The organism is Sulfitobacter aquimarinus (assembly GCF_040149565.1).
Classification (GTDB): domain Bacteria; phylum Pseudomonadota; class Alphaproteobacteria; order Rhodobacterales; family Rhodobacteraceae; genus Sulfitobacter; species Sulfitobacter aquimarinus.
This window is the reverse complement of the sequence record NZ_JBEFLO010000004.1, coordinates 171,740-229,410: the sequence shown is the minus strand read 5'-3', so window position 1 is coordinate 229,410 and position 57,671 is coordinate 171,740. Positions and strand designations below refer to the sequence as shown.

Here is a 57,671-nt window from a genome sequence, read left to right as displayed (position 1 = left end):
GGGCGCGGTTCCCTACCTCTATATCCAGCGTGTATTGGTCGCCGCCCGTAATGCCCCCTGCGGTATTGACCAATATAACTTCTGCGTCATCGCGGTGGGTCTGCGGAAACACCAGCTTGAGCGACCCCGACTGGCGCAAATCGCGCAGCCGCGTTTTGCCCTGCGCATCGCCGAATACCGAAACATGCGCCGCGCCGATTGCACGGGGCTGTAGGCTGGGCGTTGCCGGAACGGTTATGGGAACAGATAGGGTGATGCGAAGCCTCCCGCTTCTTCAATGTCTTGGGGGAATTTTCATCATACTGCGCGCCAGGGCGGCAGGGGTGCGGGCAAAATATGCGCATATCATATCGAATTTGATTAATTTTATGGCGATGAGTCTGGGTGCTGCTTAATTTGCGGGCATACTTGGGGTATCAGACGCATAAATTGCCCAAGGAATTGGCCATCGCACCGCGACGCAGCAACGATCTGGTCCATCCCCTGACCTCGAATCGAGTGTCGCTGAAAACGGGGTGTGTGACGACTGGATGAATTGGACCTCAGGCCAGCCGCCACACGGTTTGCAACACATATGTTGCAGAGGTTAGCTAATGCGCATCCCTTGTCAGGACAAGATGTGCGGGCGATCTCTGCAGGGAGAAATCACATGAAAAGAACATCCGCCCTTGTCGCAGCACTCACGCTGTCCACGGCTTTGCCTGCCTTTGCCGCCGACTGCCCCATCAAAGTGGGGGTGCTGCACTCGCTCTCGGGGACGATGGCCATTTCCGAGACCACGTTGAAAGACACCATGCTGACGCTGGTGGACCAGCAAAACGCCAAAGGCGGCGTGCTGGGGTGCCAGCTTGAGGCGGTTGTTGTGGATCCCGCATCCGACTGGCCGCTGTTTGCCGAAAAAGCGCGTGAACTGCTGACTGTGCAGGACGTTGACGTGATCTTTGGCTCTTGGACGTCCGTGTCGCGCAAATCCGCGCTGCCTGTACTGGAGGAACTCAACGGTTTGATGTTCTACCCCGTGCAGTACGAGGGCGAAGAATCCTCGAAAAACGTGTTCTACACAGGGGCCGCGCCCAACCAGCAGGCAATCCCTGCCACGGATTACTTCCTTGAAGAACTGGGCGTCGAGAAATTCGCCTTGCTGGGCACCGATTATGTCTATCCGCGCACGACGAACAACATTCTCGAAGCCTACCTTCAGGACAAAGGCATCGCGGCCGGCGATATCTTTGTGAACTATACGCCCTTTGGCCATTCCGACTGGTCCAAAATTGTCGCAGACGTTGTTGCACTGGGCGCTGACGGCAAAAAGGTTGGCGTGATCTCGACCATCAATGGCGATGCCAACATCGGCTTTTACAAAGAGCTGGCTGCGGCGGGTATCTCTGCCGATGACATCCCCGTTGTTGCCTTCTCGGTTGGCGAAGAAGAGCTGTCGGGGCTGGATACAAGCAACCTCGTCGGGCACCTTGCCGCGTGGAACTACTTCCAGTCTGCCGAGACACCCGCCAACACCGACTGGATCGCCGCATGGAAAGAGCGCATGGGCGAAGAGCGCGTGACCAATGACCCGATGGAGGCCCACTATATCGGCTTTAACATGTGGGTGAACGCGGTGACAGCCGCAGGCACCGCAGATGTGGATGCTGTGCGCACCGCGATGTACGGTCAGGAATTCCCGAACCTGACGGGCGGTACGGCTGTGATGTTGCCGAACCACCATTTGGCAAAACCTGTTCTGATCGGTGAAATCACGGCAGACGGCCAGTTCGACATCATCAGCCAGACGGCCGAAGTGCCCGGCGATGCATGGACCGATTTCCTGCCTGAATCCGCCAAACTGGTATCGGATTGGAAAGAGCTGGGCTGCGGTATGTACAACACCGAGACCAAGACCTGCGTACAAACGCTGTCCAACTACTAAGCACTTGCGAGGACACGTGTATGCGTGTCCTCCACCCCCCAGAATATCCGGAATTTGAATTATGAAGACCCTGTTGCTGGCCCTGTGCTTTGCTGTCTCCCTTGGCCACCTGGCCTCGGCCCAAGCAACCCCTGTTCAAGACGTTTTGCAAAGCCAGCGCGCGTTGATCGAGAAAAGCTCGCGGCGCACAATTGGCCCCGCCATTGACGCGCTGGTGGCCAGCAAATTGCCCCAGATGCAGAATGTGCTGGAGCTTTGGCAGGGCAAACAAATGTGGCAGCGCAAGGCAGACGGGCTGTTCTTTTCCGCGACAAAAGATGCTGACGGTGCCTATGCGCTGCGTGATTTCGACAGCGATGCCGTGGTCGGCACCGCCGCCTCCAGCGACCTGAAACAGCTCAAACCCAACAGCGGCGTGCGGGCGATGATCGCCACCGCTTTGGTGCAGTTCCAACTGTCTGACCCAGACCCCGCCAAACGCGCCGATGCGCTTAACTCGATCGCCCGCGACCCCGAGGCGGGGCTGCTGGCGCCGTTGCGTTCCTCGATCGAAGGGGAGGCGGACGCCGCCCTGCGCGCCCGCAAGATCCGGCTGGAGCGGCTGATGAGCATGGCGTTCGACGGTGACGAGGCCGTCCGCGTTGCCGCAATCACCGATATGTCGGGCGATCTGGGCGTTGATTTTCGCGCCACCCTCAACCCGATCCTTGCTACCACGCGGGTGGTATCCAAAACCGCGCCGGAGGCGAATATCGCCCGCGAACTCACCCCCGGTGAGGACGATCTGAGCATGGCCCAAGCCTATGACGCATTGGTCGCATCGGGTGATGCACCCGCGCTGATTACAGACGATGCCCGTGATGCCGCACTTGAGGCCAATGTCTCAGGCGGGCGCGTGGCGGGGGTGCCTTTGGCGCAACTTTCGACCGAAGCGACGCGGGATGCGGCCTATGACGGGTTGGTGACACGCGATCTTGCGGCCCCACGGATCACGCAGGCGGATATTGAGGCAAGCCTTGCGACCTTCCGTTTCTTTGACGTCTACCGCGAGCCTTCTGCCGCAGTCACGCAAGCCGCCGAAGCCGCGCTTGCTGCGTCAGAAACCCGCGTGGCGTTCAGTCAGGCGGCCGATCTGGGCCTTGATGCGCTGTCGCTTGCGTCGATCTATTTTCTGGCCGCGATCGGCCTTGCCATCACCTTTGGCGTGATGGGCGTGATCAACATGGCCCATGGCGAATTTATCATGATGGGTGCCTATACGGGCTATGTGGTGCAGCTGTTTGTGCCCAATCACACGGCCTCGATCCTCATTGCGGTGCCGCTGGCCTTTATCGTCACCTTTGCGGCGGGTGTAGCACTTGAGCGGTTGGTCGTGCGCTGGCTCTACCACCGCCCGCTGGAGACGCTGTTGGCAACCTTTGGTGTCTCGATCGCGCTGCAACAAATGGCCAAGAACATCTTTGGCACGCAGGCCCGCCCGCTGACCTCGCCTGCGTGGCTGGACGGGGCATGGGTGCTGAATGATGTGGTCTCGATCAGCTATATCCGCATCGCGATCTTCATCCTCGCGCTTTTGTTTCTGATGCTGTTCTTGTTCATCATGAAGCGCACGCGTTTGGGGCTGGAGACTCGCGCCGTGACCCAGAACCCCAAGATGGCCGCCAGCATGGGGATTGATCCCGACCGCGTGAACATGCTGACCTTCGGGCTTGGCTCGGGGATTGCGGGGATCGCGGGGGTTGCGATTGGCCTGTTTGCCAAAGTGACCTCGGAGATGGGCAGCGATTACATCGTGCAAAGTTTCATGACCGTGGTTGTCGGCGGTGTCGGCAACATCTGGGGCACGTTGGCAGGGGCTGCGATGATTGGTGGCTTCCAGAAAAGCGTCGAATTCCTGAACCCCTCAAACACGCTGGCGGCGCAGACCTATATGATTATCTTTATCATCATTTTCATTCAGTTCCGGCCAAGGGGCATCATCGCCCTCAAAGGCCGTGCAGCGGGGGATTGAGATTATGGAACGCTCTTTCATTGCACGCAATCCGTCGGTCCTGATCTTTTTGTCGATCCTTGCGTTGTTCACTCTGACGGTCACGGTCTTGTCCGAAGGCTTTGGCGTGGGCCTGATCTCGACCAGTTTTGTAAAGGTCTTGGGCAAGACTTTGTGCCTGTGTCTGATCGCCATCGCGATGGATCTGATCTGGGGCTATGCAGGGATTTTGTCGCTGGGGCATTTCGCCTTCTTCGGGCTTGGCGGTTACATGATCGGTATGTGGCTGATGTATGAACGCACGCGCCAGATCGTTGAAAGCTCTCTGTCGGAAGGGGTGCTGCCGCCCACGCCCGAAGAGATCAGCACAGGCATCGGCAACCAGATTTTCGGCGTTGTGGGCAGCAGTGATTTCCCGCTGATCTGGGCCTTTGCGGACAGTCTGACCATGCAACTGGCCTTTGTGGTGCTGGTGCCGGGGCTGCTGGCGTTGGTGTTTGGCTGGCTCGCGTTTCGCAGCCGTGTGACGGGCGTCTACCTGTCGATCCTGACCCAAGCGATGACACTGGGCCTGTCGCTCTATCTGTTCCAGAACGCCAGCGGCTTGCGTGGCAATAACGGGCTGTCGGGGTTGCAGAACCTGCCCGGTGTCACGGCACCGCAGTCAGTTGTCTCGCTCTGGTTCTTCTGGGCCTCGGCGCTGGCGCTTGGGCTGGGCTATCTTTTGGTGGCGTGGGTGGTCTCGGGCAAATTCGGATCGGTCATTCGCGGCATCCGCGACAATGAGGCCCGCGTGCGGTTTCTGGGCTACGCGGTCGAAACCTACAAGCTGGCCGTCTTCACCCTTACGGCCTGTATCGCGGGCATCGCAGGCGCGCTCTATTACCCGCAGGCGGGCATCATCAATCCTGCCGAAGTCGCGCCCATCGCGTCTATCTACCTTGCGGTTTGGGTGGCGATCGGCGGGCGTGGGCGGCTTTATGGTGCGGTGATCGGGACGGCTTTTGTCAGCCTAGTCTCAAGCTGGTTCACAGGCGGGCAGGCGCCGGACCTGTCGCTGGGGTTCTACACCGTCAAATGGGTCGATTGGTGGCTGGTGCTGCTGGGGCTCAGCTTTGTGCTGATCACACTTTACGCACCAAACGGCATCGGCGGCCTGATCGACCTTCTCAAACGCAAAACAAAGGAGCCGCAGTCATGAGCACCCTTTTGGAAGTCTCGGGCGTCACGGTGAGCTTTGACGGGTTTCGGGCGATCAACAACCTGTCGTTCCAGATTGCGGATGCCGAGCTGCGCGCCGTGATCGGGCCGAACGGTGCGGGCAAAACCACCTTTATGGACATTGTCACGGGCAAGACCCGCCCCGACGCGGGCTATATCCTGTGGGGCGACAAGAGCGTATCGCTGATCGGGATGTCCGAGGCGCGGATTGCGCAATCGGGCATCGGGCGCAAGTTCCAGAAACCCACCGTCTTCGAAGAGCAGACCGTGCAGGAAAACCTGATGATGGCCCTGCGCAAAGACCGCGCACCGCTGTCTGTCTTGTTCTTCAAACCCTCCCGCGCCGACTTTGCCCGCGTGTCCGAGCTGGCCGAGCAGATCGGCCTTGCCGATGCGCTGCTGCGTGTGTCGGGAGAGTTGAGCCACGGGCAAAAGCAATGGCTCGAGATCGGGATGTTACTGGCGCAAGAGCCCAAGTTGTTGTTGGTAGATGAACCTGCCGCAGGCATGACCCCGGCAGAGCGGGAAAAGACGACCGCGATCCTTGTGGAGGCGGCCAAAACCCGCGCCGTGGTCGTGGTGGAGCATGACATGGAGTTCGTGCGCCGCCTGCAGTGCAAGGTGACCGTTCTGCACGAAGGCGCGGTCCTTGCCGAAGGCAGTCTGGACCATGTGACCAAAAACCAAGACGTGATCGACGTCTATCTGGGGCGTTAGAATATGTTGGATGTACAAAACCTTACCCTGCACTATGGCAATTCGCAGATCCTCTACGACATCTCGATGCAGGCCAAACCGGGCGAGGTGACATGCGTGATGGGTACGAATGGCGTTGGCAAGACCAGCCTGCTGAGGGCGATCTCCGGCACGCACCCGCGCTCGGGCGGAGAGCTGGCCTGTGACGGCAAGACCGTGGGACGCGTCGGGGCGCACCGTATGGCGCAACTGGGGGTCGGCTATGTGCCGCAGGGGCGCGATATTTTCCCGCTGCTGACCGTGCGCGAAAACCTGCAAACGGGGTTCGCCTGCCTGCCAAGGTCCGAGCATTTCATCCCCGACGATATTTTCGAGCTGTTCCCCGTGTTGCAAGAAATGTCGCACCGCCGCGGTGGTGACCTATCTGGCGGCCAACAACAGCAGTTGGCCATCGCACGCGCTCTGATTACCAAGCCGAAATTGCTGTTGCTGGACGAGCCGACAGAGGGCATTCAGCCCAACATCATCCAACACATCGGCAAGGTCATCGGCCTGCTGCGCGATCGGGGGAATATGGCGATTGTGCTAGTCGAGCAATACTTTGATTTTGCATTTGAACTGGCTGACCAGATTGTCGTGTTGCGGCGCGGCAAGGTCATTGAGAACGCCCCCAAAGGCCAATGCGCACGCGACAAAATTCTGGCGAGCGTGTCTGTCTGACGCGGTGCTTGCGAGGTCCTTACCGCGTGAGGCGCAGCTCACCGCCCGAAATCTCGATCTTGCCCCATTTCTCAAGATAGCCCATGCCCAACAGCGATCCGCCCATCTCGCCGCCATTGACAGAGGCGCGCACGTCGGTGTCCGTCACATCGCCCAAACGCACCGTGCCGATGCGAACAGGGGCGGTTTGCACCACACCGTTGGCCGTATTCGCACGGCCGATGAAGTTGAGCGTGTCAGGCTCCAGCCCCGCACGGGCGGCATCGGCGCGGGTCAGCACCATGTCTGTTGCACCCGTATCAACCACAAAGGGAATGCGCGTCCCGTTGAGTTCCAGCGTGAGGTAGTAGTGCCCATCCGCCTGACGCGGCACGATAATCTGGCCATTGCCCAGTTGCAGCATCTGGTCATTTGTCGCCTGCCGCTGCACATCATTCCAAAGCCCGTAGCCCGCGATCACTCCAAGGAACAGAAACCCCCAGATCATCGCCTGCTGCATCATTTTGCCGATGCCATCGCGGTTCTGGGTAAAGAACCAGCCGCCCACGGCGCAGGCCAAAAGGACAAGGTAGATCAGGCTTGCAGTATTGTCGGATGTCATCGCACGCTCCCTTTGCTGAGGCTAATATAAGGGCAGGGCGGGATTAACCAAGGGGCGGCGGCGCTAGCTGAGGGGGGTGACGAACCCGTATTCGGCCAACCCGTCCAGTACGAATTGCACCGACAAAGCGGCCAGCAACATGCCCAGAACACGGGTGATGACATTGATCGCGACTTTGCCCAATGCCCGCTCAAGCCGGCTAGAGAGGCGCAAAAAGATGTACATTATCAACAACAAAAGCGCCGTGATGCCAAGGATCGTGACCAACCCTTCGCCCCCCGGCTTTTCCCCCACCAGCAGGATAACAGAGGCAATGGCACCGGGCCCTGCGACCAGCGGGATCGCGATGGGAAAGACGCTGGGGTCGTCTTGTTCAATAATTTCAGGCGTTTCCGAGCTGTCTTCGCGGCGTTTTGTGCGCCGCTCGAACAGCATGTCCATCGCGGTCAGGAACAACAAGATACCGCCCGCCACGCGGAAGGCGGGCATGGAAATGCCGATAAACCCCAGCACGGCCTTGCCGAAAAACGCAAAGAGCGCCAGCAACAGGCCCGCAACCAGCACAGCACGCAGCGCGATACGGGCGCGTTGTTTTGCGTTCATCCCCGGGGTGAGCGCCAGAAAGATCGGCACAATCGCGATCGGGTCGATCACGACCAGCATGGTCACAAACGCGGTGATCATATAGGCGGTGTCGATCATCATGCGGAGGCTTTCTCGAGCTTGGCGGCCACGTCCATCCAGATGCTTTCGGCGCGTTCAAGGGCCCCCATGACTTCGGCGTATTTCTTGTTCCAGACTTCCAGCTCGCCTACTTTGTCTTTTTCATACAGCGCGGGATCAGCCAGTTTTTTCGCCAGCTTGTCGCGCATCTCGTTGATCTTGGTCACGCGGGCCTCGGCGGTGCGGACCTCACTGCGCAGGGCGATGATGTCTTCGCGGCTGGCGCGTTTGGGTTTGGGCGCCTCGACCTTGGGACGGGCGTTTTTGCTGACGGGTTTTTCCACGGTCAGCAGCATCTTGCGGTAGGCTTCCAGATCTTCCTCGTAAGGTTTCACCGTGCCATTGCTGACCAGCCACAGACGGTCCGCAACCATCGACAGCAGGTGCATGTCGTGGCTGACCAGAATGACAGCGCCCGAATAGCGGGTCAGCGCCTCAACCAGCGCCTCGCGGCTCTCGATATCAAGGTGGTTTGTCGGCTCATCGAGGATCAGCAGATGCGGCGCGTCCAGCGTGGCCAGCAACAGCGACAGCCGCGCCTTTTGCCCACCGGACAAGCGCCCCACAGTAGTGTCCGCCTGATCAGGCCCAAGGCCAAAGCCCGCAAGCTGCGCGCGCAGCTTGGATTGAATCACGCCGGGACGGGCGGAGATCATATGCTGCAAAGGCGTCTCGTCGATGATCAACTCGTCAACCTGATGCTGGGCAAAGAACCCGATGCGCAACTTGTTGGAGTTGATGGCCTTGCCCTCAAAGAGAACCAAACGGTTGCTGAGCAGTTTCGACAGGGTCGATTTGCCCTGACCGTTCTTGCCCAGCAGGGCGATACGGTCGTCTTGGTCAATGCGCAGGTTCAGGCGCGACAGCACCGGCACGCCGTTGTCATAACCGGTCGATCCACCCTCGATGCTGATGATCGGCGGCGACAGCTCGTCTGGTTGCGGGAAGGTAAAGACCTTGCGCGCTGCTTCCTCGGGCGGGGTGATTGTCACCATCTTTTCAATGGCTTTCATCCGCGATTGCGCTTGTTTCGCCTTGGACGCCTTGGCCTTGAAGCGGTCCACAAAGGCCTGCATGTGCGCCTTGTGCGCCTGTTGTTTCTTGGCCGCTGCCGTTTGTTGCGCCCGCTTTTCGGCGCGCATTTTGGCGAACTGGTCATAGTTGCCCTGGTAGTAGGTCAGCTTTTTATCCTCAAGGTGGAGGATGCCGCCCACGGCGCGATTCAACAGGCCGCGGTCGTGGCTGATGATGATGACCGTATGGGGGTATTTCGACAGGTAGTTCTCAAGCCAGAGCGCGCCTTCCAGATCAAGGTAGTTGGTCGGCTCGTCGAGCAGCAGCAGGTCAGGCTCTGCGAACAGAACACCCGCCAGCGCCACGCGCATCCGCCAGCCGCCGGAATAGGCCGAGCAAGGCTGTTGCTGGTCGTAGTCGTCAAACCCGAGGCCCTTGAGGATAGAGGAGGCACGCCCTTCGGCGGTCCACGCGTCAATATCCACCAGCCGCGCCTGAATATCGGCGATGCGGGTCGGGTCGGTGGCTGTCTCGGCCTCGACCAACAGGGCGGCGCGTTCGGTATCGCACTCCAGCACGGTATTGATCAGCGACATCTCCGAGCTGGGCACCTCTTGCGCCACGCCGCCGATCTTGGCGCGCGACGGCAGGATGATGTCGCCCGCGTCCAGCCCCAGCTCCTTGCGGATGATGCGGAACAGCGTGGTTTTGCCAGCTCCGTTTTGCCCGACAAGGCCCACCTTGTGGCCATCAGGAATGACGGCGCTTGCCTCTACAAACAGAGGGCGGCCTTCGACGGAATAGTTGATCTCGGATATACGTAGCATAAGGCGGGGTGTGACCGATGTGGGACGGTTCGTCAATCGCCGCTTTTCATGGCCAAAGGCCCGTGCTAGGGAGCGGCCAAATTAACACTTAAATGGAGACGACCCATGGCTCTTGAGCGCACATTCTCGATCATCAAACCAGACGCAACAAAACGCAACCTCACAGGTGCGATTGTTAAGAAATTCGAAGACGCAGGTCTGCGCGTTGTCGCATCCAAGCGTATCCACCTGAGCAAAGCCCAAGCGGGCGCGTTCTATGCCGTCCACGCCGAGCGTCCCTTCTATGACGAGCTGTGCGAATTCATGGCCTCCGCGCCAATCGTTGCACAGGTTCTGGAAGGTGAAGACGCCATCGCGAAAAACCGCGAAGTTATGGGCGCCACAAACCCGGCAGACGCAGAAGCCGGCACCATCCGCGCCGAATTCGCTGAATCAGTTGGCGAAAACTCGGTTCACGGGTCCGACGCACCAGAAACAGCTGCCGAAGAAATCGCGTATTTCTTCTCGGGTCTTGAGCTGGTCGGCTAAACCTGCCGCTACATTAGACGATCAAAGGGCTGTCCTACGGGGCGGCCCTTTTTTTGTGCGGAGAGGGCGGGGAGGCATTGATGCGCAGGCGACTTCATTGGTTCGGCGCTGCACGTCAGGTGCTTTTGACACGGCACGGATGCTTCGGCAAAACGCAAGCCGCCTTATCCGTCCCGCAGATTTAATCGACCCAGGGGTTAAAAGATCAGCTCAGCAGCATCATCTTCGGGCTCGGGCGGCACGTCTTCATCCTGTGCCGCGGGCAGGGCAAGCGCGTTCATGATCTGGGCGGCGGTGATGTCATCACCTTGCGACGGCGCCAGACTGCGCCAGACGATACCATCGGGCGTGGTTTCCATCTCCAGCGCTTCGCGGCCGATTTCAGTGCCGTCTTCGGACAGGGCCACGCGGTCGGTCTCATAGATGCGGTCGCCGTTCGTGTCCCACACGCGGTCATAGGAGGGGTCGAACCACGAGGCGTTCGCAATGTCGCCGCTGTCAGGGTCGATGACAAAGTGGTAGGCGTCTGGCCCGTCCAAAAGGAAGCTTGAGGGCGCGATGGCCTCATCGGGAGCGGCTTCTTCTGTACCACTGCCGAGGCCGCGCCAGACGGGGCCGTCAGGTGTGGTTTCCATTTCCAAAGACGTGCGGCTGATCTCTTGTCCGTCCGCATCCCAGCCGACCCGCTCGACCTCATAAATGCGGTCGCCGTTGCTGTCCCAGACACGGTCATAAGAGGGGTCGAACCACGACACATTGCTGATCTCGCCGCTGTCGGGGGCGATGACAAAGTGATAGGCGTCCGCGCCCTCCAGCGAGTAGGTGGCAACATCGGTTGCAGGATTATCCTCATCTGCGGGCGGCGCCGTTTCGTCGGGCTCGTCTGCGGCGCGGTCATTTTCGCGCCAGACGACGCCATCGGGGGTGGTTTCCAGCTCGTGATAGCTGTGGCTGACCTCTTGGCCATTTGCGTCCCAGCCGATCCGCTCGACCTCATAGATGCGGTCGGCGTTGCTGTCCCAGACGCGGTCGTAGGAGGGATCGAACCAATATATCGTGTCGATGTCGCCCGTGACGGGATCGACTGTGAAATGGCCGCTGTCCGCACCCGCCAGGGCATAGGTAACACCTGTGGGGGCCTCGGGCTCGTCGGCGGGGTCGGTTTGATCGGCGGGCAGTCTGAAATCACTGCTGGTCAGCGGGTTATCCGACCTGACAGTCACCGTCAGCACACCGTCCGGCACGTTCAGGGTCAGCACCGTATCTGCGCCAAAGGTGCTGGTGGCCGCGGCCACGTCATCGAAGCTGCTGTAGCCTTCGATCGCGGAGAGGTCGATCATGTCCTCTGCGCCGTTTGCGCCAAAATCGGTGATCAACACAGTGCCTGGCACGCCTGTGAGGACGAATAGATCGTTTCCGTCGCCGCCGCTGACGATGTCCGCGCCGTCACCCGCTGCAAGGGTATCGTTGCCACCATCCCCGATAAGCACGTCATTGCCCGCGCCGCCCGCCAGCATGTCGTCGCCGCTGCCGCCATACAGGCTGTCGTTGCCGTCGCCGCCAAAGAGGGTGTCATCGCCAGTGCCTTGATACAGCACATCATTGCCCGCCGTGCCAAAGACCTCGGCGGCGGTATCGTCGCCGTCAGGGGGCGTGTCATCGGGCGCATCGGGGGTGTCCTCTTCGCCCGTGTCCGGTGCCGTGTCGTGGGGCAGGAATTCATCGAATGTGTCGTCGATCACCTCCGCCATGATCCGGGCGAGGGCGGCATCTGGCCCGTCATAAGGAACGCCCCATTCATTGACCGTCTCAAGCGGCAGGATGGCGACATCTATATCGGCTACGGCAGAGGCGTGGATGGCGGCCATGAACCAGTTGCCCGTATCGTTGAGGTGGATGTTGTCGCTGAACAGATCACGGATGCTGGTCAGGCCTGGAACATCGCCTGCCTCGATCCGGTCGTGTAGCGCGCCCATGGCCTGACCTGCGGGGATCATCAGAACCTCGGCGCCGCCAGCTGCGTTCACATCATCGACAATCCCTTGCCACGCGGGCAAATCGCTTTCGATCTGGGCCCGCCATGCGTTGGTATCTGCCCCGATCTCGTGCCATGTCTCGTAAAGATAGACTTGGGCATCGGGGTCCGCGCTCTGGGCAAGGTTCGCATAGCGCGCCACATAGCCTTGGGTGTCGTTCCACAGGATCTGGTCATCAAGGGGGATCGCCTCGGTCACGATCACGGTGTCGTAGTCACCGCTTGGCAAAACCGCACGGGCGTTTACGCCCTGCGCACTGGCACCATTGTCCCAGTTATAGCGCAAAGACGCGCCATTGGTGACCTGCGCATCGGCGTGGATATCAAGGTTCTGGCTTTGCATGAAGCTGTTGAACATTGTCGGCATGACTTGCCCGACCAGACTGTGCCCAACAAAAAGTGTATCACCCATAGCGACCTCAACTCATTAACCAAGACATTTTACGCGTGTTTCATCACCGATATTCCAGCGGGTCACAAGGTGAATTTCCGCCGCAAGCGGCTTGCCGCAAATACGGGGGAGATTTCCGCGCAATATCAGCCGCATGAGGGGCTGAACTGCCCGTCTTTAATGCGATATGCGCTGAGATCATGCGAACGGCCACTCGCGCCCAGAAAGGCACCGCAGTCAAGCGAGCCTAGCCGAGGATTCTGATACCTTTGAGCAGACTGGACGCCAGAAAAGAGATGGCCGCGACGCAGACAATCGACGGGCCGGCGGGGGTATCAAAGACATAGGCGGCACGCAGGCCGACAATGACGGACAGCGTGCCGATGGCGGCGGCGGCCACGGCCATCCCTTCAGGCGTGCGCGACATCGGGCGGGCCGCAGCAGCGGGAATGATCAGCATCGCCGCAATCAGCAAAACCCCGACGACTTTGATCGCGACGGCGACAGTGATCGCCAGCGCCAGCGTCAGCACCAATTGCTCTCGCTTGGGTTTGATGCCGCTGGCATATGCCAGATCTTCGTTCAGTGTCGCGGTGAGCAGCGCGGACCAGCGCCATCCGATCAGCGCAACCACAAGCGCCGCACCGCCCCAGATCACTGCCAGATCAGCGCGGGATACGGCCAGAATGTCACCAAACAGATAGGCCATAAGGTCAATCCGGATGCCCGATATGAACGACACCGCCACAAGTCCGAATGCCAGCGCAGAATGCGCAAGAACGCCCAGCAGCGTGTCCATCGCATACCCGCGGTCAGACAGGAAGCTGACGGTCAGCGCCATCAGCAAGGCCACAACCATCGTGCCAACAAAAATCGACATCGAAAACGCCAGCGACAACGCAACGCCAAGGATGGCGGCGTGGGCTGTTGCGTCGCCAAAATAGGCCATGCGCCGCCAGACCACGAAACACCCCAGCGGGGCCGCCGCAACAGCTACGCCAACACCCGCCAACGCGGCGCGTACCATAAAATCATCCAACATTATCGGGCTGCCTCGGAATGGTCGTGGGGGTGGTGGGCGTGATCGCTGTGATCATGGTCGTGCCCGTGGTCGTGTTCATGTCGGTACAGCGCCAATGCGCCGCCTGTGCCGCTACCGAAAAGCGCACGGTATTCCGGCGCGGAGGCAACAACCGCAGGCGTCCCTTCACAGCACACGTGGCCATTCAGGCAAATCACGCGGTCAGACGCGCTCATCACGACATGCAGCTCATGGCTGATCATCAAAATGGCGCAGCCTGTATCGCGGCGGACCTGTTCGATCTGTTTGTAAAAAGAGGCCGAGCCGCGTTGGTCCAGCCCCTGTGTCGCCTCGTCCAGCAGCAACAGATCGGGCTGCCCGATCAGCGCCCGCGCCAGCATCACGCGCTGGAACTGCCCGCCCGACAGCTGCGACAGCTGCGCGTTCGACAGTTCGCTGACACCAGCCTGCGACAAAGCGTGATGAATGTCGTCCGCCGCCACATTGCCCGGCAGTTTGAGGAACCGCGACACGGTAATGGGCAGAGTTTCATCCACATGCAGCTTTTGCGGCACATAACCGATGCGCACGCCGTCGCCCCGCATAACGCGGCCCTTGGCGGGCGTGACCGCCCCGATAATCGCACGCAGCAAACTCGTCTTGCCCGAGCCGTTGGGCCCGACGATGGTCACGATCTCGCCCGCGTCTACCCGCAGCGACACATGCGACAGCACCGTTTTCGCCCCGTAGCGGACGCTGACGCCCTCAACCTCAAGAAGGCTCACCCCTCGGCCTCGGTTATACAGGTGGGGCAGAGGCCTTCGGCTTCGACCACGGTGCGTTCGATGCGAAAGCCGCTTGCACGGGCAGCGTCACCCAATGCGCCGCGGGCAGGGGAGGAGTATGTCTCGGCCACGGCGTCACATAGACGGCAGATCATGAATGCGGGGGTATGCCCCTCGTCTGGGTGAACACAGGCGATAAAGGCGTTCAGCCGCTCGATCTTGTGGGCCAATCCGTTCGCCACAAGGAAATCCAGCGCGCGGTAGGCAACAGGCGGCTGGGAGCCGAACCCTTCCTCGCGCAGCCTGTCCAATATGGCGTAAGCCCCCAGGGCGCGGTGCTCTTGCAACAACAGCTCTAGCACCCTGCGCCGCACGGGCGTCAGGCGAAGCCCGCCCGCCGCACACCGCGTTTCGGCAGCAACCAGCGCGTCGCGCACGCAGGCGTCATGGTCGTGAAGGCAAAACCCCAAAGGGCTTTTTGCCGCAGCGCCGGCTTTGGTGGCTCTTGTCATAATATAACATTTCATCTATTCAGCGATAAGTGTTATAAAATCACATGGAGACGCCAATGTCCAGAACGCTTCTTTCCCTCTCGCTTGCCGCTACTTTGTTGGGGGGGACTGCGCTTGCAGAGGCTCCGAAGGTCGTTGCGGATATTGCCCCTGTGCATTCACTGGTCGCGCAAGTCATGGCCGGTGTCGGGGTGCCGAAACTGGTGATCCAGCAGGGGGCCAGCCCGCATGAATACAGCCTCCGCCCCTCCGAGGCACAGGCGTTGCAAGACGCGGATCTGGTCTTTTGGATCGGTGCGGAACTGTCGCCATGGATGGCCGACGGGATTGAAACGCTGGCCTCTGACGCCGCTGCGACCGAATTGTTGGAAGCACAAGGCACGACCGCGCTGGAATTGCGCAGCAATGCGCTGTTTGAAAAGCACATTCACGGGGCGCATGAAGACGACGATCATGACGACCACGCAGACCACAAAGATCACGCGGATCATAAAGAAGAAGGTCACGACGACCACGCCCATGAGGACAAGCATGGCGATGAGGGCCACGAAGAACACGGGCATGACGACCATGATAATCATGACGATCATGCACATGGTGCGCTCGATTCACACGCATGGCTGTCGCCGCAAAACGCGATGACATGGCTGAACGTCATCGCGGGGCAGTTGTCGGCCGCTGATCCCGAAAACGCAGGCACCTATTTTGCCAATGCCGCCGCCGGCCGTGCGCAGATCGAAGCGACGATGGCCGAAGTGACCGCGACGCTTGATCCCGTGCGCGACCGCCAGTTTATCGTGTTCCATGACGCGTATCAGTACTTTGAGAACGACTTTGACTTCCCCGCAGCGGGCGCGATTTCCATCGGTGACGCCTCGGATCCAAGCCCCGCGCGGGTGGCCGAGATACAGGCGCGCATTTCAGATGAAGGCATTGATTGCGTTCTGTCAGAGCCGCAGTTCAACGCTGGCCTTGTCGCAACTGTTCTGGATGGTGCGCAGGCAAAGACTGCTGTGCTGGACCCGCTGGGCGCTGATCTGGAGCTTGGGCCGCAGATGTATCGCCAGCTGATCACAAACCTGTCGGCGGCATTGGCTGGATGCTTGGCGCGCTCGTGATTGTTTGATGATACCCCCCAGCAGCGTTCGGGCGCTGCTGGGGGGGGGCTGTAGCTATGCAGCCGCCGTGCGTAATGAGCGGCGATGACGAAGGGCGCGATAACTAAAAAGCGTTACTTTGCTGCGACCTGCGGTTTGTTCTTCTCGGCGGCGGCGACAGCGGCGCCCAAAAGCACCAAAGGTGCGGCGATCAGGAAGGTCGTGGTCAGCGGCAGTCGAAAAATCAACAGATCCGCCAGTAGCGGCCAAAGCAGGGCGACATATTCAAAGGGCGCAATGCGGCTTGCTTCGGCATAGCGGAAAGCCATCGTCATGGCGATATGTGCAAACCCTCCGAACAGGCCTGCGCCGACCAGCAGAACCAATGTCATGCCGTCTGGCATAACCCATCCCCACGGCGCGGTCACAAGCCCGCCGACCATAGACGCCAGCGCAAAATAGAATGCGATCGCCCCCGGGCTTTCGGTACGGTTTAGGCTGCGCACCATAATCAAGGCAAAGGCGCTGAGCGTTGCGCCGACCAAGCCAATAGCGAAACCCAAGAGGCGTGCGTTATCAACGCCTCCCACGCCCAGCTCTGGCCACATCATAACGACGACCCCCGCAAACCCGAAAGCAAGCCCGCCAACCCGCCAGCGGGTCAACCGTTCCGACAAAACGAAAACAGCCGAGACTGACATCAGGATCGGGGAAAGTTGCGCGATCAGGATCGCTTCGGCGAGGTTCAGCCGTGCGATGGCGGCAAAAGATGCAAACAGGGCGAGTGCGCCAAAGCCGGCCCGTAACAGATGATCCCGGGGCCGCGTGGTGGCAAGCCCGTGCGGAAACTCCCGTCTTATCCAAAGAAACAGCACCAGCGGGATGAGGGCAAAGGCGGACCTGAAAAAAACGATCTCACCCAGCGGGACATCCGCGCTGACCGCTTTGGCACAGATCAGCATCCCCGCAAACAGCGCGCCAGAGAGGACGCGCAGCGAGATCGCCAGCGGCGGGTTGTGCGTATTCGTCATTCGGTTCGGTCCTGCCGTGCAACTGTGTCGCGTAATACATCGCCCGCGATGTTGATGACCAGCACGCAGATGACCACCGCAAGCCCCGGCCAGATCATCTGAAGCGGGGTCGAGCGCATGTGGATGCGCGCATCCAGCAGCATCGTACCCCATTCAGGCATCGGCGGTTGTACGCCAAAGCCAAGGAAACCCAATGCCGATATGCCAAGGATCGCACGGGCAAACATGCCCGTCCAGACAACGGTAAGCGACGGCAAAAGCGATGGTAGATAATGCCAGCGGGCGATGTATAACGGCGACAACCCTGCAAGGCGGGCCTGCACAACATAGCCCTGCGTTTGCAGCGATAGCCCGATGGCACGCGCCACGCGGGCATAGCGCATCCATCCGGTGACCGTCAGCGCAAAGATCAAACTGCCCGTGCCGGCCCCCAGCACGCCTGCGATGACCACGGCGGCCACCAGCTCGGGGAAGGCAAGGAAACTGTCGGTCGTGCGCATGACGATCCAGTCGACATAACGGCCACCTTGGGCTGCAATCAGCCCCGCCAGCGTGCCGATGCACAGCCCCATCACCGAGATCACAAACGCAAGGCCCAGCGACCAGCGGGCGCCGTGCAGCAACCGTGACAGGATATCGCGCCCCAAGGCATCCGTGCCGAGCCACCACTCTGCGCCTGGCGGGCTGAGGCGGGCGGGGATGTTGATCGCCGTCGGATCGTGGGGCGCAAGCAACGGCCCCGCCGCCGCCAGCACGACAAGCGCACAGATCAGCATCACGACACTACGCATCACGCGCTCCCATGCGCGGGTCAATGGCGCGGTAAATCAGATCAACCGACAGGTTGACGATGACAAAAACGAGGGCGGTCAACAGAACAACCGCCTGCATTGTCGGGAAATCCCGTGCGAGGATGGCGCGGATCAGAGTGGTGCCAAGGCCGGGGCGGCCAAAGATGATCTCGAACACGACAATCCCCTCCAGCAAGAACGCAAGTTCCAGCCCAAAGACCGTGACCACGGGCACGGCGGCGTGGGGGCCGATATGGTCGCGCCCGATGGCGCGATCTGTCACGCCGCGCCGCCTTATTGCGGGCAGAAACGGCTGGCTACGTGCCTCAAGGATGCCTGACCTGAGAATGCGGGTAAACGAAGCGGCCACCCCAAGGCCAAGTGCCAGCGCGGGCAGAGCCGCGTGCGTTGGCGTCCGTGCGCCCATCGCGGGCAGCCATCCCAGATGTACGGCAAACAGCAAGATCAGCAAAAGCCCCATCCAGAATTGCGGGATCGCAGTCCCCAAAGAAGCCACCGCCACGGCACATCTATCCACCCAACCACCCGGGGCGCGTGTGGCAAGAAGCGCCAGCGGGACAGAGAGTGCGACACCGACAAGCATCCCCATCAACGCCAGCGGGAAAGAGTATGAGATAGCCGTCACAAGGTCTGGCCAGACCTCGCGGCCCGTCACGGACGACTTGCCAAAGTCACCTTGCAACAGCGGAGTGACCCAGCCCTGAAACGCGGGCCAGAACCCGCCGTCCAGCCCGACCTGCGTGCGGATTTCATCCACAACATCCGCAGGCACCTGCGACCCGAAGCGGGCCAAAGCAATGGCCAGCGCAGGATCACCCGGCGCGTGCCACAACAGCGCAAAGGTCGCCAGCGCGGTCCCTGCCAACACAACAACGGCCCGCAGCACCAGATCAGCCACCAGTCTTATCATGCAACCTGCTCCAACGCGCCAAGCGCAAAGGCGGCATTCCGCAAGGTGCGCCCATAGGCGGATTGTGGGGCCAGCACGAAATCGGACGCGGCTGTTGTTTCTTCGGTTCGGCCAGCGCGCAGGACGGTGATGGTATCCGCAAAAGCGGCGGCATAGCCAAGGTCGTGGGTCACAATCAGGGCGGCAAACCCGATGTCGGCCTGAAGATCAGCGATCAGACGGGCCGTGTGTTTTTGCGTGACCGCATCCAACGCCGATAGAGGCTCGTCAAACAAGACCAGCGGCGGGGCCGCGATCAGGGCGCGCAGGATGCCCACCCGTTGTGCTTGCCCGATGGAAACCTCGGTCGGCAACCGGTCAAGCAGCGCCGGCGCGATTTCCAGACCATCGCACAGGCGCTGTAGACGGGTGTCATCCACGGCGAGATGCCGCGCCACCAGCGGCTCCATCACAGAGCGGCGCAAGGGCAGGCGCGGGTTAAACGCGCTGCGCGGCTCTTGCATGACAAGGGCGGGTTTGCACAACGGCACGGGCTGGCCCGCCCATGCGATCAGACCAGAGGATATACGCACCAACCCGAGGATCGCCCCGATCAAAGTAGACTTTCCCGCGCCGCTTTCGCCCACAACAGCCAGCGTTTTGCCTGCGCCAAGAGTGAAAGAGATGTCTTGCAGCGTCACAGAGGGGCCGCGCCGCACCGTGATGTTTTGAACCTCTAACATGGCAGTTCCAACCAGTTGCGGTGCGCGCATAGCGCCTTTGCCGTATCGGTTCGGGGGGCGGCAAGGAAATGCGCGGTTGGCGCGTCTTCAACGATGCGCCCGTCTGCCATTACCATCAGGCGCCTCACACGCCGTGCCGCCAGCCCGAGATCGTGGGTGATCAACAGCAGCGCGGTCTTGCGGGCCGACAGATAAGCCTCCAGCAGGTCCATCGTGCCCGCCGCAACAACGGGATCCAGCGCCGAGGTCGGCTCGTCCATCACCAACAGATCAGGCGTGCCGATCAGGGCCATTGCAATGACGAACCGCTGTTGCATACCGCGGCTCCAGCCCCACGGGCGTTTGCGCAGATCGCCGCCCTCGATCCGCAGCGCGGCGAACAGTTCCTTTTGGCGGGCAGGATCAGGGGACAGGCCCAGCGCCTGTTCGGCCTCGCGCCAGTGAAACGACATTCTGCGCAGCGGGTCCAATGCCTCGTCCGGGGATTGCGGCACATGCGCCACGCTGTGCGCCTGTGCGCGCAACGCGTCGATCAACGCATGGCCCAGCGTTGATTTGCCAGAGCCCGACGCGCCAACAAGCCCGACACGTTCGCCGGGCTTTATTGAAAGGGTTGTCGGATGTAGAATGGTGCGGCCCGAACGTGCAACGCTCAGGCCGGAAGTCGTCAGTGTCATTTGGTCAATGCAGTCTCATGGGTGATCCAATACGTCTCGGTCGGGTGTACCTGATAACCGGTCAGACCTGCACGCCCTACATTGGCTTGCGTGACATGGAATACAGGGATCAGTGGCACATCCGCCGCGATCAATTGCTGCACCTCGGTGTAGATGCGCTGGCGCACTGCGGGATCAAAGGTGGTTTGCCCGTCTTTCAACAGCTGGTCCATCGCGGCGCTGGTATAGCCGCCGGCGTTTGACCCGCCATCACTGGCCACCAAAAACCCGAGGACTGCGCCAGGGTCGCCCTGCGGCAGCATAACCCATGCTTGCAGGAACATATCGCCGTCGCCTGCCTTCAAGGCGTCATTGCTTGCGCCGTATTCGCCAACATTGACGGTCGCCTTGATGCCGATCTGTTGCAAGAACGCTTGCGTGATCTCGGCGGTGGGGGGCAGTGCGGCGCGGGACGCATAGGTCAGGATCTCAATCTCCAGCGGGGCACCGTCCAGCATCCACTGGCCGCCTTGCTTTACCGCGCCTGCCTGCGCCAGCAGTTCCTCGGCGCGGGCAGGGTCATAGGTGGGGGTGATATCCGCAGCCCAGCTTTTGCCAGCGGGATAGATGGTGCCGGCGGGCACACCGCCCACACCGGACAAGACCGCCTCGACAATGCCATCACGGTCAATCGCAAGCGAGACCGCCTGACGGATCAGCGGATTGGCCAAAGGACCCGATGTCGTGTTCACCGAATAGAAGTAGAGCCGCGCCGTGGGGGAGGTAAAGCCAAGCGCACCGGTTTCCTGAATACGCTCGAAATCGGTTTCAGGATAGTTGATCACCAGATCGACTTCGCCCGCCTCGAACGCCAGTGCCGCAGCGGCGGGGTCGGGAGAGGCAACAACGCGGACTTCTTCAAACCCGGGCGCACCAAGGCGGTAGCCGGTATTCGCTTCGGCGCAGTAGAGCTGGTCAATCACCGCTTCGCGGAAGATATACGGGCCTGTGGCATTGATCGGGAAGGCGTCCGAGGCTGCGCCCATGATGGCGACTGCGGGGTCGGACAGGCTCCAGCGGAAGGCGGCATTGGGGCTGTTTGTCTCGAACACAACTGCATTGTCGCCTTGGGCAGTCATCCCCGCCAGATCAAGCAACCGTGCGACGCGGGCATTATAGGCAGGGCCGTCCTCGACGCTGATCGGCGTAATGGCATCAATCACGGCCTTCGGGGTTACGGGGCTCCCATCGTGGAATTTCAGACCCTCGCGCAGGGTCACACGCCATGTGGTCGGCGAGAGTTGCTCGATCCCGCTGGCCAGACGGGGATAGAGGTTCAGATCATAGTCGATCCCCATCAGCGTCTCGGTCACGCCCGTCTGGTTGGACATCCACCCGTTATAGCCGACACGCGGGTCGGGCACTTCGGCCGTGGGGCCAAAGACAACCGAGATGGCAAAGCTGCCTTCCTGTGCGGTGGCCGCGCCAGACAGGCCCAGCGACAAGGCCGCGGCAGCGGCGATGCGTTTTAGATGTGACATGGATGGGGTCCTTTGTGGCTTAGGAGGTATGGGAGTGAGGGGTGGAATGCTGGCCGCGCGCCAATGTTCGCGCTTCGGCCAGCGAGAGCGCGTGCAAAGTATCGTCTATGCTGCGGCCCTGTGCGTGGGCGCGGCTCCAGATGCGGCGGGCAGAGGTCGGCGACCATGGCAGGGATGCCTGCGCCAGCCAGTTGCGCAGCGGTTGAGGGAGTGCGTCATAGGTGTCCATCGGATCGCCCGTGCGGCGCTTTTTGCGCAGGCGCGTGGCCCCGAGGTTGCCTTTCTGGCGTTTGTGCATTGTCGAATCCGGTGATGTGCAATGTAATACCATTACATTCTCTAATCCGGCAATCGAAGACGCGCAAGCAGTGATGTTACCTGATGTGGGGGATCAAAGGATACGTCCGAGGTGTGCCCGCGCTCTAGCGCAGCAATCGCGGATCGGTGCCCAGATCAAGGCCGGGGAAGATCGCAGTCTCCAGCACAGATTTTTCCAGCCCGAATTTCGCGTGCAGCAGCCAGCCCAGCATGGCGCGGACATCGCGGGTGGGCATCAGATCGCGGCGGTCATACAGGGCGGCCTCGTGCAAGCCGGGCCAATCGCCCGCTACGCGGCCCCCGCGCAGCGCGCCGCCTGCCATCACCATCAACCCGCCTGTGCCGTGGTCGGTCCCGCCAGAGCCGTTGATGCGGGCGGTGCGCCCGAATTCGGTCACGGCAACAACGGTGGTCTTGTTCCAGACCGGCCCGCGCACGGTGTCCTTCAGCGTCAGGATCGCATCGGACAAACGGCCAAGTGCGTTCGGCAGGATGTTGTCCTGCTTCTGGTGGGTATCCCACCCGTTGATCGAGAAGGAGGCGATGCGGCTTTCCTCGCGCAGCCGCTTGCCTGCAAACTCTGCGACCTGCTGTTCAAGGCTGACGCCCTTGCGTTGCTTGGTATTGGCGTTGACCATCGACATCATCTGGTTGTCCGACGCCTCGACCGCCACACGGTCGCCGTCACTGTCGGAAATGGCAAGCGCTTGGGTAAAGGCCGCATTAAACGCAGGGTCGTCCCGCATAATCAGGCGGGCCAGTTCAACCGCTTGGGGGCTGAGGACCAGATCGCTTTGCGGGGACCAGCGTTGCACGGGCGAGGGGCCCGCCAGAATGGCAAGCTGGTCCTGACCGATGGCATAGGCGGTCTTTGCATCGCTTTGCGGAATATGCTGCAACACGCGGTTCAGCCAGCCATCGCGCGGGGTGCCTTGGGCGCTGTCGGCAAGCCCCGCCTCCAGCAGGTCCTGCCCGTCGAAATGGCTGCGCTTGTCGCGGTAGGGGGTCGAGACGGCGTGGGCAAAGCCAAGCTGCCCCTTGTCCCACAGCGGCATCAGATCGCGCAGGGCAGGGTGCAGGGCAAAATAGCCGTCCAGATCAATGGCGCTGTCGTCCCCCGTCAGCCCCGCGTCACCGCGCAGCGCGGCATAGGCGGGGTCGCCATAGGGGCGCACCACGTCCAGCCCGTCCATCCCGCCGCGCAGCAAGATCACCACCAAACGGTTGTCCCCCGGCGTGGCCGCAAGGCTGAGAGGCGTGACAAGCGGGCTGGCCGCAAGCGAACACCCCAGCAAGGCAGAGCGGCCCAAAAACGCACGACGGTTCAGGATATCGGTCATGGGCTTAAGTCCTTTGAAACGCGGGGGAGGCCAGCACAAGGCCAACGCCGTCCCAACGGCTTTCGGCGGCTTTGGCGGCAAAGACGGTTGCGGCTGTGGCATGGGGGCCAAGAGCGCTGTGCACAAAATCACGCGGATCGGGCGGCGCATCCATCAGCTGTTGCGGCACGGTAATCGCCCATTGCAGCCGCGCTGCGACCCCTTGCGGCGAAATCCACGCGGCGTCTTCTTCGGGCAGACCATCGGGGCCTGCGGGCTTTTCCCAGAAATGCCCCATCTGGCCCATCGGGCGCACAATTAGACGCCGCGCCAAACGCTCTTCAAGCTGCGGCAGGGCACCTGAGGGCAAGGCCAGCGCACGGCAGGCCGAGGCCAAAAAGTTGAAGGCGGGTTTGACGTTTTGCAGCTGCGGCGCCCATGCGGCGGGGTGTTCAACCAGCGCTGCGGTGACTTGGGCCAAATCGCCATCGGTGTCGCGAAACCGCGTCTCGAGTGCTGCGACCAGCGCGGGATCGGGGGTGTCGCCCGTGAAATGCACCGCCAGCTTGGTCGCGATGTGGCGTGCCGTTGCGGGGTGGCGGGCCAGATCATGCAACACGGCCTTCACATCGCGGATGTGGGGGTTTTTGGTCCCGCCATAGGTACGCTCCAGCACTGTCTCGGTACCGGGTTCGGCGAATTGCTTGCGAAATTGCAGGTCAAAGAATTTGGTATGGGTCAGGCCCGTAAACAGCTCTGCCAGCTCGCGCACATCGGTTTGGGTATAGGCTGCATGGACACCCAGCGTATGCAGCTCCAACACCTCACGAGCGAGGTTTTCATTCATCCCGCGCAGTTTGCCACCGCGCGCGGCCTGCGCCGAGTTCTCGCCAACCGAGTGCGCCTGATCGAGGTAGTGCAACATCAACGGGTGCAGCACCGCCGACATCAACATATCCTCGAACCGGCCAGTGATATGAGGGCGGATCGCCGTCTCGACGTAAGGCGAGGCCGCACGCCGGATCAGCCCCGCCTTGCCTGTGGCGGTGAAATGGTCGGCCCAGAACAGCGTGAGCCTTTCGCGCAGCGGTGTGTCGGTGTGGACCCAGCGGTTTATGTGCTGCCCCAACCAGCCCACCTGCGCGATGCGGGTTTCCTTGTTCAGAACGCGGCGGGCTTTCTTTGCGGCCAGCGCCTCGTCCGAGCCGCGGTTTTTGCGACGGATCTGGTTGAATTCGATACCCTGTGCAATGCGGGTTTGAAAATCTGCAAACGGCTCGATCGGAAAGCGGGCGGCCATGTCGTCAGGCTTTGCCACACCCGCCAGCATCTGCGCGGTGCTTTGCGCAGGGGCGATGGTCGGTGACAGGCCGCAGCCAAACCGGATTTCAGCCAGATGAGGATCAAATCGCATGGGGTGTATCCCTTTTTCACGCTGCTTTTAACATAGGGGGCGTGCCAACAGAATACCAACCGCCAGACTACGCAGGCGGCGGGTTTCTGCGCGTCCGCCTTAGGCCTTGCTGGCGGCGCGGTACGACAGGGGCAGGGAGCCAAGGTAGAGGATGTTCACCGTGATTAGCGTGGCCCAAGGGTAGACCATGAGGCAGACCACCAGAACCATCGCGGCGATGATTGCATAGGGCAGATAGGCGCGGCTGATGCTTGCGTGTTTGATCGAATATGTGGGGAGCGTGCTGACCGCCAGAAATCCGACCCCGATGATATAGATCGCCCGCAAGACCGGCAGGTCTGTCGTCTCCCAACCGTTGAGGTGCATGAAGATGGGCATCAGGGCCAGACAGGCCAGCGCGGGGGCGGGCACGCCCGTGAAATAGTCGCTTTGCTTTAGGGTCACGGCATCGCTGCGCAGCGAAAGGTTGAACCGCGCAAGCCGCAGCGCACAACACACGGCCAGCACCAGCGTCGCCAGAAAGCCCAGGTTGTCGAACTCGGTCCCGATATAAAGCGTATTATACAACAACATCCCCGGCACGATGCCGAAGTTGAAGAAATCCGCCAGCGTGTCCAGCTCGGCGCCGAAGGGGCTGGCGGTGTCCAGAAAACGCGCCAGCTTGCCGTCGGCGGCGTCCAGAAAGACGGCCAGCAGGATGAAGTACAAGGCGGTCTCGATCCGGCCATCAAGGCTCATCCGGACGGCGGTCATGCCGGCGCAGATGGCAAAGACCGTGACCATGCTGGGCACGATATGGCGTAGTTTGACCTGACCGCTCTTGGTCATTCGGGCTGGCCTTGCAGGGCGGTTTGTGTGCCCTTCAGATCGGCAAGGATCGTTTCACCTGCGACGGCGGTTTGGCCGACGGCCACCAGTGGCGCGATGCCTTGGGGCAGGTAGACATCCAAGCGGCTGCCAAAACGGATCAGGCCAAAGCGGCGGCCCGCGCCCAAGTGATCGTCCGGCTTCACGAAACACACGATGCGCCGCGCCACCAGACCTGCGATTTGCACCACGCCGATGCGGGTGCCGTTCGCTGTCTCAAGCGTGACGCTGTTACGCTCGTTATGCACGCTTGCCTTGTCCAGCGATGCATTGAGGAATTTGCCGTGGTGGTACACCACTTCAACCACTTTGCCCGCGACGGGGGCGCGGTTTACGTGGCAGTTAAAGACGTTCATAAACACCGACACACGTGTCAGCGGCGCATCGCCAAGGCCCATATCCGCAGGTGGCACCACATCTTCGATCAACGAGACAACGCCATCGGCGGGCGAGATCACAAGCCCCTCTTGTTGCGGAATAATCCGCACCGGATCGCGGAAGAAGTAATAGCACCAGACCGTCAGCCCCGCGCCAATCCAGAACAGTGGGTCCCATATCAGCCCCAACACCACAGAAATGGCGGCGAAGGCGGCGACAAACTTGCGCCCTTCTTTGTGCATCGGCACGGCTACGATCTTGAGCATGTTCATCGGGCAGGGTCCTGTCAGGTCGGTTGTTTGGGTCGGGTCTGTCCTGTCACTCTGCGCGGGATTGGTCAACGGCACAAAATGACCTGCGGTGGTTATGTAGCACGGGCTTTGCCGCAGGGGGTGCAGCTTTTGCGCAAAAATTCTGAAAATTTTAGATAGCTGCTTTCAGCGGCGCGCCTGCCGGTCACGCAAAAGAGGATTGTTTGGGAAGGGAGACGGTTGCGCGCAGCCCGCCTTCGGGGCTGTTTTCCAGCCTGATGCGACCGCCATGTGCGTTGATGATCGAGCGGGCAATAGACAGGCCCAACCCTGCACCGCCTGTCTCGGCGCTGCGGCTGTCATCGCCCCGTGTGAAGGGCTGGAACATTGTGTCGATACGGTCGGCGGGAATGCCGGGCCCGTTGTCTTCAACCGCAATAATGGCGTACCGCTTGTCTTGGGTCAGGGTCACGGCCACATCGTCCCCATAGCGTTTTGCATTATCGACCAAATTTCCGATTGCACGGCCCAAGCCCACACGGCGGCCTGTCACCTCGGCCTCATTGAGGCATTGAAAGGCCACGCCGCGGTCTTCGCACAATTGGGCAAGCATCGGGGCCAGAACAACGGGTTGCGGGGGCTCGGCGTCCTGTCCTTCTTTTGCAAAGCTCACCAGCCCGTCCGCCATCACAGCCATTTCATCAAGCGTGCGCACCATCGCGTCACGCTGGGACGCGTCATCGACCATTTCGGCCCTGATCCGCAGGCTGGTCATCGGCGTGCGAAGATCATGGCCCACGGCGGCCAGCATACGCACCCGTTCGGCATCAAATTGCGAAATCTCCTGCTGCATGGCGTTGAACGCCCGTGCTGCCTTGCGCATCTCGCGGGGGCCGGTTTCGGGCACACGGGCGCTGCGGTCGCCACGGCCTGCCGCCTCTGCGGCCACCGACAGCTGCCCCAGCGGTTTGGTAAGCTGGCGGGTAAGCGCCACCGAGACCGCGAGAACACACAGTAGCGACAAGGCAAGCACGGTAAAGAAGGGTTGGGCGTCAAATCGCCCTTGCCGCCGCGCGGCGCCGCTGGTCACGACATTCAGCCAGGCACCGCGGCCGTCCCGCGCAGAAAGCTGCATGGTGATGGCGATGACCCGCTTGGCCTTCCTCAAGGTTTGACGATCGGATGCGCCTGCGGGCACGGGTCGTTCAATGAGGGCAACACGCACGTCGCTGCGCTCCAGCGTGGTTGCAAGCACGCTGGCGATATATTGTGCGCGGCTGTCATCGGCCGTTTTGGTCAGCAGCGGCGTGTCCTCGACAAGGACACGGGCAAAGCGGGTAGAGGCATCGCGTGCAATTATCTTTCTGACTTGCCCGTCAACAGCTTCCATCGCAGGGATCAGGGCCGCAATACGCTCGATCTCGCGGTCCTCGCTGGCCTGTCGGTCAAAGCGCTGTTGCTGGAACCCCAGAACCGCGAGCGCGATCAGATTGGCGGCCAGAATGGTCCCGACCAAAAGCAAAACAATGCGTCCGGCCAGTGCGGCGGGGTAGAGCTTTTTGAGGTGGCGGATCATCATATCTGTGCCACCTCCGCGACCAGCCGGTAGCCGCCGCCCCATTCGGTGACCAAAAGGGCAGGCTGTTTCGGATCGGCTTCGATCTTGCGGCGCAGGCGGCTGATCTGGTTGTCGATGGCGCGGTCATAGGCTTTTGCCTCACGGCCCGAGGTCAGGTCCAACAGGGTAGACCTGCTCAGCACGGTGCGGGGTTGATCCAGAAATATGCCCAAGATGCGGTTTTCGGCGGAGGTCAAATCCACCACATGCCCGTCGGCGCGGTGCAGTTTCAATGTATCGGGGTCATGAACCCAATCGGCAAAGCGGCGTCTGCCGCTGGGCGCCGCGGCAATTTCGGGCGGAGCGCGGCGCAGGACCGCCCGCACGCGTGCCAGCAATTCACGCGGGTTGAAGGGTTTGACCAGATAGTCATCGGCCCCCAGTTCAAGCCCGACAATACGGTCTGTTTCATCCGCCATCGCAGTCAGCAGTAATACCGGCGGGCCATCATGGGCGACCAGCCAGCGGCACAGGCTGAGCCCGTCTTCGCCCGGCATCATGATATCAAGGACCACCATATGTATTGTGGCCTCGGCCAGTATCTCGCGGGCCTCTGCTGCATGGGCGGCCAGACGGGTGCGGAACCCCTGTTTGCGTAGGTACTGGCCCAACGGCTCGCGAATGTCGCGAGCGTCGTCCACAATCAGGATCTGGGGGGCAATCGGGTCTGGCACGGCGTCTCTCCTTGCGGGCAATTGTGCCTCGCGTGCTGTTAATTGCGCCTGTTATCCCAAGGAAATCAACCGCTGAGCGGCCGTTTGGCGGGCTCAATTGTCGCAAAATGTATCAGCGCTGCGGCTTGCGACAGATCGCGACAAACTGCCATTGGCGCTGACAAACCTTTTGGCGCAAGACCCCCTAAGTAGGGATCACCGAGGCGATGGAAGCCTCAGCAGAAACCTTGAAAGGGTATGACATGAAAAACTCGAAAATCCTCCCCGTAAGCCTTATCGCTGCTGTCACACTGGTGTCCGGCCTGACGTTCGCCACGGCGCAGACCGCAACAGAAACAGAAACAGAAACAGCGCCTGCCCAAGTTCAGGCCCAAACAGACACACCAGACGCAAAACGCGCAAACTTCCGCAAAGATCACGGTGAGCGTCATGGCCGTGGTGGCCGGGGTATGATGGGCATGATGATGGAAAAAGTCGATGCCAACGGTGACCGTGCTGTGACCCAAGAGGAAATCGACACTTTCCGCAATGGCGTTGTGTCCGGTGCCGATGCCTCGGGTGATGGCGACATCTCGCTTGCCGAGTTCGAGACCATCTACCTGCAAATGATCCGCGAACGGATGGTCGATTCCTTCCAGAAGCTGGATGCGGACGGTGACGGTGCTGTGACCCAAGCGGAAATGGACAAACGCTTTGGCAATGTGGTTGAGCGGATGGACCGCAATGGCGACGGCCAGCTTGACCGCGAAGATCGTCGAAAGCACCACGACCGCAAGGGCAAACACGGCGGCGACCGCCGCGGCTGAACCTGCCGCATATGACCTGAAGGCGGCGGGGAGGCACCCCCGCCGCCTTCGCTTGTATTCTGCCGCACCTGCACCAGTTTCAGCCATAAGGCCACAGTGTGCGAACGCGACCACCTGACCCGCATGAGGATATTTTAATGCGTAGATTTATCACCTTACTCGTTGTGCTTTTGGTGCTTGGCGTATCGTATTTTGTCGCATTCGGGGTTCCTGCACAGCTTGCGGCGCTTTTTGGAGGGGCAACACAGGGCAGCACCCCCGAGGCCAGCACAGGGCGACCAGGTGCAACAGGGCGGGCAGGCGGGGCAGCGGCGACTGCGGTTGTCACGACCGATCTGGAATTGGCACCCTACGAGGATGTCCTGCGCGCAGTCGGCAGTGCGTCTGCGCTGCGCAGTGCCGAAGCGGTGGCGGTGGTGTCAGGCGAAGTGACCGCGACCAACCTGTCTGCAAACCGTGCGGTTGCCGAGGGCGAGATTCTGGTGCAACTGGACGCGCAAACCGAAACCCTAAACCTGGAAATAGCGCAGGCCGAGCTGGATCAGGCCCGCGACACCGTGCAGCGCTATGAGCGTTTGGGCGCGTCGGGCAACTCTACCGTCACGGATGTGGCAGTATCCGAAGCGCGGGTTACCGCGCGGCTGGCCGCGGCAAATCTGGGGCTGGCCCGCATCGCGTTGGAGGACAGGACCATCCGTGCGCCAATTGCGGGCAGGCTGGGCCTGAGCGACGTCGAGGTCGGTGATTTCATCTCGGCCAATACGGTCGTCGCATCCATCGACGACGCGGGGTCGCTGTTGGTCGAGTTCGAGCTGCCTGAACGCGCTGTCGGCCTGTTGCAGACCGGGCAGACAGTTCTGGCCAACACACCAACCTTTCGCGGTCGCACGTTCGAGGGGCAGATCGTTGCCTTTGACAGCCGCATCGACAGCGTGACCCGCAGTGTGACCGTCAAGGCGCAGGTGGAAAACGCGGAGGGGCTGCTGTGGCCGGGGATGACATTTGCGGTGCGCATCATCCGCGAAACTGCTCCGCTGCCGGTTTTGCCGGCAACCGCAATAACATGGTCGCGCAGCGGCTCCAATATCTGGATTGCGCAAGACGGCGTGGCGACACAGGTACCTGTCACAATCCTGTACCGCCGCAATGACCAGGTCTGGATCGACGCAAAAGTCGAGGTCGGCACGCCCGTGGTCACCGAAGGCGCGCAAAAGCTGCGCAGCGGATCGCGCATTTCAACCCCCCAAGCCGGAGATCGGTCATGAATGCGCCAGTCGGTCCAAAGGGCATGGCAAGCCTGTTCGTTTCAAGGCCGTTGTTTGGCATTGTCATCAATGTGCTGATCCTGATCGCGGGTCTGACCGCGCTTGCGTCGGTTGACGTGCGCGAGATGCCGGATGTGGACCAGCCGGTGCTGTCCGTGCGCACCAGTTATGACGGCGCCGTGCCCGCGACTGTGGATGAGCAAGTGACGCAAGTGCTGGAGGACGCGCTGAGCGCGCTTGAAGGGCTGTCGTATATCGAGGCCAGCTCCTCAACGGGAGAAAGCCGCATCACCATCGACCTTTCCGAAGGTACCGACGTAGATATTGCCGCCAATGAGGCGCGTGAGATCGTGTCGGCCACGCTGCGCGATCTGCCCGACGACATTGACGATCCGACCGTTACTAAAAGCGACAGCAACGCGGATGCCATCATCCGTCTGGCTCTGTTGGGCGATGCGACCTTCAACGAGATGACCGAACTGGCCGAGGGTGTGATCTATGATCGTCTGTCGATGATCGACGGCATCGCCGAAGTGACTGTGCGCGGCAACCGCGCAAATGAATTCCGCGTGACGCTGGATGTGCCTTCACTGCTCAGTCGCGGGTTGACCGTGTTTGACGTTTCGGCCGCGCTTGCCTCACTGCGCGATGATACGCCATTGGGCGAAATTGAAACGACCGCTCAAACGATTGCGCTGCGTGTCGGCAACGCGGAGGTCACTGCCGAAAGTATTGGCGAGGTTCCCGTCAATGCAACCACCCGCGTGTCCGACGTGGCGTTGGTACAGGTCGTGCCAGAGGACAGCGATGTGTTCGCCCGCGTGAACGGCAAGCCAGCCATCGGCATGGACATCAGCCGCCAGTCGATCGGCAACACGCTTGATATCTCCAAGGGCGTGCGCGCCGCAGTGGACGCGCTGCGCGGCGAATTGCCCGACGGCGTGGACATCATCATCACATCGGATGACGGGGTGTTCATCGAGGGGTCGATAAACGAAGTCGTCTCGTCCATCGGCTTGGCAACGGTGATCGTGATTGCGGTGATCTTCGGCTTCCTGCGCTCGCCGCGAGCGACGGTGATCCCTGCGGTGACGATCCCTGTGGCTTTGGTCGGGACTGTCGCTGCGATCTGGATCACGGGATTTTCGGTTAACACCATCAGCCTGTTGGCGCTGGTTCTGGCCACGGGCATGGTTGTGGATGACGCTATTGTGGTGATCGAAAACATCGTGCGCAAGCGCAAGCAGGGCATGGGGGCCTTCGCCGCTGCGGCAGCAGGCACAAACGAGGTGTTCTTTGCCGTGATCTCGACCACGGCGACGCTGGCGGCGGTGTTCATCCCCATTTCTTTCTTGCCGGGACAGGCGGGCGGTGTGTTCAGCGAATTCGGCTTTGTGTTGGCCTTTGCGGTAACCCTGTCGTCTATCACGGCGCTGACGCTTGCACCTGTGCTGGCCGCGTTCCTTGACCCGGGCAAACCGAACGGAGGCACAGACCAAACGCAGCACAAGCCCGGCCGCCTTGCGCAGGCGTTCGATGCTGTCATGGACCGCGCCATCCGCGCACCCATTATTGTGCTGGCGGTCGCTGTCGGCTTTGCGATGATTGCCGCTGGTGCGGCGGGCACGCTGTCGTCCGGCATTACACCCAACGAAGATCGCGGCTTTTTCCTGATACAGGCGCGCGGGGCTTCGGACGTGACACCGGAATATCTGGACACGCAGATCGCGCAGGTCGAGGAAATCCTGACGCCATACCGTACAAGTGGCGACATCGAAGCGGTGCAAAGCATCATCGGGATTGGCGGCGGCACCAGCGCCTTTATCATTGTCCGCTTGCCTGATTGGGCAGAGCGTGACCAAACCCAGCAAGAGATCGTCGCGCGGGTCAGCCGGCAGCTGGCCACTGTGCCGGGGGTGCAGGTCAGCGCACGCTCGACCAACAGCCTGAACATCCGTGGCGCGGGACGTGGGCTGCAATTTGCGGTGACGGGCACGAATGTCTCGGACATGACGCAAGCGGCAGATGAGCTGATCGCGGCCATGGCGGAAGGCTCTGCTTTCGTCAATCCGCAGCTGTCCAATGACAGTGTGCAAGCACAATACGAGCTGCGGGTGGACCCCGATATGGCGGGTGTCTTTGGCGTGACCGAAGCGGAAATCGCCCGTACGGTGGCTGCGATGGTGCAGGGGAATGTTGCTGTCACTGTGTTTCAGGACGATACCGAAACCAAAGTAAACGTGGTCCCTGGCGGCCCGCCGATCAACGACCCTTCAGATCTCGAGGCGATCTTCCTGCGCTTGCCTGACGGCGGTTATATCCCGCTGTCTGCGGCGGCCACGCTGGCCCCTGTGGTCAGCCAGTCCCAGATCGAGCGGCAGGGCGGATCGCTTGCTGTTTCGGTGCAGTCCAATCTGGCCCAAGGCGTTGATCTGGGCACCGCGATGGTGCAGCTGACCGACATTGCCGCGCAGGTCCTGCCTGACGGCATGGGCATCACCTTTACCGGTGAGGCCGCGACACTGACGGACGGGCAGGCGGGGATGTACGCGGTCTTCGGGATCGCCTTTGTCGTGGTCTTCCTTGTGCTGGCCGCCCAGTTCGAGAGCGTCGCAAGCGCGGTTGTCATCATGCTGACGGTGCCCTTTGGGCTGGCCGCGGCAGTGCTGGCGATTTCGCTTACTGGGGGATCGTTGAACTACTACAGCCAGATCGGATTGGTGATGCTGATCGGGGTGATGGCCAAGAACGGGATTCTGATTGTCGAATTTGCCAACCAGCTGCGCGAGGCGGGGCAGGACATCGACAGCGCCATCCGCGATGCGCTGCGCCTGCGCATTCGGCCCGTGATGATGACGATGGTTTCAACCGTCTTTGGCGGGTTGCCGTTGATCCTCACCTCCGGGGCGGGGGCCGAGGCGCGGATTGCGGTTGGCTGGGTCATCGTGGGCGGGTTGGGCTTTGCGACTGTGTTCACCTTGTTCCTGACGCCTGTATTCTATCGCTTGATTGCAGTCTGGGGGGCAGAGCCCGGCATGGCGGCAAAAAGACTGGCGATGGAGCAAAGCACTGGGTGAATTCAGCGCCAAGATCGGCTTAACGTCCACAGGGCTGGTCCTGTTGCCAGAGCAAGCTGGCCAAGTCTGCCCGCCTTGCGCGGGCGGTGCGGCCAGCAGTATCAGATCACAATCAGATGGTTATCCCAAGCCTGCGGCGCCGGCGATTTCAGCTTTTGGGTAGCCGCGTTCTGAAACCCCAAGACCCCTGTACCCGCCGTCAGCGCAAAGCCCTGCGGATGGGGGGCAACGCCGCAGACATCTGTGATGATGGCACGAGACTTCAACGACATGGTCTCGGTATCATATGTATCAAGAATGCTGCCTCTGGGAGACGTGGCAGCGATCTCTTGACCGTTTCGCGACAACGCCACGCTGCCGATATAGCCGTCGAGCGGGCGCAGCATGTCGGCAGGTAAGGCGGCTGGCACGATCGCGCCACCGCGCCTATGGCGCGCCACAAGAGCGGGGGATGCGCCGTCCCCCTCCCATTGCATTCCGATCGCCACATCACCCGCCTCGCTCACCGCCATATGACGGATCGAGCTTTTCTGATGCCGGGGCGGCAGCACTGCCGTCTCGATGACCTTGCCGTCCGACACATAGCACAGATTGGAGCGCATCGTCGCGATGTTCAATTTGGTGCGCCCGCTATCGGGGTGCGTATCTATGCCGCCATTTGCGACCACAACTATGTCCGACTGTGGCAGGCGCTTGATCTCATGGGGGCCGATCCCGCCGCTGTCGAACTCCGCCGCGCGTGTATAGCCTGCGGTGACATCCCACACGCCAATGACGCCCCGCCCGACCTCGTAATCGTTTTCGGAGGTGAACAACCAGTCGCCATTCAACGAGAATGTGCCGTGGCCGTAGAAATGGCGCCCCTCGGGGGCCTCAAGCCGCGCTGTTTGCGTGCCCGATACGCAGTCGATCACAACCGCGAATGTTCCGGGCCTGCGGGCAAAGGCAACCGCATGTGGACGGGTGGGGTGGGCCGCAGCGGCGTGACCGCGTGCGGGCAGCGGGATGCCGAACAGAATGTCCAACGCCTCACTTAGACCAAACAGCGCATAACCACCGTCCGAGGTGCCCGCCGCAGATAGGTAAGACGGCGTTCCCGCGTCTGCCCATGTGGGCACCGGTGCGATGCCCGCAGCAAGCATCCCCGCGAGAAAGCGCCGCCGCCGTGGGTTTTGTGCCGTCATCTCAATCCCCATCAAGCGAATTAAAGCCCGCAGCAACCCCAAGGGTCGGGCCCAATTCGTCACGCACAACCGCACGGATGGCGTCAACCGATTGCTGCACGAACTCCAGCTTCAATCGGCTTTGCGGGTGCGCCACCCCCGCAAAGACCGGATCATCCAGATCAGACAACTGGCCCAGCGCCTTGTCAAAGCGGGCGGTGATCTTGTCTCGCAGCACGGGGTCAGGGGCGCTCAGATGCGCTGCAAGCTCGGCCAGCGCCTCAAGGCTCAACGCGGTATTGCGGGCGGAGCGACCTGCGCGCCATGCCTCTGCACGGCGGGGCCGTGGGCGATCGAATGTGCCAAGCGGGCGGCCAAGGCGCGTCTCGGAGGTGAATTGCAGCCCCGTGGACAGGGCTTTGAACAGCTCTTGCAGCACTTCGGTATCAGAGCGGTACGTGCCTGTCGCAGACGGGTTCAGCAGACGGTCCGCGTAATCCGTGTTCCAGTCTTGGGCAATCGCGGCACTGGTCGCGGCCATATCGCCCGTCACTGACTGAACAAGGGTACAAAGGTAGGCCGCATCCGCGCTCAACCCCTCATCGAACACCAAAAACTCCATCGCGTAAAAGCCCCGTGCGGCAATCGAAACCTGCGCGTAGCTGGCGGCATCCTCGGCCACGGGGTCGCGGTCCGCAATCAGCGCGGCCAACGCACGCGGGGTCGCACCACGGGTATCGGGCCAGAACGCCAGCGCAAAAGCACGGTCGCCTGCCTCGGACGGGCCAAAGCGCAGATGGCTGACGGACAACCACGCATCAAAGGCCGAGGCAAAGCTGCTGCGCAGGTCTTGGGATGCGGTATCACAGTTGGTTTGCGCGGTAAGAGCAAGCGCCTCAGTTTCGGCCGCGAGCGTGTCGAAGCCAGCAAGGATGTGGCCCGACACTACGTTTGCAATAACCTGCTGTGGCGCTTCGGCCTCCGCGAATGCAGGGACCAGCGCGACGGCGGCGCTCAGGAACAGATGTCTCATAGGCTCTCCAGATAGGCGAGAAGCGCATCGCGCTCGTGGGTCGGCAATTCGATCACTTTATTACGCTGCGGCGCGGCTTCGCCCCCGTGCCACAGGATGGCCTCCAGCAAGGAACGCGCACGCCCGTCATGCAAGAAATAGCTGTGACCGCTGACTTGTTGCGTCAATCCGATGCCCCACAGGGGCGGCGTGCGCCACTCGCGCCCCGTGGCGCGGGCTTCGGGGCGGTTATCGGCAAGGGCAGGGCCCATATCGTGCAACAGCATGTCCGTGTAGGGCCAGATTAACTGAAAGCTTTGCTCGGGGCGGTCTACAAGCCGCTGGGTCACAAAGGACGGCGTGTGGCAGGCGGTGCAGCCTGTCTGGTAGAAGACCTGTTTGCCCAGCAACACCTGCGGGTCATCCACGCGGCGGCGCGCAGGCACGCCAAGGTTGCGGCTGTAGAAGGTCACCAGATCAAGGCCCACTTGGTCAATCTCGTACAGGCGATCGTCGCCGTCCCCGTGAATGGCCGCCCTGCAATCGGTTTGCAGGATGGTACATTCGCCCGCAGGTGCCGTAAATATCGGGTTGGAAATGCCGATGTCGCCCGAAAAGGCTGCGGCCGATTGCTCCAGCACGGTCGGACTGCCCGCTTTGAGGCCGAAGCGCCCCAGCATGGGCTGGTCGTGGACCTGCGACCAGACGATGTTCGGGCGGCCCGAAATTCCGTCACCGTCCGCATCGTCGGGGTCGGCATTGGCAAGGATGTCCGCCGTAGAAATCGCTTCGAGCAAGCCAAGGCCGATCATCTGGGGTGCTACACGCGGGCTCAGCATCGCATCCCTGTGCAGCGGGCCATAGCCCAGATCGGTGGCTGAATACGTCGGGTGGCGCAGTGACACAGTTGCGCCATCAGCCAGGGTAATGACCTCTTCATCATAGCGGATGTCCATACGCGCCTCTGCGGTGTGGCCCTGCACGGCAAAATCCTGCAACTGGCTGCCGTACACCGGATCGGGAAGGGTCGCGATATAGCCTTCGATCTGGCCAAGGGCGTCGGCATCCGTGCTTGTGAAAATAGCGGGAACCGAGATGCGCAGGAACATCGAAATGGAGGTGTCATCGGCAGTCTCGGGGGGGTGGCCGCGCCCGTCCTTGATATGACAGCGCTGGCAGGACCGCGCGTTGAAAAGCGGCCCCAATCCGTCAGAGGCAAGCGTGGAGGAGGGCGAGGATACCCAGATTTTGCGGAACAGGCCATTGCCGACCCTGAAATCCAGCTGGTCTTCGAAACTGATGTTGCCTGAGGGCTGCGAAAAGGCATCGGCATCGGTGCGCGGGCGCACGGTCGCGGCGCCTGCGGCGTTTTCCTCGAATTTTTGTGCGGCGGTGAAATCTGTTGTCGCAGCGGTGACCGCCGCGATGCGCGCAGCCTCGGCTGCGGTGCGGGGCACGACGTTCAGATGCGGATCAGTCAAAAAAGACGCCGCATCTTGCGCGGTGGCCGCTGTTCCCAGAGCTGCGGCCAGTGCAATCAGGCTGCTGCACTTTGTCCATCTTTGGTGCATTGAGAAGGGCATTTGTTTCTTCACCAAGGTTTGCCACAAGATCGGGCTGTGTTTCCAACGAAACCGATAGGACCTTCTTTGTCCGTCAGCAATTAGATCACGGATGTTTTGCGCTAGAATTTCGCCAACCGCCTCGCAGAGGATGCGCACGACCCTGCAAGGGTAGCGCGTGCCTTACGTGGGCGCGAGATCGCTTTTCGGTGTTCCCTTCGGCCTTTGGCCCATGCGCAGGGTTCCAATGCTGGCTGCACGCGGTAAATTCTTCGGTCGCCGCTGTGCCAAGCGGAGGGGTGCGGGCGGATGATCGTCTGTGCCTCTGCCGCACACGCCAAGTCGTCGGGCGCGTTGCTGCTTGTTTCGGCAGGGACGGACGATCATCCTGTTGACCCCTAGAACGAAACAACCGCAGCAAGACCGAGAGCCGTAGATTTCTCACCGCCCACATCAAACCGGGCGAGGCCAAAGTTCACTTCGACATTCTCGGTCAGGGCGCGGTCCACGCCCAAGGCGATCATGCTGTCGGTGTTGGATTCCGCATCGATCAGGGTAGCCGTTGCCGAGAACGTCCAATCATCCAGCGCATAGGCCCCGCCCAGTGTGGCATAGGTCGCGTCTGCGTCCTCACCGCCTGCGTTTGTGAAATGCGCAAGTTCACCGATCATGCTGATGCCGTTGCCGAAATCATGCGACGCACCCGCGACAACGCCTGTCTCGTCAAAGGAACCTCCGACGCCCGCAGACAGGTGGCGCGCACCGACCCACGCGGTCGTATCACCGAAGTCTTGGGTATATTGCAAGGCCACATTGTTGAGCTTGCCCGTGTTGCCTACACCGCCTGCGGCAACGGAATTGCGGCCGCGCTTGTTCCCGATGCTGTTGCTGAGCGCGGTGTCATCGGCATAAAACGCAGCAAATGACAACGTGCCCCCAGCCGCACCAACAGGTGTCTCGACTGTCACACCGATCATCTCGCTCAGCTCGTAATCTCCGGCCAGCGAGGTGCCGTAGAAGCCAGGCGCCGCGTCCCAGGCCACCCCAAAGACGGGGTTAAGCTTGCCGACCGAAACCGTCGTGTCACCAAAGCCAAAGCGCAGGCCAAGCGCGCTGACATAAAGGCCCATGTCCTCGAACGCGCGGTCGTCTTCGGCATCCGTGACAGATTCCAGTGACATAGCCCCGAAAGCGGTGATGCGGTCCGACAAAGCGGCCTCAAATGCGGCTTCGGCCGAGATGTAGGCGTCTGTGACCTCGGCGGCCTGATCATCGGCACGCAGGGTGCTGTCTACGCCAACCTCGACGCTTCCTACCCAAGCAAAGCCGGCGTCTTGCGCCGCAGCCGACGTGGCACCAGCCACCAAGAGGCCAACAAGCCCCGTTGTAAGTATCGTTGTTTTCATTTCTTTACCTTAAGAATAGAGGAGCCCAAATGGCTGGCGCTGTGCTGGCAGGGCGGTATGTTTACTGGAAGACGGCGTTCGGATCATCAAGGCTGTCCGAGCCTTCAAACGCGATGCCATCAAGGCCAAGCGTGGTTACAACCCGCTCGATCGAGCGGGTCTGGTCGATCAACCCGTTCACGCCGCCCATAATCAGGGATTCTCCGCCTGCATTGCCGCGTTCCAGCATCTGGTCATAGGCGAAGCCCGCTTCGGCAGCGGTTTTCAGCCGCCCCAGCGCCATCATCGTCGTGCTCAGCTTGCCGCGCATTTCCGCATCAAGGGCTGGATCAGCAGCGGCAACCATATCCGACAGCGACGCGCCGGAAACCATCGTGCCATCAACGCGGACGTATTCGCCCAGATAGACATTCTGGATGCCAAGCCCGTCGAAATAGTGGCTGTTATGCGTGTTGTCGGAAAAACAATCATGCTCTTCCTCGGGATCGTTCAGCATCAGGCCAAGGCGCATCCGCTCGCCCGCTTGCTCGCCGTAGGAGAGGGAGCCCATGCCCGTCAGGATCGCAGACAGGCCCGCCTCTGTGCTATCGGTCAGGTTTGTGCGGGCCGCACCATCGTCGGCCCATTGCGCCGCCATCCATTCAAGGTCCGCGACCAGCAAATCAGTCGCGGCGACCAGATAGGCGCCACGGCGGTCGCAATTGCCGTTGGTGCAGTCTGCGCCTGTTGCGTAATCTGTCCAGGGTCGGTTGCCCGCGCCTGTGCCGTGACCGTTCAAATCCTGACCCCAGAGCAAAAACTCGATCGCGTGATATCCCGTTGCGACATTGGCCTCGACGCCGTCGGCTTCGTGCAATGTTTCGGACAGGAATGCCGGTGTGATGGCCGAGGCGTCGATGGTGGTGCCCGACAGAGTGAACGAAGGGTTCGCCACGACATTGAGCGCTGCAAATGCATTTTCGTCAGAAGGACCGCCATAGGAGGCATCTACATAATCGATGAGTCCTTCATCCAGCGGCCACGCGTTCACCTTGCCTTCCCAGTCGTCCACAATCGGATTGCCAAAGCGGTAGACCTCGGTCTGTTGATAGGGAATGCGGGCTGCAAGCCACGCGTGCCGCGCCGCGGTCAGGTTTTCGGCCGAGGGGGCCGCCACCAACGCATTCACCGCAGTTTGCAAGCGCTGCGCGGTCAACAGGCTATCGCCATATTTTGCCGCAGCAATATTGGCGTAATTCGCCAGAACCTCGGTTTTCTCGACCGCAAAGGCGGGCAGGGCAAGCGAAGCAGCGGCGACAGTGGCCAGAAGGGTGATACGTTTCATGTCGTTTTCCTTTAGTGAAGTGTTGTGGGCTGGCCAAGCACAGCCGCATAATCGCGCGGCGCGCCAAGGCGCATCCGTTTCAGGGCAAGGCCAAAGTCAAACGCGCAAGAGGCGAGCAAAGGGGCCACGTCGGCCCGAACCAGCAAGGTCGCGATCAGCATCGTATCTTCGCGCGCCCCTTCGGAGGCAGTGGCGATGAAATTGGCAAAGCAGGACTCGTCCGCACCAAGGCATTTGCATTGTACCGCGTGGCGCATCAGCGGCCTGCGGCCATGGGTGGCACATAAGGCGCAGATACTATCGAAGGACTGCACGGCCTTTTCTCCCTGATGATGGCCAAGGGCGGTGATGAAATCGTCGCGCACCTGCGCCCGCGCATCGGCACCGTCCGACCACAAGCGCAGATAGATCACACTTGCGGCCTCTACGCCGTCCAGCTCGGTGATGAAGCCGACGGCTGCGCCGCCACGGTTATGGGGGTGCGCGCTCATTTAGTCAGGATCAGTTTATTGGCCCGCGTGATACGCAGGGTGTAGACCTGTCCATCCAGCACAATCTGCGCCGTATCCCCGCCTGCGGTCAGATCGCTGGCGGTATAGGTGGGCAGGCTCATCGGCTGCACCTTTTTGGGCGGTGGGGTGTGAAAGCTCATGGCCGCCCCCCTTTGCCTGATCTCGGGCGGCCTAGCGCCTGTTTGGCCGCCGACCGCGTTGCGGATTTGGGGGTGCCGGAGCTGTCGTCGGGTTTCGACCCTTGCAGGCCAGCGACGTTTCGGGAGGGGCTATGCAATTGCAGCATCTGGGAATCCTTACACACAAGATTGTCGGGCTTGCCCTTGCGAGTCGGGGTGGCTTGACGTGCGGCAAATCTGACTGTTTTAATCGGATATGTAAACCCTACTATATTTGTCAGGATTTCATGCGTCCGGCGCTATGCAAGCGATTCATCCTGTGGACGGCCTTGGCCGTGTGTCGGATACCGCTTCTGCTATGGCGCGTTGGATTATGGAGGTTGAACAGACACCGGCGCGCGGCCTGTGGTGAGGGCAGCGGCGTATTGACAGGGGGCATCGGGCCAGGGCGTTCTGCAATGCCTCGGCTCAGTCTGTGGTGTAAACGATCTCGGTGCCCGTCACATTGCAGAAGGTTTCGCAATCTGCGGGAACTTTCTTATCTGTGACGATGGTGGAAATATCGTGCATTGATGCAACAAAAGCAGGCGCCTTTCTTTCGAACTTGGAGCTGTCGGCAACCAGCGTGACGTGTTCGCTGTGTTCGATAATGGCTTTGCTGACGCTGACTTCTTGCATGTCAAAATCCATCAGGTCCCCGTTCTGGCGCAGGGCAGAGCAGCCGATGACCGCATGGTCAAAGCGGAACTGCCGGATCGAGTTCTGCGCAATCGCGCCCGTCATGCCCCCATCCGAGCGGCGCAGCTGACCGCCTGTGACAACGACGTCGATTTGTTTGCAGGCTGATAGAATGATGGCAATGTTGACGTTGTTCGTGACGACCAGAAGACCTTCGTGATGCAACAGCTCAGTGGCGACGGCCTCTGTGGTGGTGCCGATGTTCAAAAACACGGCACAGTCGTTCGGAATTCTCTTTGCGCAGGCGCGTGCGATGTCTACTTTGGCCGCCTGATGCAGCATCCGGCGTTCGTTGTACCCGATGTTCACCGTGGTCGATGGTAAAACCGCGCCGCCATGAACCCGCTCCAACTCGCCCGAGTCCGCAAGTTCGGTCAGGTCACGGCGAATGGTCTGTGGCGTTACGTTGAAATACTCGACAAGGCCTTCGACAGTCACTTTTCCATCGCGCCTTGCGATGGCGATGATCTCGGGCTTTCTAATTGTCAGTCTCAAACAGCGTTCCTTTTTCCTTTTTGATCGTTTTATCGCGATTTGGGGAAAAGTCACAGCCGCGAGGCTTCGATTCTCAACTAATTTGCGCTGCAGTGCAGAAACCGGAGGCATGGGGAGTGAGTCCAAAGTTGAAAAATCGTTTTAAAATATATGCTAAGCGCGAAACGATCAGAAACGAACATTTTTTACTTCCTTTTGCGCTCGCAATTTGTCACTTATTTATGACGCCGCCGGGAGGGTGGTGTTCGGAGGGGACAGCATGAAACCAGACTTTGATCTTTTGATCATCGGCGGCGGCATCAACGGATGCGGCATCGCACGAGACGCAACCGGGCGTGGGCTGAAGGTGTGCTTGTCTGAAATGAACGACCTCGCGTCCGCGACGTCTGCGTCCTCCACCAAGTTGTTTCACGGCGGCCTGCGGTATCTTGAGTATTTTGAGTTCCGGCTTGTCCGCGAAGCATTGATCGAGCGGGAAAACCTGCTGCGTGCGATGCCCCATATTTCCTGGCCGATGCGGTTTGTGCTGCCATACCACGAAAGCATGCGGTTCGACATGTCGACGCCAACGTCAAAGGTGTTGAGCAAGGTCATGCCGTGGATGAAAGGGCGCCGTCCCGCGTGGCTGATCCGGCTTGGCCTGTTCATGTATGATCACCTTGGTGGCCGTAAAATTCTGCCTGCAACGTCCAGTGTGGATTTGCGCAATGCGCCCGAGGGGCAGGGGCTCAACCCGAAATTCGAAAAGGCGTATGAGTATTCTGACTGCTGGGTTGAGGATTCGCGCTTGGTTGCGCTGAACGCCCGCGATGCAGAGCTGCGCGGGGCCGAGATTCGCACCAGATCCAAAGTCGTGGGGGCCGAGGTCGTCGACGGCATCTGGCATGTCGAGATGGAAGACACCGCCACGGGCGTCCGCAGCACATCGACAGCGGCGATGGTTGTGAATGCGGGTGGCCCTTGGGTCGGCGACGTATTGCGCACAACGCTGCGCAGCAATTCGCAGGCGGGCGTGCGTCTGGTGCGCGGCAGCCATATCGTGACCAAGCGGTTGTTCGATCACGACAAATGCTACTTCTTCCAAGGCACTGACGGGCGGATCATCTTTGCGATCCCCTATGAGACAGACTTTACCCTGATCGGGACCACAGATCAGGATCACGAGGATGCTTCGGTCAAACCCGAGTGTACGCCGGAAGAGCGAGACTATCTGATCAATTTCATCAACGACTATCTTGCGCAACCAATCCAGAAAGAGGACGTCGTCTGGGCCTACTCGGGTGTGCGTCCGCTTTATGATGACGGGGCAAGCTCGGCGTCGGCGGCGACGCGCGACTATGTGCTAAAGCTTGATACGTCACGCGGTGCGCCTTCGTTGAACGTGTTCGGCGGCAAGATCACGACATATCGCTGCCTTGCCGAAAGCGCGATGGAAGAAATCGCCAAGGTGCTGCCCGTCACGGACAAGCCCTGGACCGCGGGCGTAGCTTTGCCCGGCGGCGATTTCGCGGTTGACGGTGTGGATGCACTGGTGGCGGAGGCCAAATCGGACTTTCCCTTCCTGACCGACCGCTGGGCCTTGCGTCTGGTGCGGGCCTACGGGACCGAGGTCGCGGATGTGCTTGCGGGGGCCAAAGACATCAACGCGCTTGGCCAGGACTTTGGCGCTGATCTGTATCAGGTCGAGGTGCAGTGGTTGATGGACAAGGAATATGCACGCAGTGCGGAGGATGTGGTCTGGCGGCGCAGCAAGCTGGGTCTTCGGATGAGCGCAGAGCAGATCAATGCCGTCGATGAATGGATGGAATATCGGCTGTCGCAGCAATTTAGCGCAGCGGCCGGGTAAGGGGACGACGAAGATGACGTTAGAACTTAGAGGGGTCTCAAAATCGGTAGAGGGTGTTGTGCACATCCATCCGACTGATTTGACACTACAAAAAGGCACGATGAACGTGCTGCTGGGGCCGACGTCGTCCGGCAAGACATCGTTAATGCGGCTGATGGCTGGCCTTGATGTTCCAACCGAAGGCACCGTGCATTGGAACGGCAGTGACGTCACGGGTATGCGCGTGCAGGACCGCAAGGTCGCCATGGTGTACCAACAGTTCATCAACTACCCGTCGATGACTGTTTACGACAATATCGCGTCTCCTTTGCGGTTGATGGGCAAATCGGCTTCGGAAATTGACACGGCGGTAAAGAAATCCGCGGATTTGATGCAGTTGACGCCCATGCTAGACCGCAAGCCGCTGGAGTTGTCGGGCGGTCAGCAACAGCGGTGTGCGTTGGCGCGGGCGTTGGTCAAAGACGCGGGGCTGGTGTTGCTGGATGAGCCGCTTGCGAACCTCGATTACAAACTGCGCGAGGAATTGCGTGTCGAGATCCCCAAGATATTCGAAGAGGCAGGATCGATCTTTGTCTATGCCACAACCGAGCCTGAGGAGGCCCTATTGCTGGGCGGGAACACCGCCGCTCTTTGGGAAGGGCGTGTGCGGCAGTTCGATCTGACGCCAACGGTCTACCGCCGCCCTATCGATGCAACAACGGCGCGGGTGTTCAGCGATCCGCCGATGAACTTTTTGAACATCAGCAAAACAGGCGCCGAGATTACGCTGGCGGGCGGGCAGACCTCTGCCGCGACAGGTGCAATGGCCGGCTTGGCCGACGGGCGCTACATCGCGGGCTTCCGCCCCAACCACGTTGAGATTTCGGCGCAGAGCGCAGATGCAATGGCGTTCGATACCAAGCTCGTCGTGATCGAGCTGACGGGGTCAGAGACCTTTGTGCATCTGGACTATGATGGCGAGAAATGGGTGGGTTTGATCCACGGGGTGCACGACTTGCCTTTGGGGGCGGCCTTGCCTGTTTATATCGACCCGAGCCATGTCTACATTTTTAACGAAAATGGCGACCTTGTCGCACCCGCGTCTTACGCGATCGCAGCATAGGGAACGAAGGCATGGCAAAAATTACGCTCGATAATCTGGCGCATTCTTACTCCCCCAACCCCAAGGGCGAAGACGATTTTGCGTTGAAAGAGCTGAACCACGATTGGACCGATGGCGAAGCCTATGCTTTGCTGGGGTCGTCGGGCTGCGGGAAATCCACGCTGCTCAACATCATCTCGGGTCTGCTGCATCCCTCGCAGGGGCGCATCCTGTTTGATGGGCAGGACGTGACACACGCGTCGACGGCGGACCGCAATATTGCGCAGGTTTTCCAGTTTCCGGTGGTCTACGACACGATGACTGTCCGCGACAACCTTGCGTTCCCGCTCAAAAATCGTGGTGCGGACCCCAAGTATATCGCCGAACGCGTTCAGCAAATCGGGCAAATGATCGGTATGGAAGCCGTGCTGGACAACCGTGCGCGCGGTCTGACCGCGGATGCCAAGCAAAAGATCAGCTTGGGCAGGGGCATGGTGCGCGAAGACGTGAATGCCTTGCTGTTTGACGAGCCGCTGACCGTGATCGACCCGCATATGAAGTGGGAGCTGCGCACGCAGCTGAAATCACTGCACCATGAATTTGGGCATACGATGATTTATGTGACCCACGATCAGACCGAGGCGCTGACCTTTGCGGATAAGGTGGTCGTCATGTATGACGGTCGCGTTGTGCAAATCGGCACACCGCAAGAGCTGTTCGAGCGGCCCGAGCATACGTTTGTCGGCTACTTCATCGGATCGCCCGGTATGAATGTCATTCCCGCCGAAGTGGCAGGCAGTGTGGCAAATGTTCAGGGCACATCGGTGACGCTGAACCGTGGCTACAAAGACCTCGGCGGCAAAGTCGAGATCGGCGTGCGCCCCGAATTTGTCACGCTGACCAAAGGCGAAGGCCTGCCGGTGACTGTTCGGCGTGTCGAGGATGTCGGCCGCCACAAGATTGTGCGCGCCGATCTGTTTGGAAAAGAAATCAATATATTAGCTGGTGAAGATGTGGAAATATCACCTGACATGGATCGCGTGACCTTCGATCCCGAGCATGTGAACGTCTATGTCGACGACTGGCGCAAAGAAGGGGAGGCAGCCTGATGGAAAAGACAGTCAACCAAAAGGCATGGTTCTTGATCCTGCCTGTGCTGCTGCTTGTTGCGTTCTCTGCGGTGATCCCGTTGATGACGGTTGTGAACTACTCGGTTCAGGACACATTCGGGCAAAACCAGTTCTTCTGGGCGGGCCTAGAGTGGTTCGAGGAAATGTTGCGCTCTGAACGGATGTGGGACGCGCTTGGCCGTCAGCTGATGTTCTCGGCGATTATTTTGTCGATTCAGGTGCCTCTTGGTGTTTTCATTGCCTTGAACATGCCCAAAAGCGGGTTCTGGTCCAGCTTCTGTCTGGTCATGATGTCGCTTCCATTGCTGATCCCGTGGAATGTGGTGGGCACGATCTGGCAGATCTTTGGCCGCGTTGACATTGGCCTGCTGGGATACACACTGGATGCACTGGGTATCTCGTATAACTACACGCAGAACACCTTTGCCGCTTGGGCGACGATCATTGTGATGGACGTGTGGCACTGGACGTCGCTGGTTGCGCTGCTGGCTTTTGCAGGTCTCAAGTCGATCCCCGACGCCTATTATCAGGCTGCCAAGATCGATCAGGCGTCCCGTTGGGCCATCTTCCGCTATATCGAACTGCCCAAGATGATGGGCGTTTTGATGATCGCGATCCTGCTGCGCTTTATGGACAGCTTTATGATCTACACAGAGCCGTTTGTGGTCACTGGCGGTGGCCCCGGCAATGCGACGACCTTGCTGTCGATCGACCTTGTGAAGATGGCATTGGGGCAGTTCGACCTTGGACCGGCTGCGGCTTTCTCGATCATGTATTATCTCGTAATCCTGCTCATCTCATATGTGTTCTACACGGTGATGACCAATCTCGATAAGAAGGGCGGCTGAGCCATGAGTGACGCAACCGCAACATCAATCTCCACGCCCGCCGTGGCGAACGGCCGTGGCAAACGGTTCAAGCTGAAGGGTTCCGTCATCGTGATGACGCTGTACCTGTTGTTCCTGATGCTGCCGATCTACTGGCTGCTCAACATGAGCCTCAAGACCAATACCGAGGTCCTGAACGAGTTCACCCTGTGGCCGCGCAACCTGACCTTTGATAACTACATCAAAATCCTGACGGATCCGTCGTGGTACACGGGGTACATCAACTCGATCATCTATGTGGTGATGAACACGGTGATCAGTCTGGCGGTTGCACTGCCTGCCGCCTATGCGTTCAGCCGCTATCACTTTATGGGCGACAAGCACCTGTTTTTCTGGCTGCTGACCAACCGGATGGCGCCGCCTGCGGTATTTGCGCTGCCGTTCTTCCAGCTTTATTCATCCGTTGGGCTGTTCGATACGCACATCGCTGTTGCTTTGGCGCACTGTTTGTTCAACGTGCCTCTTGCTGTATGGATCCTCGAAGGGTTCATGCGCGGCGTGCCCAAGGAAATCGACGAGACGGCCTATATCGACGGGTACAGCTTTGGCAGGTTCTTTGTGAAAATCTTCACGCCGCTGATTGCCTCGGGTATCGGGGTTGCCGCCTTCTTCTGCTTTATGTTCTCATGGGTCGAGCTGCTGCTGAGCCGCACGCTGACCTCTGTCGATGCAAAGCCGATTTCGGCGATCATGACCCGAACCCAAGGCGCTGCAGGGATCGATTGGGGTGTTCTGGCTGCCGCTGGCGTGCTGACGATCATTCCAGGGGCGTTAGTGATCTATTTTGTGAGAAACTATATTGCCAAAGGCTTTGCCTTGGGGAGGGTGTGATCATGACAACAGCGCCGTATTTCACGTTTAGAAACTCTGATCTGAGGGGGGACACAATTGATGGAGACGTGATCGTCTCGATGGAGGGTGTGGCCTGGTGTCTTAATGAAGCCTCGTCAACCAAAGGCAGATCCGTTTTGCAGATCCAATACACCCATGGGGCCACCCTGACCTTGGTCGTGAGTTCAACGATAGCAAACGGCCGCACGGTCTCGGACCGTTTTCGCGATGCTCTGGAGGCTTTTAGAAATGCTTGATTGGATGGCCTGGACAACGCCCACGGCACTGTTTTTCATTATCATCGCCTGCACACTCGTCGTGTTCACTGTGCTTGCGATCAAGTTTCCGGAAGCGCCCCGCATGGGGATCTTCAGGACAGAGACGACACGAGGAGATCGTCTTTTTATCACACTACTCGGCTCTGCCTTTATTAATCTGGCATGGCTGGGGGTGGTCGGTGCAAACCAACCTTATGCACTGATTGTCTGCCTTTTCTACGCAATAGCGGTTTTCCGCTGGGGGTAGAAAAGGAACGGCGCGTCTGAATGAACGGTTCCGACACGCCCATCAACAAACGAAGTTTCCACAGGGAGGAAAAGAATGACTATTTCGTTGAAATCAAGCTCGGCCATTGTGCTGGCGCTTGGGGTACTGGGGTCTCCGGTATTTGCTGACATGGATGCTGCAAAAGCATTCCTGGACAGCGAAATCGGTAGCGTCTCGACGCTATCGCGCGCCGATCAAGAAGCCGAGATGAAGTTCTTTGTAGATGCAGCGGCACCTTATCAAGGGATGGAAATCAAGGTTGTTTCCGAAACCATCGCAACGCACGAATACGAAGCCAATGTTCTGGCGCCGGCCTTTGAGGCCATTACAGGCATCAAGGTCACGCACGACCTGATCGGCGAGGGCGATGTTGTTGAAAAACTGCAAACGCAGATGCAGTCGGGCGAAAATATCTATGACGCTTATGTCAACGACTCCGATCTGATCGGGACGCACTGGCGTTATCAGCAAGTGCGCAACCTGACGGACTGGATGGCAGGCGAAGGCGCTGGCGTAACCCTGCCGACACTGGACATCGAAGACTTCATCGGCACGTCTTTCACCACGGGTCCGGATGGCAAACTGTACCAACTGCCCACGCAGCAGTTCGCGAACCTCTATTGGTTCCGCTATGATTGGTTCAACGACGAACAGAACAAGGCCGACTTCAAAGAGAAGTTCGGCTATGATCTCGGCGTTCCTGTGAACTGGTCCGCCTACGAAGACATCGCGGAATTCTTCACCGGCCGCGACTTGTCGCGCATGGGCGTTGACGGCGATGTATTCGGCAACATGGACTACGGTAAGAAAGACCCGTCTTTGGGTTGGCGCTATACCGACGCGTGGATGTCCATGGCTGGCATGGGCGACGTGGGTGAGCCGAACGGCCTGCCCGTTGATGAATGGGGTATCCGTGTAAACGAAAACTCCCAACCCACCGGGTCCTGTGTCTCTCGCGGTGGTGCGACTAACGCTCCTGCGGCCGTTTACGCGGTGACCAAAGCAATCGAATGGCTCGACAAATACTCGCCGCCTGCGGCTGCTGGTATGACCTTCGGTGAAGCGGGTCCAATCCCTGCGCAAGGCAATGTTGCGCAGCAGATGTTCTGGTACACTGCCTTTACCGCAGCGACAGTTCTGCCTGATCTGCCCGTGATGAACGAGGACGGTACACCGAAATGGCGTATGGCTCCTTCGCCGCACGGTGCCTATTGGAAAGAAGGCCAGAAGGTTGGTTATCAGGATGCAGGTTCCTGGACGTTGATGGAATCCACACCCGTTGACCGTGCACAGGCCGCGTGGCTTTATGCGCAGTTCGTTGTGTCCAAAACGGTTGACCTGAAGAAGTCCGACGTTGGTCTGACATTCATTCGTGAATCAACCATCGCGTCCGAGCACTTCACCGAACGTGCGCCTCGTCTTGGTGGTCTGGTAGAATTCTACCGTTCGCCTGCGCGCGTCCAGTGGTCGCCAACAGGCACAAACGTTCCCGATTATCCGAAGCTGGCACAGCTGTGGTGGCAGAACATCGGCGACGCAATGTCGGGTGCGAAGACTCCTCAAGAAGCGCTTGATGCACTTTGTGCCGATCAGGAAAAAGTACTGTCGCGTCTTGAGCGTGCGGGTGTTCAGGGTGACCTGGGTCCAAAGCTCAACGAAGAGATGGGTGCAGAGCACTGGTTCGCACAAGAAGGCGCACCATACGCCAAGCTTGAGAACGAAGATGAAGAGCCAAAGACGATCGCTTATGACGAGCTGATCAAGTCCTGGCAGTAAGGGTACCTCCCTGAGTGTGGGGCGCGTCATGCGCCCCACATTTACAAGCCAAATTTTCTGACCGACTGCCATCGACCGACGATTCAAACGGGGTGGCTTGTCACTGCTTCCATTTAGCGGCCAAACGGGATTTGAGATGAAATACGTACTCGCGATTGATCAAGGCACAACCTCAACCCGGGCGATCGTCTTTGACGAAAGCCTGCGCGTCATTGCCCAGGCGCAGGAAGAGTTCAGCCAGATTTTTCCAAAATCGGGTTGGGTCGAACATGACCCCGGCGATCTTTGGGGAACGACGGCGGGCACCTGCCGCCAAGTGATCGAGCGGGCCAATATTGACGCAAAAGACGTCGTGTCCATCGGGATCACCAACCAGCGCGAAACCACCATCGTCTGGGACAAGACCACCGGAGAGCCGATCTATAACGCCATTGTCTGGCAAGACCGCCGCACCGCTGATTTCTGTCAAAAGCTGCGAGACGCGGGCCACGCCGACATGTTTGCGGACCGGACCGGTTTGCTGGTTGATCCGTATTTCTCTGCGACAAAGCTAAAGTGGATCCTCGACAACACCGAGGGGGCGCGTGCGAAGGCGCAGAATGGTGATTTGTTGTTCGGAACCGTAGACACCTACCTGATCTGGAAGCTGACGGGCGGCAAGACACATGCCACAGACGCGACCAATGCGGCGCGGACCATGCTGTATGACATCCGCAAAGGACGGTGGAGCCAGACGATCTGCGAGTTGTTCGACATCCCGATGGCGATGCTGCCTGATGTCAAGGACAGCGCCGACACATTCGGAGACTGCCGTGCCGATCTGTTCGGGCGACCGATCCCGATCTGTGGCGTCGCAGGCGATCAGCAGGCGGCCACCATAGGGCAGGCTTGTTTTGCGCCGGGCATGTTGAAATCCACCTATGGCACGGGGTGCTTTGCATTGCTGAACACGGGCGACACGCCTGTTAAATCGCAAAACCGTTTGTTGACGACCATTGCATACCAGCTCGACGGTAAGCCGACTTATGCGCTTGAAGGGTCGATCTTTGTCGCGGGGGCCGTTGTGCAATGGCTGCGCGATGGTCTAAAGATGATCCGCGATGCGTCCGAGACGCAGCCGCTGGCCGAGAAGGCGGATGAAACGCAATCGGTGGTGTTGGTGCCCGCCTTTACGGGGCTTGGCGCACCCTATTGGAATCCGGAATGTCGCGGCGCTATCTTTGGTCTGACACGTAACTCAGGACCGAACGAGCTGGCGAAGGCGGCGTTGGAAAGCGTCGGCTACCAAACCCGCGATCTATTGGATGCGATGCACGCCGACTGGAACACCTCTGGCGCCAGCTCCGGGACCAGCAGCGTTTTGCGCGTTGATGGCGGGATGAGCGCATCTGATTGGGCCATGCAGTTTCTGGCCGATATTATCGACGCGCCCGTGGACCGTCCGCATGTTCTTGAGACAACCGCGCTTGGCGTTGCGTGGCTGGCGGGAATGAAGGCGGGCATCATGCCTGAACAGGACGCGTTTCAGAAGCAATGGGAGCTTGAGCGCCAGTTCAAGCCGCAAATGTCCGAAGACATGCGCGCGCAGAAATATGGCAATTGGCAGCGGGCTGTGAAGTCTACGTTGGCGTATTGACCAGATGTCGCCCATCCCCCCGTTTTCGTTTTCATGCAGGACCAGTGTCCATTTCGGGTCTGGCACCCATCAAAAGCTGGTTGATCTCCTAACGTCAGCTCAGGGGGGAATCGTGCTTCTCAGGGGCAAGTCCAGCGCGACCTCTGCACCGGTTCGCCAGCTTTTGGAGGATCACGGCCACCCTTTCGTGACGGTCATATGCCCGGGCGAGCCGAGCATTTCTTCGGTGAATGAAGCGTGGCAATCCGTTCGGGAGACTGACGTTGGCGTGGTCATCGCCTGTGGCGGTGGTTCGGTCATTGATACGGGCAAAGCGCTGCGCGTTGCCTTGCAAAAGGGTGCGCCTTTGTCGGATGACGACTTCGCACTGGGCCACGACAAGCTGACGGGCGCCACGTTGATCGCTTTGCCGACGACCGCAGGCACAGGGGCAGAAGTCACTGCCAATGCGGTTCTTGGCACGGTGGACGGCACCTCAAAGATCAGCCTGCGCGGGCAGGGGGTTCAGCCATCGGTGGCCATCGTCGATCCCGATCTGCTGCGCTCGGCCCCTGCGTCTATCGTTTTGGGATCAGGCCTCGACGCGGTAGTGCAAAACATCGAGGCTTATACCTCGTCTTACGCCACACCGCTTACGCGTGCCCTGTCAGGGCCTGCGATCTCGGCGACGTTAACGGCGCTGCGCGATGTGATCGAGACGGACCAGAGCGACGCATGGGAGGCGCTGGCGCTGGGAAGTGTGACAAGCGGCATCGCGCTGGCCAACGGCGGGTTGGGTGCTGCACATGGCATCGCATCTGTCGTTGGCGGAGTGTTCCCTGCACCCCATGGCGCGTTGTGCGGGCGCTTGTTGGTGCCCGTCTTGCAGGCCAACATGGCGGCGGCAGGGTCGAACGCCCAAGTGCAGACGGACACCTTGATGTGCCAGAAAATCATCGCAGAAACCTTTCCGCCAGCCGAAACAGGGGACCCGTATTCGGGGTTCGAGGCATGGTTGACCAAACACAATCTGCCGCGCCTTGCGGATTGGGGCGTCACGGCCGATCATATTGACGGGTTGGCGCAGGCATCCTCGACGGCATCGTCATCATTGAAGAACCCAGTCAAACTAGGCACCTCAGAGTTGGCGCGCATCCTCTGGGCTGCGCTTTAGGGGGGGTATCTGACGATCCGTTATATTTGCCGATGCCTTTGCTTGGTGGTTTGCAGATACAAGGAGATGGCGGTTACGGGTTGGATATGCTGCGGGGCAAGCGTGACGGGGTCGCTTAGATGCTATTTAGGGGCCAACGTTTTGACACGTTTGGGGATCAGCACCCAATCATACGGTACATCGATAGCGGCGTTCTTTGCACAGTCAATCTATCAGGTGATCGAGCGGTGCGCCTGGGCAGCCAATCGGGTTAGGCGGCACGTGCTAAACAATGAAACCCGCCAAACCCTGCTACGAAAGTCCGGCTCTCTCCGCTTTGGACCTGTCGAACCAGTATGGATAAACTCTAAAACGCGTGCGCAAATCGCACGTTGGCTGCCTCTGCGGAGGGTCTGTAACTGAAATGCAAAAGCGGCCATTCAAGCCGTGGCAACCAGGCGCCCCGTGCTGCGCCAGCCATCAGGGTCAGCTATGCGAGACTTTGCTGCCGTCCATCCGATCTATTTGAACGTCTACTATTGGATGCTGCGGCAAACGCGCTGGTTCTCTGCAGGCGGTTCACAGAACCTGCATGAGGTCCAGCATGCCGAGGCTATTTTCGAAGCCTGAAGCCAGACAAAATAACAGTGCGCTCAGCTGCGGTGTGCGGATGAACGGCTTTAGGGTCGCCGCAGCATAATCAACATGATTGTATGGGGCGGGTGTCTCGGCAATGTCACGCAAACCCGTGTAGAAGCTCGAAACTAATAGTGGTTTGACACCCGAATTCCTCAATACCTGCTAGCCTTTGCGCTGTCCTCGAACTTCGTCGACGCTGACGGTGTTTTCGATGGGGGCGCCCTGAAAACCGACAATTTCCTGTTGGCGGAAGCCGAATAGGATCGCGATGTCGAATAGCCCTTCGATGGTGTGTTCAAACCGGAGCCATTGGACCGTTCGGCCCTATATCAATGGCCACAATTTGTATCGCACAGGCGGGCGCGATGCTGTGGGTGCTACTCGCGCATACGTAAGTAGCTATCGTTATTGGGGTTTCCAGACTAATGTCGCCGCCTTCAATCAGGAGGGACTGCTACCGCGTTGCACGAAAAGAACCGTTAACTTGCTTGAATATAAGGTATTGCCGTCGGCGGGGGATGGGGGCCATGAACCCTCAATTAACAAAATAATTATACTCGCACTTTAACCATTCGCTAATGCCGAAGGTAATCTTGATGGTGTGATACTTATTATAAGCCTCACCGCTGGTGTCACGTCAGAAGGCATTGACGCGCTGATCTAGAACCTGACCTGCTCTGACGCGCCAGCCGCAATCTGGCGCTGAACGTCACCAATGGGACGGTTATTTATCTGAATTTTACGGCTCTATCCTTCGGGACCAATCCGTTTAAGGGGTTTGACGTACGTATATACATCACCCCCGCCTTGGTCGAATTAGTTGGGAACGGTGATCTGGCACTGGTGGCAGGGAAACCGAACGGCGATCTGAATACCTTTGAAAGTACCCTCGTGTCTGGCACTGTTTTACCGCCACGATCACCCCCGCAAACCATGCGCCTATGGCAACCGGGCGTCTCGCGACAGTCGCCGGAATCGGAGATGAAACCTTTGATGTTTATCTATCGACACTGCCGTTGAATGACGCCGATGATGTAGATGTGTCCATCGTGGCGACAATACAGGCATCCAAGGGTCGAATTGACCGTGCGGCGGCGGTCGGGGGACGGTGGTTTCGTCATGCTCATCGACTGCTCAGATCGTCGGGGCGGCTGCCGCCCTTGAGGCGTAATTGCAAGATACTGGCGCAGCGGATTGCAAAGGCACGCAGGACGCCTTTGGTACTGGCGCGGCGACGTTGACTGGCAGTGATGGGGTTGACCAAACTACATTTGGCACGATCAACATTGATCTCGTCTATGTGGTGGATGCACGGACTGGCGATGCCGCACGCATCGTACTGACGGGTGGCGGTGGTGCTGACACGCTCACCGGAGGAGGGGGCGCGATACATTCGTTTTCAATGCCTCGCTAGAAGCTGGAAACATTGCCCAGCCTGCCTCAAGATGATCCGCTGGCCGTTGCCAACCTTGGGTCCCATATCCGCGTCAGGGTCGTTCACTCCGCTGGCGCCAATACGGGCCGCGCCACCCCGCGAGACTTCCGTTTTTCGCCCAGCATCAACATTGCCGGTGTCACCACCAGCGTGAGAATGGTTGCGATGACCAGTCCACCTGCGATTGCCGATGACAGCTCTGTCCACCACTGGGTTGACGGAGCGCCATAGACGATCTCTCGGGTGAAAAAGTTCAGGTTCACGCCGATCACCATCGGCATAAGGCCAAGGGCGGTTGTGACGGATGTCAGGATCACAGGCCGAAGACGTTGAGCACCCGTGCGCAATGCTGCTTCCAACGGGGATTGCCCCGCTTTTTTGAGATCGTTGTAGGTGTCGATCAGGACGATGTTGTTGTTCACCACAATTCCCGCCAATGCGATGACCCCGATGCCACCCATCACAACGCCGAAGGGCCGGCCTGTGATGATGAGCCCGAGCAATACGCCTGCAATGGAAAAAACGATGGCCGACATGACGACAACGGCTTGGTAGAAGTTGTTGAACTGCAAAACCAGAATGACGAACATCAGGAAAATCGCCGTGATGAAGGCCCCGACAAGGAAGATCATGCTTTCGGCCTGATCCTCGGCCTCGCCCGCAAAGCTGAAGTCCACACCCTCAGGCAAATCGGCGTCGTTCAGCGCGTCTGTCAGGGCCGTCACCTGATCGCTGACCAACAGTCCGGGGGCGACGTTGGCCTCGATTGTGGCGACCCGTTTTTCATCAATGCGACGGATGACGCCCGTGCGTTCGGAAGGTTCAAACGTCACAAAGTTCGAGATAGGAACCAGCCCCGATGACGTTGGCACCCGTAGTCCGCCAAGCTCGGCCAAGGTGCGCTCTTCGCGGGGGAAACGGACGCGAATGTCCAATGACCCGTCCACATCATCGGGGCGATAGTCGGCCACCGTGATGCCTTGGGTCAGCAGTTGCACAGCTTGTCCAAGAAGGCTCACATCGGCGCCGAAACGCGCAGCTTCGGCGCGATTGACAAGGATCGAGACCTCAACACCCGGCACAGGGCGCGTGTCTGTCACATCCGTAAAGCCGCCGATCCCGTCCATGATATCGCGGACCTGTTGCACGGCCTCGTTCTGAACATCGGGATTGCGCGCGGTGATTTGCAGGTTCACCGGTTTGCCCGCCGTCGGGCCGCCGCTTTCGGTCTGGACCTGCACGTCGATCCCCGCGATGTCAGACACGCTTTTGCGGATATCCTCGCCGATCTGCGCGGCGGTGCGGCGGGTGTCCCACGGCGTAAGCTCCAGTTGCAGCGTGCCGATGGTTTCTTCGTCGCCTTGCCCCGCTGACATGACAGACCGCGCATAGATGCTGGCGATTTCGTCATAGGGCAGGATACGCTCTTCGACGGCGCGCACCAATGCGTCGCGTTCAAAGATCGAAAAGTTGTCACGGGCGCGGACCTGCACCTGCATGAAGTCCGGCTCGATCGAGGGGAAAAAGCTGACGCCTTTGCCGAACTGCCCATACGCGCTGAAACCGCCCAGCAGTAGGGCCACCGCCAAAAGCAGCGTGGCGGCAGGGCGTGTAATCGCCCATTCAAGCAGCCGCACATAGCCGCCCGTAAAGCCGCCCATCTCACGCGGATCACCGATTTCAGCGGCATGAAGCGCGGCCTTTGCTTTGGCCGATTGGGGGGGGCGTTTGCCGATCAGCCCGCCCATCACGGGGATAAAGATCAACGCCATGAACAAAGACGCCGAGAGCGTCAGGATCACCGTGATGGGAAGGTATTTCATGAACTCGCCCACCATGCCGGTCCAGAACAACAGTGGAAAGAACACCGAAAGGGTTGTGGCGGTAGAGGCAATGATCGGCCACGCCATACGTTTGGCCGCCTCGGAATAGGCCTGTTTGGCGGGTTGGCCTTCTTGCAGTTTACGGTCCGCCAGCTCGGTCGTGACGATGGCCCCGTCGACCAGCATCCCGACCACAAGGATCAGCGCAAACAGAACAATGATATTCATCGAGAAATCCATCGCCCAAAGGGCAACCACACCCGCCAGAAACGCCCCCGGAATAGAAAGCCCCACCAGCAGCGCAGACCGCGTGCCAAGGGCAAAGACGATCACGATCATCACAAGGATCACGGCGGCGATGACATTGGCTTCAAGGTCCGAGAGCATGTCTTTGACCTGCACGGACTGGTCTTGAAGATAGGTGACCTCAACGCTGTCGGGCCAATCGACGCTGAGGGTGTCGACCAGTGCTTTTACATCCGCAACCGTGTCGATGATGTTGGCGCCGGATCGTTTTGTGATCTCCAACGCCAAGGCGGGCTGCCCGTTGATGCGGGCAAAGGATGTGGGGTCTTCGAATGTGCGCCGGATTATGGCCACATCGCCAAAGGTCACAACAGCATCGCCGCGCACCTTGACGGGCATTGCCATCACGTCCTCAAGGTCTTCGATCAGGCCCGGAACCTTCAGGACAATCCGTCCGGCCCCCGTTTCAATCGCGCCCGCGGCGATCAGGCGGTTGTTGCGCTGGATTTGCCCGATGAGTTCATCAAAAGACAGGTTGTAGGTCTCAAACACTGTGGGGTCGATCAATACCTCGAGGAACTCGAACCG

At 60.0% G+C, this 57,671-nt stretch carries 50 protein-coding genes (2 of these 50 running past the window's edge); 20 read left to right on the top strand and 30 right to left on the bottom strand.

The features are described 5' to 3' along the window. Positions 1–199, bottom strand: partial view of an urease accessory protein UreD gene (locus ABMC88_RS10490; RefSeq protein ID WP_500812340.1) — the beginning only. The gene continues 587 nt to the left of window position 1, outside the view; 199 of the gene's 786 nt are visible here — the first part of the coding sequence; the start codon lies at positions 197–199; its stop codon lies off the left edge, out of view. Positions 200–649: 450 nt separating this feature from the next. On the opposite strand from ABMC88_RS10490, the gene urtA reads away from it, so the two are divergent. The 5 genes from urtA to urtE all read left to right on the top strand — a co-directional run bounded on the left by urtA (position 650) and on the right by urtE (position 6,551). After that, on the top strand, positions 650–1,924 hold the full coding sequence (gene urtA / locus ABMC88_RS10485; protein WP_349576831.1) for an urea ABC transporter substrate-binding protein: 1,275 nt from the start codon (positions 650–652) through the stop codon (positions 1,922–1,924). Positions 1,925–1,985: 61 nt separating this feature from the next. Next, a complete protein-coding gene (gene urtB, locus ABMC88_RS10480) occupies positions 1,986–3,935 on the top strand; it encodes an urea ABC transporter permease subunit UrtB (protein ID WP_349576830.1) in 1,950 nt (649 codons plus the stop codon). Positions 3,936–3,939: 4 nt separating this feature from the next. Then, entirely contained in the window at positions 3,940–5,115 is a 1,176-nt protein-coding gene (gene urtC / locus ABMC88_RS10475; RefSeq protein WP_349576829.1) for an urea ABC transporter permease subunit UrtC, read from the top strand. Then, positions 5,112–5,852, top strand: a complete 741-nt coding sequence (gene urtD, locus ABMC88_RS10470) for an urea ABC transporter ATP-binding protein UrtD (protein WP_349576828.1) — start codon at positions 5,112–5,114, stop codon at positions 5,850–5,852. The genes urtC and urtD overlap by 4 nt, the downstream gene beginning before the upstream one ends. A 3-nt stretch (positions 5,853–5,855) precedes the next feature. Beyond that, a complete protein-coding gene (gene urtE / locus ABMC88_RS10465; protein ID WP_349576827.1) occupies positions 5,856–6,551 on the top strand; it encodes an urea ABC transporter ATP-binding subunit UrtE in 696 nt (231 codons plus the stop codon). Positions 6,552–6,570: 19 nt separating this feature from the next. Here urtE and ABMC88_RS10460 read toward each other — a convergent pair whose 3' ends face one another. From ABMC88_RS10460 to ABMC88_RS10450, 3 genes are all read right to left on the bottom strand, one after another. Then, positions 6,571–7,152 carry a retropepsin-like aspartic protease family protein gene (locus tag ABMC88_RS10460; protein WP_349576826.1) on the bottom strand — a complete coding sequence of 194 codons (582 nt, stop codon included), beginning with the start codon at positions 7,150–7,152 and terminating at the stop codon, positions 6,571–6,573. 63 nt (positions 7,153–7,215) lie between these two features. Beyond that, positions 7,216–7,857 (bottom strand): MarC family protein, encoded by a 642-nt coding sequence (locus ABMC88_RS10455; RefSeq protein WP_349576825.1) that lies wholly within the window; start codon positions 7,855–7,857, stop codon positions 7,216–7,218. After that, positions 7,854–9,716, bottom strand: a complete 1,863-nt coding sequence (locus ABMC88_RS10450; RefSeq protein WP_349576824.1) for an ABC-F family ATP-binding cassette domain-containing protein — start codon at positions 9,714–9,716, stop codon at positions 7,854–7,856. The genes ABMC88_RS10455 and ABMC88_RS10450 overlap by 4 nt, the downstream gene beginning before the upstream one ends. Before the next feature lie 105 nt (positions 9,717–9,821). On the opposite strand from ABMC88_RS10450, the gene ndk reads away from it, so the two are divergent. Beyond that, entirely contained in the window at positions 9,822–10,244 is a 423-nt protein-coding gene (ndk, locus tag ABMC88_RS10445) for a nucleoside-diphosphate kinase (RefSeq protein WP_349576823.1), read from the top strand. Positions 10,245–10,441: 197 nt separating this feature from the next. Here ndk and ABMC88_RS10440 read toward each other — a convergent pair whose 3' ends face one another. From ABMC88_RS10440 to ABMC88_RS10425, 4 genes are all read right to left on the bottom strand, one after another. Beyond that, a complete protein-coding gene (locus tag ABMC88_RS10440; RefSeq protein ID WP_349576822.1) occupies positions 10,442–12,691 on the bottom strand; it encodes a calcium-binding protein in 2,250 nt (749 codons plus the stop codon). 226 nt (positions 12,692–12,917) lie between these two features. Beyond that, a complete protein-coding gene (locus tag ABMC88_RS10435; RefSeq protein ID WP_349576821.1) occupies positions 12,918–13,712 on the bottom strand; it encodes a metal ABC transporter permease in 795 nt (264 codons plus the stop codon). After that, positions 13,712–14,476 carry a metal ABC transporter ATP-binding protein gene (locus ABMC88_RS10430; RefSeq protein ID WP_349576820.1) on the bottom strand — a complete coding sequence of 255 codons (765 nt, stop codon included), beginning with the start codon at positions 14,474–14,476 and terminating at the stop codon, positions 13,712–13,714. The genes ABMC88_RS10435 and ABMC88_RS10430 overlap by 1 nt, the downstream gene beginning before the upstream one ends. Next, the gene (locus tag ABMC88_RS10425) at positions 14,473–14,988 is read right to left on the bottom strand and encodes a transcriptional repressor (protein ID WP_349576819.1); all 516 of its coding nucleotides are present in this window, start codon (positions 14,986–14,988) and stop codon (positions 14,473–14,475) included. Before ABMC88_RS10425 ends, ABMC88_RS10430 begins: the two co-directional genes overlap by 4 nt. Positions 14,989–15,044: 56 nt before the next feature. Between ABMC88_RS10425 and ABMC88_RS10420 the strand changes: the two genes are divergently transcribed. After that, complete coding sequence (locus tag ABMC88_RS10420; protein WP_349576818.1) at positions 15,045–16,106, top strand: zinc ABC transporter substrate-binding protein; 1,062 nt, start codon at positions 15,045–15,047, stop codon at positions 16,104–16,106. A gap of 113 nt (positions 16,107–16,219) precedes the next feature. On the opposite strand, the gene ABMC88_RS10415 is transcribed toward ABMC88_RS10420, so the two are convergent. The 13 genes from ABMC88_RS10415 to ABMC88_RS10355 all read right to left on the bottom strand — a co-directional run bounded on the left by ABMC88_RS10415 (position 16,220) and on the right by ABMC88_RS10355 (position 28,596). Then, a complete protein-coding gene (locus ABMC88_RS10415; RefSeq protein ID WP_349576817.1) occupies positions 16,220–17,116 on the bottom strand; it encodes a DMT family transporter in 897 nt (298 codons plus the stop codon). Beyond that, the gene (locus tag ABMC88_RS10410; RefSeq protein WP_349576816.1) at positions 17,113–17,907 is read right to left on the bottom strand and encodes an ABC transporter permease; all 795 of its coding nucleotides are present in this window, start codon (positions 17,905–17,907) and stop codon (positions 17,113–17,115) included. Before ABMC88_RS10410 ends, ABMC88_RS10415 begins: the two co-directional genes overlap by 4 nt. Then, positions 17,900–18,838, bottom strand: coding sequence for an ABC transporter permease (locus ABMC88_RS10405; RefSeq protein ID WP_349576815.1), 939 nt, complete (start codon positions 18,836–18,838; stop codon positions 17,900–17,902). Before ABMC88_RS10405 ends, ABMC88_RS10410 begins: the two co-directional genes overlap by 8 nt. Further along, positions 18,835–19,560 carry an ABC transporter ATP-binding protein gene (locus ABMC88_RS10400; RefSeq protein WP_349576814.1) on the bottom strand — a complete coding sequence of 242 codons (726 nt, stop codon included), beginning with the start codon at positions 19,558–19,560 and terminating at the stop codon, positions 18,835–18,837. The genes ABMC88_RS10405 and ABMC88_RS10400 overlap by 4 nt, the downstream gene beginning before the upstream one ends. Then, complete coding sequence (locus tag ABMC88_RS10395) at positions 19,554–20,237, bottom strand: ATP-binding cassette domain-containing protein (protein WP_349576813.1); 684 nt, start codon at positions 20,235–20,237, stop codon at positions 19,554–19,556. The genes ABMC88_RS10400 and ABMC88_RS10395 overlap by 7 nt, the downstream gene beginning before the upstream one ends. Then, a complete protein-coding gene (locus tag ABMC88_RS10390; protein ID WP_349576812.1) occupies positions 20,234–21,757 on the bottom strand; it encodes an ABC transporter substrate-binding protein in 1,524 nt (507 codons plus the stop codon). The genes ABMC88_RS10395 and ABMC88_RS10390 overlap by 4 nt, the downstream gene beginning before the upstream one ends. 19 nt (positions 21,758–21,776) lie before the next feature. Further along, a complete protein-coding gene (locus ABMC88_RS10385; RefSeq protein ID WP_349576811.1) occupies positions 21,777–22,055 on the bottom strand; it encodes a DUF6525 family protein in 279 nt (92 codons plus the stop codon). Positions 22,056–22,179: 124 nt separating this feature from the next. Then, positions 22,180–23,415, bottom strand: coding sequence for a DUF1501 domain-containing protein (locus ABMC88_RS10380; RefSeq protein WP_349576810.1), 1,236 nt, complete (start codon positions 23,413–23,415; stop codon positions 22,180–22,182). Positions 23,416–23,419: 4 nt separating this feature from the next. Then, the gene (locus ABMC88_RS10375) at positions 23,420–24,808 is read right to left on the bottom strand and encodes a DUF1800 domain-containing protein (RefSeq protein ID WP_349576809.1); all 1,389 of its coding nucleotides are present in this window, start codon (positions 24,806–24,808) and stop codon (positions 23,420–23,422) included. A gap of 99 nt (positions 24,809–24,907) precedes the next feature. Then, positions 24,908–25,636 carry a CDP-alcohol phosphatidyltransferase family protein gene (locus ABMC88_RS10370; protein WP_349576808.1) on the bottom strand — a complete coding sequence of 243 codons (729 nt, stop codon included), beginning with the start codon at positions 25,634–25,636 and terminating at the stop codon, positions 24,908–24,910. Further along, a complete protein-coding gene (locus ABMC88_RS10365) occupies positions 25,633–26,325 on the bottom strand; it encodes a phosphatidylserine decarboxylase (protein WP_349576807.1) in 693 nt (230 codons plus the stop codon). Before ABMC88_RS10365 ends, ABMC88_RS10370 begins: the two co-directional genes overlap by 4 nt. A 184-nt stretch (positions 26,326–26,509) precedes the next feature. Continuing rightward, positions 26,510–27,883, bottom strand: coding sequence for an ATP-binding protein (locus ABMC88_RS10360; protein WP_349576806.1), 1,374 nt, complete (start codon positions 27,881–27,883; stop codon positions 26,510–26,512). After that, positions 27,880–28,596 carry a response regulator gene (locus tag ABMC88_RS10355; RefSeq protein WP_349576805.1) on the bottom strand — a complete coding sequence of 239 codons (717 nt, stop codon included), beginning with the start codon at positions 28,594–28,596 and terminating at the stop codon, positions 27,880–27,882. Before ABMC88_RS10355 ends, ABMC88_RS10360 begins: the two co-directional genes overlap by 4 nt. 242 nt (positions 28,597–28,838) lie before the next feature. Here ABMC88_RS10355 and ABMC88_RS10350 point away from each other — a divergent pair, with 242 nt between their 5' ends. From ABMC88_RS10350 to ABMC88_RS10340, 3 genes are all read left to right on the top strand, one after another. After that, positions 28,839–29,402, top strand: coding sequence for an EF-hand domain-containing protein (locus ABMC88_RS10350; RefSeq protein WP_349576804.1), 564 nt, complete (start codon positions 28,839–28,841; stop codon positions 29,400–29,402). A gap of 137 nt (positions 29,403–29,539) precedes the next feature. Beyond that, positions 29,540–30,667: an efflux RND transporter periplasmic adaptor subunit gene (locus tag ABMC88_RS10345; protein WP_349576803.1), complete on the top strand. Its 1,128-nt coding sequence runs from the start codon at positions 29,540–29,542 to the stop codon at positions 30,665–30,667. Next, the gene (locus ABMC88_RS10340; protein WP_349576802.1) at positions 30,664–33,744 is read left to right on the top strand and encodes an efflux RND transporter permease subunit; all 3,081 of its coding nucleotides are present in this window, start codon (positions 30,664–30,666) and stop codon (positions 33,742–33,744) included. Before ABMC88_RS10345 ends, ABMC88_RS10340 begins: the two co-directional genes overlap by 4 nt. Positions 33,745–33,845: 101 nt before the next feature. Here ABMC88_RS10340 and ABMC88_RS10335 read toward each other — a convergent pair whose 3' ends face one another. From ABMC88_RS10335 to ABMC88_RS10300, 8 genes are all read right to left on the bottom strand, one after another. After that, a complete protein-coding gene (locus ABMC88_RS10335; protein ID WP_349576801.1) occupies positions 33,846–34,928 on the bottom strand; it encodes a DUF1513 domain-containing protein in 1,083 nt (360 codons plus the stop codon). Between the two features lies 1 nt (position 34,929). After that, complete coding sequence (locus ABMC88_RS10330) at positions 34,930–35,940, bottom strand: imelysin family protein (protein WP_349576800.1); 1,011 nt, start codon at positions 35,938–35,940, stop codon at positions 34,930–34,932. Next, positions 35,937–37,490, bottom strand: coding sequence for a di-heme oxidoreductase family protein (locus ABMC88_RS10325; RefSeq protein ID WP_349576799.1), 1,554 nt, complete (start codon positions 37,488–37,490; stop codon positions 35,937–35,939). Before ABMC88_RS10325 ends, ABMC88_RS10330 begins: the two co-directional genes overlap by 4 nt. Positions 37,491–37,879: 389 nt before the next feature. Beyond that, complete coding sequence (locus ABMC88_RS10320) at positions 37,880–38,887, bottom strand: porin (protein ID WP_349576798.1); 1,008 nt, start codon at positions 38,885–38,887, stop codon at positions 37,880–37,882. A gap of 61 nt (positions 38,888–38,948) precedes the next feature. Next, positions 38,949–40,211, bottom strand: a complete 1,263-nt coding sequence (locus tag ABMC88_RS10315; protein ID WP_349576797.1) for an imelysin family protein — start codon at positions 40,209–40,211, stop codon at positions 38,949–38,951. 11 nt (positions 40,212–40,222) lie between these two features. After that, positions 40,223–40,702 (bottom strand): hypothetical protein, encoded by a 480-nt coding sequence (locus ABMC88_RS10310; RefSeq protein WP_349576796.1) that lies wholly within the window; start codon positions 40,700–40,702, stop codon positions 40,223–40,225. Then, entirely contained in the window at positions 40,699–40,863 is a 165-nt protein-coding gene (gene hemP, locus ABMC88_RS10305; protein ID WP_349576795.1) for a hemin uptake protein HemP, read from the bottom strand. Before hemP ends, ABMC88_RS10310 begins: the two co-directional genes overlap by 4 nt. A 447-nt stretch (positions 40,864–41,310) precedes the next feature. After that, positions 41,311–42,075 carry a DeoR/GlpR family DNA-binding transcription regulator gene (locus ABMC88_RS10300; RefSeq protein ID WP_349576794.1) on the bottom strand — a complete coding sequence of 255 codons (765 nt, stop codon included), beginning with the start codon at positions 42,073–42,075 and terminating at the stop codon, positions 41,311–41,313. Positions 42,076–42,334: 259 nt separating this feature from the next. Here ABMC88_RS10300 and glpD point away from each other — a divergent pair, with 259 nt between their 5' ends. From glpD to ABMC88_RS10250, 10 genes are all read left to right on the top strand, one after another. After that, positions 42,335–43,921 carry a glycerol-3-phosphate dehydrogenase gene (gene glpD, locus ABMC88_RS10295; RefSeq protein ID WP_349576793.1) on the top strand — a complete coding sequence of 529 codons (1,587 nt, stop codon included), beginning with the start codon at positions 42,335–42,337 and terminating at the stop codon, positions 43,919–43,921. A gap of 13 nt (positions 43,922–43,934) precedes the next feature. Next, positions 43,935–45,023, top strand: a complete 1,089-nt coding sequence (locus ABMC88_RS10290; RefSeq protein WP_349576792.1) for an ABC transporter ATP-binding protein — start codon at positions 43,935–43,937, stop codon at positions 45,021–45,023. 11 nt (positions 45,024–45,034) lie between these two features. Beyond that, positions 45,035–46,111 (top strand): ABC transporter ATP-binding protein, encoded by a 1,077-nt coding sequence (locus ABMC88_RS10285; RefSeq protein ID WP_349576791.1) that lies wholly within the window; start codon positions 45,035–45,037, stop codon positions 46,109–46,111. Next, the gene (locus ABMC88_RS10280) at positions 46,111–46,980 is read left to right on the top strand and encodes a carbohydrate ABC transporter permease (RefSeq protein ID WP_349576790.1); all 870 of its coding nucleotides are present in this window, start codon (positions 46,111–46,113) and stop codon (positions 46,978–46,980) included. The genes ABMC88_RS10285 and ABMC88_RS10280 overlap by 1 nt, the downstream gene beginning before the upstream one ends. Positions 46,981–46,983: 3 nt before the next feature. Then, positions 46,984–47,850, top strand: a complete 867-nt coding sequence (locus ABMC88_RS10275; protein ID WP_349576789.1) for a carbohydrate ABC transporter permease — start codon at positions 46,984–46,986, stop codon at positions 47,848–47,850. 249 nt (positions 47,851–48,099) lie between these two features. Next, positions 48,100–48,375, top strand: coding sequence for a DUF2160 domain-containing protein (locus tag ABMC88_RS10270; RefSeq protein WP_349576788.1), 276 nt, complete (start codon positions 48,100–48,102; stop codon positions 48,373–48,375). A gap of 75 nt (positions 48,376–48,450) precedes the next feature. Further along, positions 48,451–50,172, top strand: a complete 1,722-nt coding sequence (locus tag ABMC88_RS10265) for an ABC transporter substrate-binding protein (RefSeq protein ID WP_349576787.1) — start codon at positions 48,451–48,453, stop codon at positions 50,170–50,172. 136 nt (positions 50,173–50,308) lie between these two features. Beyond that, positions 50,309–51,808, top strand: a complete 1,500-nt coding sequence (gene glpK, locus ABMC88_RS10260; RefSeq protein ID WP_349576786.1) for a glycerol kinase GlpK — start codon at positions 50,309–50,311, stop codon at positions 51,806–51,808. 4 nt (positions 51,809–51,812) lie between these two features. Next, the gene (locus tag ABMC88_RS10255) at positions 51,813–52,961 is read left to right on the top strand and encodes an iron-containing alcohol dehydrogenase (RefSeq protein WP_349576785.1); all 1,149 of its coding nucleotides are present in this window, start codon (positions 51,813–51,815) and stop codon (positions 52,959–52,961) included. 1,789 nt (positions 52,962–54,750) lie between these two features. Next, positions 54,751–54,993: a hypothetical protein gene (locus ABMC88_RS10250; protein ID WP_349576784.1), complete on the top strand. Its 243-nt coding sequence runs from the start codon at positions 54,751–54,753 to the stop codon at positions 54,991–54,993. Positions 54,994–55,076: 83 nt separating this feature from the next. On the opposite strand, the gene ABMC88_RS10245 is transcribed toward ABMC88_RS10250, so the two are convergent. Beyond that, on the bottom strand, positions 55,077–57,671 hold the 3' portion of the coding sequence (locus ABMC88_RS10245) for an efflux RND transporter permease subunit (protein WP_349576783.1). It continues 534 nt past the right edge of the window; the window shows 2,595 of its 3,129 coding nt (coding positions 535–3,129); its start codon lies beyond the right edge, outside the window; its stop codon occupies positions 55,077–55,079.

What these genes read in the sequence shown, in the direction of transcription:
- ABMC88_RS10345 (WP_349576803.1), top strand. Translation starts at nt 29,540, where the DNA reads ATGCGTAGATTTATCACCTTACTCGTTGTGCTTTTGGTGCTTGGCGTA.
- ABMC88_RS10390 (WP_349576812.1), bottom strand. Translation starts at nt 21,757, where the DNA reads ATGTCACATCTAAAACGCATCGCCGCTGCCGCGGCCTTGTCGCTGGGC.
- ABMC88_RS10275 (WP_349576789.1), top strand. Translation starts at nt 46,984, where the DNA reads ATGAGTGACGCAACCGCAACATCAATCTCCACGCCCGCCGTGGCGAAC.
- ABMC88_RS10410 (WP_349576816.1), bottom strand. Translation starts at nt 17,907, where the DNA reads ATGCGTAGTGTCGTGATGCTGATCTGTGCGCTTGTCGTGCTGGCGGCG.
- ABMC88_RS10280 (WP_349576790.1), top strand. Translation starts at nt 46,111, where the DNA reads ATGGAAAAGACAGTCAACCAAAAGGCATGGTTCTTGATCCTGCCTGTG.
- ABMC88_RS10360 (WP_349576806.1), bottom strand. Translation starts at nt 27,883, where the DNA reads ATGATGATCCGCCACCTCAAAAAGCTCTACCCCGCCGCACTGGCCGGA.
- ABMC88_RS10455 (WP_349576825.1), bottom strand. Translation starts at nt 7,857, where the DNA reads ATGATGATCGACACCGCCTATATGATCACCGCGTTTGTGACCATGCTG.
- glpK (WP_349576786.1), top strand. Translation starts at nt 50,309, where the DNA reads ATGAAATACGTACTCGCGATTGATCAAGGCACAACCTCAACCCGGGCG.
- hemP (WP_349576795.1), bottom strand. Translation starts at nt 40,863, where the DNA reads ATGAGCTTTCACACCCCACCGCCCAAAAAGGTGCAGCCGATGAGCCTG.
- ABMC88_RS10450 (WP_349576824.1), bottom strand. Translation starts at nt 9,716, where the DNA reads ATGCTACGTATATCCGAGATCAACTATTCCGTCGAAGGCCGCCCTCTG.
- ABMC88_RS10385 (WP_349576811.1), bottom strand. Translation starts at nt 22,055, where the DNA reads ATGCACAAACGCCAGAAAGGCAACCTCGGGGCCACGCGCCTGCGCAAA.
- ABMC88_RS10350 (WP_349576804.1), top strand. Translation starts at nt 28,839, where the DNA reads ATGAAAAACTCGAAAATCCTCCCCGTAAGCCTTATCGCTGCTGTCACA.
- ABMC88_RS10420 (WP_349576818.1), top strand. Translation starts at nt 15,045, where the DNA reads ATGTCCAGAACGCTTCTTTCCCTCTCGCTTGCCGCTACTTTGTTGGGG.
- ABMC88_RS10270 (WP_349576788.1), top strand. Translation starts at nt 48,100, where the DNA reads ATGCTTGATTGGATGGCCTGGACAACGCCCACGGCACTGTTTTTCATT.
- ABMC88_RS10335 (WP_349576801.1), bottom strand. Translation starts at nt 34,928, where the DNA reads ATGACGGCACAAAACCCACGGCGGCGGCGCTTTCTCGCGGGGATGCTT.
- ndk (WP_349576823.1), top strand. Translation starts at nt 9,822, where the DNA reads ATGGCTCTTGAGCGCACATTCTCGATCATCAAACCAGACGCAACAAAA.
- urtB (WP_349576830.1), top strand. Translation starts at nt 1,986, where the DNA reads ATGAAGACCCTGTTGCTGGCCCTGTGCTTTGCTGTCTCCCTTGGCCAC.
- ABMC88_RS10330 (WP_349576800.1), bottom strand. Translation starts at nt 35,940, where the DNA reads ATGAGACATCTGTTCCTGAGCGCCGCCGTCGCGCTGGTCCCTGCATTC.
- ABMC88_RS10440 (WP_349576822.1), bottom strand. Translation starts at nt 12,691, where the DNA reads ATGGGTGATACACTTTTTGTTGGGCACAGTCTGGTCGGGCAAGTCATG.
- urtE (WP_349576827.1), top strand. Translation starts at nt 5,856, where the DNA reads ATGTTGGATGTACAAAACCTTACCCTGCACTATGGCAATTCGCAGATC.
- ABMC88_RS10320 (WP_349576798.1), bottom strand. Translation starts at nt 38,887, where the DNA reads ATGAAAACAACGATACTTACAACGGGGCTTGTTGGCCTCTTGGTGGCT.
- ABMC88_RS10400 (WP_349576814.1), bottom strand. Translation starts at nt 19,560, where the DNA reads ATGTTAGAGGTTCAAAACATCACGGTGCGGCGCGGCCCCTCTGTGACG.
- ABMC88_RS10285 (WP_349576791.1), top strand. Translation starts at nt 45,035, where the DNA reads ATGGCAAAAATTACGCTCGATAATCTGGCGCATTCTTACTCCCCCAAC.
- urtD (WP_349576828.1), top strand. Translation starts at nt 5,112, where the DNA reads ATGAGCACCCTTTTGGAAGTCTCGGGCGTCACGGTGAGCTTTGACGGG.
- ABMC88_RS10265 (WP_349576787.1), top strand. Translation starts at nt 48,451, where the DNA reads ATGACTATTTCGTTGAAATCAAGCTCGGCCATTGTGCTGGCGCTTGGG.
- urtC (WP_349576829.1), top strand. Translation starts at nt 3,940, where the DNA reads ATGGAACGCTCTTTCATTGCACGCAATCCGTCGGTCCTGATCTTTTTG.
- ABMC88_RS10315 (WP_349576797.1), bottom strand. Translation starts at nt 40,211, where the DNA reads ATGAAACGTATCACCCTTCTGGCCACTGTCGCCGCTGCTTCGCTTGCC.
- ABMC88_RS10425 (WP_349576819.1), bottom strand. Translation starts at nt 14,988, where the DNA reads ATGACAAGAGCCACCAAAGCCGGCGCTGCGGCAAAAAGCCCTTTGGGG.
- ABMC88_RS10375 (WP_349576809.1), bottom strand. Translation starts at nt 24,808, where the DNA reads ATGCGATTTGATCCTCATCTGGCTGAAATCCGGTTTGGCTGCGGCCTG.
- ABMC88_RS10380 (WP_349576810.1), bottom strand. Translation starts at nt 23,415, where the DNA reads ATGACCGATATCCTGAACCGTCGTGCGTTTTTGGGCCGCTCTGCCTTG.
- ABMC88_RS10415 (WP_349576817.1), bottom strand. Translation starts at nt 17,116, where the DNA reads ATGACGAATACGCACAACCCGCCGCTGGCGATCTCGCTGCGCGTCCTC.
- ABMC88_RS10395 (WP_349576813.1), bottom strand. Translation starts at nt 20,237, where the DNA reads ATGACACTGACGACTTCCGGCCTGAGCGTTGCACGTTCGGGCCGCACC.
- ABMC88_RS10405 (WP_349576815.1), bottom strand. Translation starts at nt 18,838, where the DNA reads ATGATAAGACTGGTGGCTGATCTGGTGCTGCGGGCCGTTGTTGTGTTG.
- ABMC88_RS10310 (WP_349576796.1), bottom strand. Translation starts at nt 40,702, where the DNA reads ATGAGCGCGCACCCCCATAACCGTGGCGGCGCAGCCGTCGGCTTCATC.
- ABMC88_RS10370 (WP_349576808.1), bottom strand. Translation starts at nt 25,636, where the DNA reads ATGACCAAGAGCGGTCAGGTCAAACTACGCCATATCGTGCCCAGCATG.
- ABMC88_RS10365 (WP_349576807.1), bottom strand. Translation starts at nt 26,325, where the DNA reads ATGAACATGCTCAAGATCGTAGCCGTGCCGATGCACAAAGAAGGGCGC.
- ABMC88_RS10325 (WP_349576799.1), bottom strand. Translation starts at nt 37,490, where the DNA reads ATGCACCAAAGATGGACAAAGTGCAGCAGCCTGATTGCACTGGCCGCA.
- urtA (WP_349576831.1), top strand. Translation starts at nt 650, where the DNA reads ATGAAAAGAACATCCGCCCTTGTCGCAGCACTCACGCTGTCCACGGCT.
- ABMC88_RS10290 (WP_349576792.1), top strand. Translation starts at nt 43,935, where the DNA reads ATGACGTTAGAACTTAGAGGGGTCTCAAAATCGGTAGAGGGTGTTGTG.
- glpD (WP_349576793.1), top strand. Translation starts at nt 42,335, where the DNA reads ATGAAACCAGACTTTGATCTTTTGATCATCGGCGGCGGCATCAACGGA.
- ABMC88_RS10255 (WP_349576785.1), top strand. Translation starts at nt 51,813, where the DNA reads ATGTCGCCCATCCCCCCGTTTTCGTTTTCATGCAGGACCAGTGTCCAT.
- ABMC88_RS10435 (WP_349576821.1), bottom strand. Translation starts at nt 13,712, where the DNA reads ATGTTGGATGATTTTATGGTACGCGCCGCGTTGGCGGGTGTTGGCGTA.
- ABMC88_RS10460 (WP_349576826.1), bottom strand. Translation starts at nt 7,152, where the DNA reads ATGACATCCGACAATACTGCAAGCCTGATCTACCTTGTCCTTTTGGCC.
- ABMC88_RS10340 (WP_349576802.1), top strand. Translation starts at nt 30,664, where the DNA reads ATGAATGCGCCAGTCGGTCCAAAGGGCATGGCAAGCCTGTTCGTTTCA.